General features: G+C 65.7%; 54 protein-coding genes and 1 tRNA gene (2 of these 55 cut by a window edge). 35 read left to right on the top strand and 20 right to left on the bottom strand.

The features are described from left to right. The 5 genes from AC1MCA_RS08705 to dhaM all read left to right on the top strand — a co-directional run. Nucleotides 1-2,154: the 3' portion of an ATP-dependent Clp protease ATP-binding subunit gene (locus AC1MCA_RS08705; protein ID WP_479802729.1), read on the top strand. The gene continues 342 nt to the left of window position 1, outside the view; 2,154 of the gene's 2,496 nt are visible here — the last part of the coding sequence; its start codon lies beyond the left edge, outside the window; it ends in the stop codon at nt 2,152-2,154. 199 nt (nt 2,155-2,353) lie between these two features. Next, nucleotides 2,354-2,863: an amino-acid N-acetyltransferase gene (locus AC1MCA_RS08700; RefSeq protein ID WP_479802727.1), complete on the top strand. Its 510-nt coding sequence runs from the start codon at nt 2,354-2,356 to the stop codon at nt 2,861-2,863. 321 nt (nt 2,864-3,184) lie between these two features. After that, nucleotides 3,185-4,186, top strand: a complete 1,002-nt coding sequence (dhaK, locus tag AC1MCA_RS08695; RefSeq protein ID WP_479802725.1) for a dihydroxyacetone kinase subunit DhaK — start codon at nt 3,185-3,187, stop codon at nt 4,184-4,186. Nucleotides 4,187-4,189: 3 nt separating this feature from the next. Continuing rightward, nucleotides 4,190-4,819, top strand: coding sequence for a dihydroxyacetone kinase subunit DhaL (gene dhaL, locus AC1MCA_RS08690; protein ID WP_479802724.1), 630 nt, complete (start codon nt 4,190-4,192; stop codon nt 4,817-4,819). Further along, entirely contained in the window at nt 4,816-5,523 is a 708-nt protein-coding gene (gene dhaM, locus AC1MCA_RS08685) for a dihydroxyacetone kinase phosphoryl donor subunit DhaM (protein ID WP_479802722.1), read from the top strand. Before dhaL ends, dhaM begins: the two co-directional genes overlap by 4 nt. 4 nt (nt 5,524-5,527) lie before the next feature. On the opposite strand, the gene AC1MCA_RS08680 is transcribed toward dhaM, so the two are convergent. Next, nucleotides 5,528-5,818 carry a DUF3040 domain-containing protein gene (locus tag AC1MCA_RS08680; RefSeq protein ID WP_479802720.1) on the bottom strand — a complete coding sequence of 97 codons (291 nt, stop codon included), beginning with the start codon at nt 5,816-5,818 and terminating at the stop codon, nt 5,528-5,530. 150 nt (nt 5,819-5,968) lie between these two features. Here AC1MCA_RS08680 and AC1MCA_RS08675 point away from each other — a divergent pair, with 150 nt between their 5' ends. Then, entirely contained in the window at nt 5,969-6,307 is a 339-nt protein-coding gene (locus tag AC1MCA_RS08675) for a YnfA family protein (protein ID WP_479802718.1), read from the top strand. An 82-nt stretch (nt 6,308-6,389) separates the two neighbouring features. Here the strand turns inward: AC1MCA_RS08675 and AC1MCA_RS08670 are convergent, their stop codons facing one another. From AC1MCA_RS08670 to AC1MCA_RS08655, 4 genes are all read right to left on the bottom strand, one after another. After that, complete coding sequence (locus tag AC1MCA_RS08670) at nt 6,390-6,884, bottom strand: hypothetical protein (protein ID WP_479802716.1); 495 nt, start codon at nt 6,882-6,884, stop codon at nt 6,390-6,392. A 37-nt stretch (nt 6,885-6,921) separates the two neighbouring features. Beyond that, nucleotides 6,922-7,353, bottom strand: a complete 432-nt coding sequence (locus AC1MCA_RS08665) for a DUF3592 domain-containing protein (RefSeq protein ID WP_479802714.1) — start codon at nt 7,351-7,353, stop codon at nt 6,922-6,924. A gap of 3 nt (nt 7,354-7,356) precedes the next feature. Continuing rightward, nucleotides 7,357-7,788, bottom strand: a complete 432-nt coding sequence (locus AC1MCA_RS08660; protein ID WP_108597301.1) for a DUF3592 domain-containing protein — start codon at nt 7,786-7,788, stop codon at nt 7,357-7,359. A 79-nt stretch (nt 7,789-7,867) separates the two neighbouring features. Continuing rightward, a complete protein-coding gene (locus AC1MCA_RS08655) occupies nt 7,868-8,686 on the bottom strand; it encodes an A/G-specific adenine glycosylase (protein ID WP_479802712.1) in 819 nt (272 codons plus the stop codon). Nucleotides 8,687-8,945: 259 nt separating this feature from the next. Here AC1MCA_RS08655 and AC1MCA_RS08650 point away from each other — a divergent pair, with 259 nt between their 5' ends. Next, complete coding sequence (locus tag AC1MCA_RS08650) at nt 8,946-9,638, top strand: hypothetical protein (RefSeq protein WP_479802710.1); 693 nt, start codon at nt 8,946-8,948, stop codon at nt 9,636-9,638. A gap of 117 nt (nt 9,639-9,755) precedes the next feature. On the opposite strand, the gene AC1MCA_RS08645 is transcribed toward AC1MCA_RS08650, so the two are convergent. Together AC1MCA_RS08645 and AC1MCA_RS08640 are read right to left on the bottom strand one after the other, a co-directional pair. Continuing rightward, nucleotides 9,756-10,448, bottom strand: coding sequence for an ankyrin repeat domain-containing protein (locus AC1MCA_RS08645; protein ID WP_479802708.1), 693 nt, complete (start codon nt 10,446-10,448; stop codon nt 9,756-9,758). Nucleotides 10,449-10,457: 9 nt separating this feature from the next. Next, on the bottom strand, nt 10,458-11,039 hold the full coding sequence (locus AC1MCA_RS08640) for a GlcG/HbpS family heme-binding protein (protein WP_479802707.1): 582 nt from the start codon (nt 11,037-11,039) through the stop codon (nt 10,458-10,460). Nucleotides 11,040-11,260: 221 nt separating this feature from the next. Here AC1MCA_RS08640 and AC1MCA_RS08635 point away from each other — a divergent pair, with 221 nt between their 5' ends. After that, a complete protein-coding gene (locus AC1MCA_RS08635; protein ID WP_479802705.1) occupies nt 11,261-12,454 on the top strand; it encodes a sensor histidine kinase in 1,194 nt (397 codons plus the stop codon). Next, complete coding sequence (locus AC1MCA_RS08630; protein ID WP_479802703.1) at nt 12,451-13,077, top strand: response regulator; 627 nt, start codon at nt 12,451-12,453, stop codon at nt 13,075-13,077. The genes AC1MCA_RS08635 and AC1MCA_RS08630 overlap by 4 nt, the downstream gene beginning before the upstream one ends. Nucleotides 13,078-13,092: 15 nt before the next feature. Here AC1MCA_RS08630 and disA read toward each other — a convergent pair whose 3' ends face one another. Further along, nucleotides 13,093-14,169: a DNA integrity scanning diadenylate cyclase DisA gene (gene disA, locus AC1MCA_RS08625; RefSeq protein WP_479802702.1), complete on the bottom strand. Its 1,077-nt coding sequence runs from the start codon at nt 14,167-14,169 to the stop codon at nt 13,093-13,095. 350 nt (nt 14,170-14,519) lie between these two features. Between disA and AC1MCA_RS08620 the strand changes: the two genes are divergently transcribed. The 6 genes from AC1MCA_RS08620 to AC1MCA_RS08595 all read left to right on the top strand — a co-directional run bounded on the left by AC1MCA_RS08620 (nt 14,520) and on the right by AC1MCA_RS08595 (nt 21,413). Beyond that, nucleotides 14,520-15,764 (top strand): alpha-amylase family glycosyl hydrolase, encoded by a 1,245-nt coding sequence (locus tag AC1MCA_RS08620; protein WP_479803342.1) that lies wholly within the window; start codon nt 14,520-14,522, stop codon nt 15,762-15,764. Between the two features lie 200 nt (nt 15,765-15,964). Next, nucleotides 15,965-17,041 (top strand): IS110 family RNA-guided transposase, encoded by a 1,077-nt coding sequence (locus AC1MCA_RS08615; RefSeq protein WP_479800784.1) that lies wholly within the window; start codon nt 15,965-15,967, stop codon nt 17,039-17,041. Between the two features lie 100 nt (nt 17,042-17,141). Then, nucleotides 17,142-17,468 (top strand): hypothetical protein, encoded by a 327-nt coding sequence (locus AC1MCA_RS08610; protein WP_479802700.1) that lies wholly within the window; start codon nt 17,142-17,144, stop codon nt 17,466-17,468. A gap of 440 nt (nt 17,469-17,908) precedes the next feature. Further along, nucleotides 17,909-19,522, top strand: coding sequence for a peptide chain release factor 3 (locus AC1MCA_RS08605; protein WP_479802698.1), 1,614 nt, complete (start codon nt 17,909-17,911; stop codon nt 19,520-19,522). Nucleotides 19,523-19,528: 6 nt separating this feature from the next. Next, on the top strand, nt 19,529-20,773 hold the full coding sequence (locus tag AC1MCA_RS08600; RefSeq protein WP_479802697.1) for a beta-ketoacyl-[acyl-carrier-protein] synthase family protein: 1,245 nt from the start codon (nt 19,529-19,531) through the stop codon (nt 20,771-20,773). 49 nt (nt 20,774-20,822) lie between these two features. Further along, complete coding sequence (locus tag AC1MCA_RS08595) at nt 20,823-21,413, top strand: flavin reductase family protein (protein WP_479802695.1); 591 nt, start codon at nt 20,823-20,825, stop codon at nt 21,411-21,413. 2 nt (nt 21,414-21,415) lie between these two features. Here the strand turns inward: AC1MCA_RS08595 and radA are convergent, their stop codons facing one another. Then, nucleotides 21,416-22,789 (bottom strand): DNA repair protein RadA, encoded by a 1,374-nt coding sequence (gene radA, locus AC1MCA_RS08590; RefSeq protein ID WP_131684768.1) that lies wholly within the window; start codon nt 22,787-22,789, stop codon nt 21,416-21,418. Nucleotides 22,790-23,100: 311 nt separating this feature from the next. Between radA and AC1MCA_RS08585 the strand changes: the two genes are divergently transcribed. The 6 genes from AC1MCA_RS08585 to AC1MCA_RS08560 are packed head-to-tail and all read left to right on the top strand — an operon-like array spanning nt 23,101 to nt 30,001. Further along, a complete protein-coding gene (locus AC1MCA_RS08585) occupies nt 23,101-24,360 on the top strand; it encodes an ABC transporter substrate-binding protein (protein ID WP_479803341.1) in 1,260 nt (419 codons plus the stop codon). A 59-nt stretch (nt 24,361-24,419) separates the two neighbouring features. Then, the gene (locus AC1MCA_RS08580) at nt 24,420-25,526 is read left to right on the top strand and encodes a carbohydrate ABC transporter permease (RefSeq protein WP_479802693.1); all 1,107 of its coding nucleotides are present in this window, start codon (nt 24,420-24,422) and stop codon (nt 25,524-25,526) included. Continuing rightward, complete coding sequence (locus tag AC1MCA_RS08575; protein WP_479802691.1) at nt 25,523-26,473, top strand: carbohydrate ABC transporter permease; 951 nt, start codon at nt 25,523-25,525, stop codon at nt 26,471-26,473. Before AC1MCA_RS08580 ends, AC1MCA_RS08575 begins: the two co-directional genes overlap by 4 nt. Next, entirely contained in the window at nt 26,473-27,915 is a 1,443-nt protein-coding gene (locus AC1MCA_RS08570; RefSeq protein WP_479802689.1) for a GH1 family beta-glucosidase, read from the top strand. Before AC1MCA_RS08575 ends, AC1MCA_RS08570 begins: the two co-directional genes overlap by 1 nt. Nucleotides 27,916-27,964: 49 nt before the next feature. Next, nucleotides 27,965-28,981: a LacI family DNA-binding transcriptional regulator gene (locus tag AC1MCA_RS08565; RefSeq protein ID WP_479802687.1), complete on the top strand. Its 1,017-nt coding sequence runs from the start codon at nt 27,965-27,967 to the stop codon at nt 28,979-28,981. A 3-nt stretch (nt 28,982-28,984) separates the two neighbouring features. Beyond that, on the top strand, nt 28,985-30,001 hold the full coding sequence (locus AC1MCA_RS08560; protein WP_479802685.1) for a Gfo/Idh/MocA family protein: 1,017 nt from the start codon (nt 28,985-28,987) through the stop codon (nt 29,999-30,001). Here the strand turns inward: AC1MCA_RS08560 and AC1MCA_RS08555 are convergent. Then, nucleotides 29,998-31,125, bottom strand: coding sequence for an FUSC family protein (locus tag AC1MCA_RS08555; RefSeq protein WP_479802683.1), 1,128 nt, complete (start codon nt 31,123-31,125; stop codon nt 29,998-30,000). The two genes, AC1MCA_RS08560 and AC1MCA_RS08555, sit on opposite strands and share 4 nt — an antisense overlap. Before the next feature lie 282 nt (nt 31,126-31,407). Here AC1MCA_RS08555 and pstS point away from each other — a divergent pair, with 282 nt between their 5' ends. The 4 genes from pstS (at nt 31,408) to pstB (ending at nt 35,519) form a co-directional block, all read left to right on the top strand. Further along, nucleotides 31,408-32,526 (top strand): phosphate ABC transporter substrate-binding protein PstS, encoded by a 1,119-nt coding sequence (gene pstS, locus AC1MCA_RS08550; RefSeq protein WP_479802681.1) that lies wholly within the window; start codon nt 31,408-31,410, stop codon nt 32,524-32,526. Nucleotides 32,527-32,630: 104 nt separating this feature from the next. Then, nucleotides 32,631-33,563: a phosphate ABC transporter permease subunit PstC gene (gene pstC / locus AC1MCA_RS08545; RefSeq protein ID WP_479802679.1), complete on the top strand. Its 933-nt coding sequence runs from the start codon at nt 32,631-32,633 to the stop codon at nt 33,561-33,563. Continuing rightward, nucleotides 33,564-34,676 carry a phosphate ABC transporter permease PstA gene (gene pstA / locus AC1MCA_RS08540; RefSeq protein WP_479802677.1) on the top strand — a complete coding sequence of 371 codons (1,113 nt, stop codon included), beginning with the start codon at nt 33,564-33,566 and terminating at the stop codon, nt 34,674-34,676. 63 nt (nt 34,677-34,739) lie between these two features. Continuing rightward, the gene (gene pstB, locus AC1MCA_RS08535) at nt 34,740-35,519 is read left to right on the top strand and encodes a phosphate ABC transporter ATP-binding protein PstB (RefSeq protein WP_479802675.1); all 780 of its coding nucleotides are present in this window, start codon (nt 34,740-34,742) and stop codon (nt 35,517-35,519) included. Nucleotides 35,520-35,742: 223 nt separating this feature from the next. Here pstB and AC1MCA_RS08530 read toward each other — a convergent pair whose 3' ends face one another. The 3 genes from AC1MCA_RS08530 to AC1MCA_RS08520 form a co-directional block, all read right to left on the bottom strand. Next, nucleotides 35,743-36,756 (bottom strand): inorganic phosphate transporter, encoded by a 1,014-nt coding sequence (locus AC1MCA_RS08530; protein ID WP_479802673.1) that lies wholly within the window; start codon nt 36,754-36,756, stop codon nt 35,743-35,745. Nucleotide 36,757: 1 nt separating this feature from the next. Continuing rightward, on the bottom strand, nt 36,758-37,375 hold the full coding sequence (locus AC1MCA_RS08525) for a DUF47 domain-containing protein (protein WP_108597651.1): 618 nt from the start codon (nt 37,373-37,375) through the stop codon (nt 36,758-36,760). 280 nt (nt 37,376-37,655) lie between these two features. Then, complete coding sequence (locus AC1MCA_RS08520; RefSeq protein ID WP_479802671.1) at nt 37,656-38,315, bottom strand: hypothetical protein; 660 nt, start codon at nt 38,313-38,315, stop codon at nt 37,656-37,658. Between the two features lie 202 nt (nt 38,316-38,517). Between AC1MCA_RS08520 and AC1MCA_RS08515 the strand changes: the two genes are divergently transcribed. After that, nucleotides 38,518-38,590 (top strand) — tRNA-Lys (locus tag AC1MCA_RS08515). Nucleotides 38,591-38,868: 278 nt separating this feature from the next. Here the strand turns inward: AC1MCA_RS08515 and AC1MCA_RS08510 are convergent. Together AC1MCA_RS08510 and AC1MCA_RS08505 are read right to left on the bottom strand one after the other, a co-directional pair. Then, complete coding sequence (locus AC1MCA_RS08510) at nt 38,869-39,738, bottom strand: ANTAR domain-containing protein (protein ID WP_479802669.1); 870 nt, start codon at nt 39,736-39,738, stop codon at nt 38,869-38,871. Beyond that, nucleotides 39,735-39,932, bottom strand: a complete 198-nt coding sequence (locus tag AC1MCA_RS08505) for a hypothetical protein (protein ID WP_479802668.1) — start codon at nt 39,930-39,932, stop codon at nt 39,735-39,737. Before AC1MCA_RS08505 ends, AC1MCA_RS08510 begins: the two co-directional genes overlap by 4 nt. A gap of 353 nt (nt 39,933-40,285) precedes the next feature. On the opposite strand from AC1MCA_RS08505, the gene arfA reads away from it, so the two are divergent. The 7 genes from arfA to AC1MCA_RS08470 all read left to right on the top strand — a co-directional run bounded on the left by arfA (nt 40,286) and on the right by AC1MCA_RS08470 (nt 47,668). Next, nucleotides 40,286-41,812 carry an arabinosylfuranosidase ArfA gene (gene arfA, locus AC1MCA_RS08500; protein ID WP_479802666.1) on the top strand — a complete coding sequence of 509 codons (1,527 nt, stop codon included), beginning with the start codon at nt 40,286-40,288 and terminating at the stop codon, nt 41,810-41,812. 59 nt (nt 41,813-41,871) lie between these two features. Then, nucleotides 41,872-42,447, top strand: coding sequence for an HhH-GPD-type base excision DNA repair protein (locus AC1MCA_RS08495; RefSeq protein ID WP_479802665.1), 576 nt, complete (start codon nt 41,872-41,874; stop codon nt 42,445-42,447). 27 nt (nt 42,448-42,474) lie between these two features. Then, the gene (locus AC1MCA_RS08490) at nt 42,475-43,479 is read left to right on the top strand and encodes a LacI family DNA-binding transcriptional regulator (protein ID WP_479802663.1); all 1,005 of its coding nucleotides are present in this window, start codon (nt 42,475-42,477) and stop codon (nt 43,477-43,479) included. A gap of 32 nt (nt 43,480-43,511) precedes the next feature. Continuing rightward, nucleotides 43,512-43,949 (top strand): SRPBCC family protein, encoded by a 438-nt coding sequence (locus tag AC1MCA_RS08485; protein WP_479802661.1) that lies wholly within the window; start codon nt 43,512-43,514, stop codon nt 43,947-43,949. A 545-nt stretch (nt 43,950-44,494) separates the two neighbouring features. After that, nucleotides 44,495-46,039, top strand: coding sequence for an AMP-binding protein (locus tag AC1MCA_RS08480; protein ID WP_479802659.1), 1,545 nt, complete (start codon nt 44,495-44,497; stop codon nt 46,037-46,039). A gap of 115 nt (nt 46,040-46,154) precedes the next feature. Beyond that, nucleotides 46,155-47,231, top strand: a complete 1,077-nt coding sequence (locus AC1MCA_RS08475; RefSeq protein ID WP_479802657.1) for a HoxN/HupN/NixA family nickel/cobalt transporter — start codon at nt 46,155-46,157, stop codon at nt 47,229-47,231. Continuing rightward, nucleotides 47,228-47,668, top strand: a complete 441-nt coding sequence (locus tag AC1MCA_RS08470) for an SRPBCC family protein (RefSeq protein ID WP_479802655.1) — start codon at nt 47,228-47,230, stop codon at nt 47,666-47,668. The genes AC1MCA_RS08475 and AC1MCA_RS08470 overlap by 4 nt, the downstream gene beginning before the upstream one ends. Here AC1MCA_RS08470 and AC1MCA_RS08465 read toward each other — a convergent pair. Continuing rightward, nucleotides 47,606-49,201: a carboxylesterase/lipase family protein gene (locus tag AC1MCA_RS08465; RefSeq protein ID WP_479802653.1), complete on the bottom strand. Its 1,596-nt coding sequence runs from the start codon at nt 49,199-49,201 to the stop codon at nt 47,606-47,608. The genes AC1MCA_RS08470 and AC1MCA_RS08465 overlap by 63 nt on opposite strands. Nucleotides 49,202-49,358: 157 nt before the next feature. Here AC1MCA_RS08465 and AC1MCA_RS08460 point away from each other — a divergent pair, with 157 nt between their 5' ends. Continuing rightward, nucleotides 49,359-49,523: a hypothetical protein gene (locus AC1MCA_RS08460; protein WP_479802652.1), complete on the top strand. Its 165-nt coding sequence runs from the start codon at nt 49,359-49,361 to the stop codon at nt 49,521-49,523. Between the two features lie 84 nt (nt 49,524-49,607). Here the strand turns inward: AC1MCA_RS08460 and AC1MCA_RS08455 are convergent, their stop codons facing one another. Together AC1MCA_RS08455 and AC1MCA_RS08450 are read right to left on the bottom strand one after the other, a co-directional pair. Continuing rightward, nucleotides 49,608-49,892 carry a DUF427 domain-containing protein gene (locus AC1MCA_RS08455; protein ID WP_479802650.1) on the bottom strand — a complete coding sequence of 95 codons (285 nt, stop codon included), beginning with the start codon at nt 49,890-49,892 and terminating at the stop codon, nt 49,608-49,610. A 48-nt stretch (nt 49,893-49,940) separates the two neighbouring features. Continuing rightward, nucleotides 49,941-50,510: a transferase gene (locus AC1MCA_RS08450; protein ID WP_479802649.1), complete on the bottom strand. Its 570-nt coding sequence runs from the start codon at nt 50,508-50,510 to the stop codon at nt 49,941-49,943. A 315-nt stretch (nt 50,511-50,825) separates the two neighbouring features. Here AC1MCA_RS08450 and malQ point away from each other — a divergent pair, with 315 nt between their 5' ends. Further along, entirely contained in the window at nt 50,826-53,072 is a 2,247-nt protein-coding gene (gene malQ, locus AC1MCA_RS08445; RefSeq protein ID WP_479802647.1) for a 4-alpha-glucanotransferase, read from the top strand. Nucleotides 53,073-53,188: 116 nt separating this feature from the next. Here malQ and AC1MCA_RS08440 read toward each other — a convergent pair whose 3' ends face one another. Continuing rightward, entirely contained in the window at nt 53,189-56,056 is a 2,868-nt protein-coding gene (locus tag AC1MCA_RS08440; RefSeq protein WP_479802645.1) for an FAD-binding and (Fe-S)-binding domain-containing protein, read from the bottom strand. Continuing rightward, nucleotides 56,056-56,461 carry the end of an L-lactate permease gene (locus tag AC1MCA_RS08435; RefSeq protein ID WP_479802643.1) on the bottom strand. Its footprint extends 1,385 nt past the window's final position, so only the last 406 of its 1,791 coding nucleotides appear in the window; its start codon lies off the right edge, out of view; it ends in the stop codon at nt 56,056-56,058. Before AC1MCA_RS08435 ends, AC1MCA_RS08440 begins: the two co-directional genes overlap by 1 nt.

The raw sequence follows: 56,461 nt of genomic DNA, 5'->3' as shown, positions 1-56,461 counted from the left end.
GAGGGCGAGGGTGTTGCCGCCCAGGTGCTGGTGAAGCTTGGTGCAGACCTGAACCGGGTCCGCCAGCAGGTCATCCAGCTGCTCTCCGGCTACCAGGGCAAGGAAAGCACCGGCGGCGCAGGCGTTGGCGCGGGCCAGCCGGAAGGCACTCCCGCCGGTTCGGTGGTCCTGGACCAGTTCGGCCGCAACCTGACCCAGGCTGCGCGCGAGAACAAACTGGACCCCGTGATCGGGCGTGAGCAGGAAATGGAACGCGTTATGCAGGTCCTTTCCCGCCGGACCAAGAACAACCCGGTCCTGATCGGTGAGCCGGGCGTCGGCAAAACGGCCGTCGTCGAGGGCCTTGCCCAGGCAATTGTCCGCGGTGACGTCCCGGAAACCATCAAGGACAAGCAGCTGTACACCCTGGACCTCGGTTCACTGGTGGCAGGATCCCGCTACCGCGGTGACTTCGAAGAGCGCCTGAAGAAGGTCCTCAAGGAAATCCGCACCCGTGGCGACATCATCCTGTTTATCGACGAGATCCACACCCTTGTGGGTGCCGGTGCCGCCGAAGGTGCCATCGATGCCGCGTCCATCCTGAAGCCCATGCTGGCCCGCGGTGAACTGCAGACCATCGGTGCCACCACCTTGGACGAGTACCGCAAGCACATCGAGAAGGACGCCGCACTCGAGCGCCGCTTCCAGCCCATCCAGGTCAAGGAGCCTTCCGTCGCGCATGCGATCGAGATCCTCAAGGGCCTGCGTGACCGTTACGAGGCGCACCACCGGGTGACCATCACCGACGGCGCCCTCGCCTCTGCTGCCAGCCTCGCCGAGCGCTACATATCGGACCGTTTCCTGCCGGACAAGGCGATCGACCTCATCGACGAAGCCGGTGCACGGCTGCGCATCCGCCGGATGACCGCCCCGCCGGAGCTCAAGGCCATGGACGAGCGCATCGCCAAGCTGAAGATGGAGAAGGAATCCGCCATCGACGCCCAGGACTTCGAGGGTGCTGCTTCGCTCCGCGACAAGGAGCAGAAGCTCATCACCGAGCGCGCCGAGAAGGAACGCCACTGGAAGTCCGGCGGCATGGATGACATCTCCGAGGTGGATGAGGATCTCATCGCCGAGGTGCTGGCCAACTCCACGGGCATCCCCGTCTTCAAGCTGACCGAGGAAGAATCCTCGCGGCTGCTCAAGATGGAAGATGAGCTGCACAAGCGTGTCGTAGGCCAGGACGAGGCCATCAAGGCCCTGTCCCAGGCGATCCGCCGCACCCGTGCAGGCCTGAAGGACCCCAAGCGTCCCGGCGGCTCGTTCATCTTCGCCGGCCCCACCGGCGTCGGCAAGACCGAGCTCGCAAAGGCCCTGGCGGAGTTCCTGTTCGGTGAAGAGGATGCTCTCATCACCCTGGACATGTCCGAGTACTCCGAGAAGCACACGGTTTCGCGGCTCTTCGGTGCCCCTCCGGGCTACGTGGGCTACGAAGAGGGCGGGCAGCTGACCGAGAAGGTCCGCCGCCGTCCGTTCTCCGTGGTCCTGTTCGACGAAGTGGAAAAGGCCCACGCGGACCTCTTCAATTCCCTCCTGCAGATCCTGGAAGACGGCCGCCTGACCGACTCCCAGGGCCGTGTGGTGGACTTCAAGAACACCGTGATCATCATGACCACCAACCTCGGTACCCGGGACATCTCCAAGAGCGTTGCCACCGGCTTCCAGTCCGGCACGGACACGCAGACCGGCTACAATCGGATGCGCGCCCGCGTCACGGAGGAGCTCAAGCAGCACTTCCGCCCGGAGTTCCTGAACCGTGTGGATGACGTTGTCGTGTTCCCGCAGCTCACCCAGGACGAGATCATCGAGATCGTGGACATGTTTGTGGGCCGCCTCGAGAAGCGCCTCAAGGACAAGGACATGGGCATCGAGCTCACCCCAGCGGCCAAGGTGCTCCTGGCAACCCGCGGCTACGATCCCGCCATGGGTGCCCGGCCGCTGCGCCGCACCATCCAGCGCGAGATCGAGGACCAGCTCTCCGAGAAGATCCTGTTCGGCGAACTCCACGCCGGCGATATCGTCGTAGTGGATGTGGATGGCGAAGGAGACTCCGCCAAGTTCACGTTCGCCGGCAATACCAAGCCGCGCATCCCGGAGATCGCCCCGAGCGTCTAGACCACCAGACAAGCTGAAAGCCCTGTCCACTCCACAAAGGAGCGGACGGGGCTTTCGTGCGTGGTGGAGGTGGAGCGAAGCGAGGGTGCCGGTGGCATTTGTGTAGCTTGCGTCAGAGCGACGAAGGAGCAGCAAGCGGCAAATGGCGCCGGTACCAGAGCACCCCGGCCACTCGTGCGGCCACCGTAGGATGGATCCTGTGACTGACGCCTTCCATATCCGCCCTGCCCGCACCAGTGATGTCGCCGCCATCAAAAGCCTGGTGGCGCCGTTGGCCGAGCAGCGGATCCTGATGGCCAAGGAGACGGTGGCATACTACGAGAGCCTCCAGGAGTTCCGGATCGCGGAATCCGGCGACGGCGAAGTCATCGGCTGCGGGGCCCTGCACGTGATGTGGGAGGACCTGGCTGAAGTCCGCACCCTGGCGGCGTCCGACGCCTGGCGGGGCAGGGGCGTGGGTCATGTCCTGGTCGAAAGCCTGTTGGAGGAGGCGCGTGAACTCGGGGTGGCCCGGGTCTTTTGCCTCACGTTCGAGGTGGACTTTTTCAAGCGCCACGGCTTCGAGGTGATGGCGGACCAGACTGCGGTTGACCCAACGGTCTACTCGGAACTGCTGCGCTCCCATGACGAAGGCGTGGCGGAGTTCCTGGACCTGGCCCGGGTGAAGCCGAACACGCTGGGAAACACCCGGATGATCAAGGTCCTGTAACACCAAAAACCTGCACCACACCGTCCTCCCCCTGGCAGGGGCGGAGCAGCACGGCATGAGGCTGTTGGCTTAAATCTATTTGTTGGATAAACTAGCCGGGCTGCGGTTCGGCCGGCAGGTAAGGGACAGTCATTGGGGGCTGTCCCTTTCCTATGCCGCGAGCCCCTGCTCCCAATGGCCTGAACCCGGAATGTCGGTGTCCGGACACCCATTGCCCGGGTGGAACAAGTGTCCACCAGTCGGGGCGGGCTACCGGACTGAATGCAGCGATAGTAGGGTCAAAGAGCATCCTCCGGAAGTCCCCTCCCCAGGAGTTCGGCCATGAAAAAGCTCATCAATGACCCCCGTGCAGTGGTCGCCGAGTCCGTCGAGGGCTTCGGACTCGCGCACGCGGCACTGGTGACCGTCAGTACGGACCCCCTGTTCATCACGCGGAACAACGTGCCGACGGCGGGAAAGGTGGGGCTTGTGTCGGGCGGAGGCAGCGGCCACGAACCGCTCCATGCCGGTTTTGTCGGTCTTGGAATGCTCGACGCCGCCGTGCCAGGGGCGGTGTTCACCTCACCCACGCCGGACCAGATCCTTCCGGCGGCGGTGGCCGCAAACTCCGGTGCCGGCGTCGTCCTTATCGTGAAGAACTACACCGGGGATGTCCTGAACTTTGAGACCGCTGCGGAACTGGCTGAGGCCGAAGGCGTCGATGTCCGAACGGTAATCGTCAATGACGACGTCGCCGTCGAGGACTCGCCGTACACAGCCGGACGCCGCGGTGTTGCCGGTGCCGTGCTGGTGGAGAAGATCGCCGGCGCAGCCGCGGAACGAGGGGACGGTCTGGATGCTGTGGCTGCGATGGGAAACCGCGTCAACAGCAACGTCCGGACCATGGGTGTGGCGCTGGCTGCGTGCACGGTCCCGCATGCGGGGACACCCAGCTTCGACCTTGCAGAGAACGAGATTGAATTCGGCGTCGGCGTCCACGGCGAGCCCGGCCGGCACCGCATGGCAATGGAGGACGCGGACGGCATCACCGACCGCCTGCTGGACGCGGTGCTGGGCGATCTGGGGATCGCTGCGGGCGATAAGGTGCTGCTGTTCGTCAACGGCATGGGTGGCACCCCGCTGAGTGAGCTGTACATCGTGTACCGCCATGCCGCCCAGGTGCTTGCCGGGCGGGGAGCCGCCGTGGAGCGCTCACTGGTGGGGAACTACGTCACCGCCCTGGACATGCAGGGCTGCTCGATCTCTGTCCTCCGCCTTGATGACGAACTGACCCGGTTGTGGGATGCCCCTGTGAACACTGCCGCTCTGCGTTGGGGGGTGTGAGTAATGCTGGATGTGAACTGGACCATTAAGTGGCTGACGCTCTGCGCGCAGGCAATGGCGGAAAACCGGCTCTATCTGATCGAACTGGACCGTGCCATCGGGGATTCAGACCATGGGGAAAATATGGACCGGGGCTTTCAGGCAGTACTGGAAAAGCTGGCCGAAGTCCGGCCGGAGACGCCGGGCGCGGCCCTGAAGCTGACCGCCATGACCCTGATGTCCAAGGTGGGCGGCGCCGCCGGCCCCCTGTACGGTACGGCGTTCCTGCGGGCCTCCACTGCTGTGGGGGATGCGGCCGAGGTGGATCCGGCGGCCTGGGCAGAGGCGCTCGTGGCGGCACGCGACGGGATCGTGGCACGGGGCAAGGCCGAGTTCGGCGACAAGACCATGGTGGATGCCTGGACCCCCGCTGCCGAGGCAGGACAGGCCGCCGCCGCGCACGGTGCAGGCAATGTGCTTGAAGTCCTGGTCGCCGCGGCCGAGGCCGCAGAAGCCGGCGCCATTGCCACCGACCCGCTGGTGGCACGCAAGGGCCGTGCCAGCTACCTGGGGGAGCGGAGCGCAGGCCACCGCGATCCGGGGGCCGCGTCCAGCGCACTGATCCTCCGCGCCGCCGTCGAGGCCGCAGCGTGACTGTGCGGCTGGTAGTGGTGTCCCACAGCGAAAAAATTGCCGACGGCGCGGCGGAGCTCGCAGCCCAGATGGCGCCCGACGTCGTGATCCTCACCGCCGGGGGCACCGCGGACGGCAGGATCGGAACCAGCCTCGAGAAAGTGATGTCCGCTTTGGACCAGGCGGCAGGGGGCGACGGCGTGGTGGTGGTGACGGATCTTGGGTCGGCTGTGATGACCGCTGAGTCGGCACTTGAGTTCGCCGGGGATCCCGCCGATGTGCTCCTGGCGGACGCGCCCCTGGTGGAAGGTCTCGTTGCCGCCGCGGTGGCTGCTCAAAGCGGCGCCGGCGTTGAAGCGGTCAAACTGGCCGCTGAGTCGGTGTACGCCCACGGGCCCGGGGGTGCCGAGGCATCAACGGCGTTTATTGCCGGCACGGTCACCGAAGGCTCCGTCACCGGAAAGGGGCCGGATTTCACCGGTGACTTTGAACTGGTTAACCAGGCCGGCATGCATGCCCGGCCGGCCGCCAAAATTGCCGGCGGGCTTGCAGCGCTCAACGCCGAAGTCACTGTCAACGGTGTGGACGGTACGGCAATGACGTCCTTGATGACGCTGGCGGCGGGCCAAGGCTCAGTGCTTCACGTCGAGGCCTGGGGGCCTGATGCTGAGCGCGCCATCAACTACGTCGGCGGCCTGGTGCAGGCCGGCTTCGGGGAGCCGTAGTCCTTTACTTCGCCGGCCGGCGGCGAAAGTCCACTTTGTGACCCTCGAACAGCAGGTACGTACCGATTCCCATAAGCAGGAAGCCGGCGACGCCTACGACGATGAGCTGGGTGCTCACGCCCGCGATGAGCAGGACGATGCCGAACATTCCCGCGACGGCACCCACGTAGGTGCTCCGCTTGAACCGCACTCCCACGGAGCCCGATGAGAGTTCCTGGGCGAGCCGCGGATCCTCGGCTGCCAGGCCAGATTCCAGCTCCTCGAGCTGTTTCCGCTCCCGATCTGAAAGTGGCACCGTTACCCCTTCCCGGCGTGCATTGTTGTTCTAAATCCAACATTTGCAGTGTTAGTAATACTGAACGTACAGCGTCCGTGAGGGAAGTCAAGGGGAGTGATTCCGGAGGTGCCGGACCGGTCGAGGGGGCGGCCGGGAGATGATGGAACCATGACCATCGCCAAATCTGTCCTGCTCTTTATTCTTGCTGCTGCGGCCGAAATTGGCGGTGCGTGGCTGGTTTGGCAGGCCGTTCGGGAAGGGAAATCGTGGTGGTGGGCAGGTGCCGGGATCATCGCCCTGGGCGTCTACGGCTTTGTCGCTACCCTTCAGCCTGATGCGCACTTCGGCAGGATCCTTGCGGCCTACGGTGGCGTCTTCGTGGCGGGGTCGCTGGCTTGGGGGATGGTTTTTGACGGATTCCGGCCGGACCGGTGGGATGTCATTGGCTCGATCGTCTGTCTGGTGGGGGTCGCCGTCATTATGTTCGCACCCCGGGAAGCAGGATAGGGAGGCCGGTCAGGGGGTTGGCCCGGGGGCGCAGCCAGAGCGTGGCGGGCCTGAAGCTGGGTGATGGTCTTGGGTGCGAACCCTATCCCGCGTCGCTTTGCCGGAGGCCGACGGCGTCCAGAGTCACCGAAGCAGTGATGAACCGCCCGCAATGCTCCCCGAACGGGTAGGCGCCGCGGGGCCGGAACTCGAGGGTGCGTACCGGGAGGGCCAATCCGTCCGGGGCAGTCCCGGTAGCCGTCAGTGACATCGGTTCCTCGGTGAGGGTGTCGAGCATCAGGTGACCGATCCTGGTCCCGTTCGGCGATGCCGTGGCTGAACAGACGCCCTCCGGTGTGCAGCCCTGGTCTATCGAATCGCTGCCGGGAAACAGCTCGAGGGCTGACTCCTTGCAGACTCCGCCCTGGCACGCCTTCAGGTTCAGTGTTTCCACCTGGGCCGCGTACTCCCGCGCCACCGTCACGGAAACGGCCGTGGCCTGCGCGATCGCGGGGCATGGCGCAGGGACGGGGTAGTGGTAACAGCCGGTGAGTACCGTCGTCGTCATCAATGCCAGAAGCACTGCAGACTTGCGCATACTTCAGCGTAGATCCGGCGGACTCAGCACTGAACTGCTACCAGAGAAGTGACGCAAACATTGTTATGCCCAGGGCGCCGAAGAGGACCATCATGAGACCTGTGGACAGGCGGCCCTTGGCGACCAAAAATCCCGGACGGGTGGATTCGGCGGGGTTGGCCGGGTTGTAGCGCACCGGAATGGCGTTGCCGATGATCTCCTGGTCCGGGCCGTAGATATCGGACTGGCCCAGCCACCGCTTTCCGGCGGCGTCGTGGAATTCGAAGGACGGTGCGAAGCGGTTGCGCCCGTTGCTGCCGTGGCCGTCCCTGCCATGCAGGTTTCCGGTGACGGTGGCCGAGGCTTCCGCCCACCCGCGCGTCTGGGCACGGCGCCGCAAGGACGGTGCCAGCGACATCCCCACCAGGATCAGGCCAAGGGCAAGGAAAAGGCCGGGCAGGACGATAAAGATCAGCTTTATGGAGTCCATGGCTCAGCCCAGCGGAAAAGCGCCGGCGGCCCAGAACAGCAGCAGGGCGAAAAATCCGAACGCCGGAATCGCGCAGCCGATCAATGCCTTGGATTCGGACGATACCTCGAACGACTGGTTCGGATTTACCGGGTTGTAGGCCACATTCAGGAGCGATCCGGGTGCCTGCTGGTTGCGGTAGGAAACCTCGGATTCACCGGCATACAGGGCCCCGTTCGGGTGAGCGAACTGGTAGGTGGGGTAATAAACCCGGCTTCGGGTGCCGTTGCCGCCGCCGTTTGTCCAGCCCCCTACGTTGCCTGTCACGGTGGCCTGCACTTTCGGCCAGCCGGCGATCTGCTGTTCATGCTTCTTCGTCTGCCGCAGGTGCTTGACGAGCAGGTAAGTGGCGGTGGCCACAAACAGCGCCCAGATGATGTACAGCACGATTCTCATTAACGTCCCCCAGATCGAGTCACCAGAAAGTATGCCACCCGGAGTACGCCAGTCCGTAACGAGGCATCCGGAGAAAGCGTCAGGCGGGCAGCCGGTATCCACCCTCGTGCAGCTGGGCCAGGCCGTCGTTGAGCAGGCCGCCCAGTGCGCGTTCGAGCTGCTCCGGCGCGGTATTGAGCCGGTGGAGTGCCGCCAGCGGCACCCCGATGCCCTCCGGGGCGAACCCGAGGTCAGCGGGTTCCTGCTGGAACATCTCCGCAGGCACGGGCGTTTCGGCGAGCCGGAGCACGGCCAGCACGGCACCGCGGACCTGGCGGTCGGTGCCGTGCCAGGCCTGCCCCTTGGGGATGTACGACGGCGGCGGCTCACCTGCAGCAAGCCACGCGCAGGAGTCCCGCACCGGGCAGTCGGCGCACTTCGGCGCCCTCGCCGTGCAGACGAGCGCCCCCAGTTCCATGACCGCAGCGTTCCAGCGGACGGAGGTGCCGACGTCGTCCGGGAGCAGTTCCGCCGCGAGCCTCATTTCTGCGGCGGTCAGGGAGGGGGAGGGGAGCGCGACGCCGGAGACCAGGCGGGCGTGCACGCGCCGGATGTTCGTGTCCACGACGGTTTCCCGGCGCCCGAAAGCGAAGGCCGCGACGGCTGCGGCGGTGTAGCTGCCCACCCCTGGCAGGGCCAGCAGTTCGGTGTAGTTGCCGGGTACCTTGCCGCCGTGGTCGCTGACGATGGCAGCGGCGGCCGCATGGAGCCGCAGTGCCCGGCGGGGGTAGCCGAGCCGGCCCCAGGAACGCACGGCTTCACCGGCCGGCTCACCCGCGAGGCCGGCCGGGGTGGGCCAGCGCTCCAGCCACTCCCGCCAGACCGGCAGGACCCGAACCACCGGGGTCTGCTGCAGCATGATCTCGCTGACCAGGACGCCCCACGGTGAGCACTGCGGTTCCCGCCAGGGAAGGTCGCGCGCGGTCCCGGCAAACCAGCCGGTGATGCTGCCGTGCAGGGAAGTGAGGTGGGCGCGGCTGTCCGCGGGCGCGGCTGGGGTGAGGGTTGAAGCGTCGATTCCAACACTGTAATGGATGCGGCAAACTGTGACCTTAGCGATGGCTGGGCGCGCGGCGTGGTGGGACGGCAGAATCCGGCCGGTTCTCTAGCCTAGAAGAATGGGCAGGCAAGGCAATTCATCACCACGCAAGACAGCATCCGGGTCCCGGACCGGTTCCGGTGGCAGCGGCAAGACCAGCGCCGCCGTCTACCGCCGCCGTAGGCTGTTTGTCGGCGTAGCCCTCCTGGTTGCCGTGGCCCTGGGTTTCGGCGGCTTCGCGCTTGCGGGCGCGTTCAGCGGCAGCAGCGAGCAGGCCTCCTCCACTGACGGCGCCACCGGCAGCGCCGCCGGGCAGGCGCCCGATCCCGGCGCGTCGGCGTCGGCAACTCCGGCGGCCGCCCCGACGCCCACCCCCACGCCCACCTGCAACCAGAACCTCGTGACAGTCTCCGCCTCCACAGACAAGGCCGCCTACGGCCCTGACGAGAACCCGCTGCTCAGCCTGAAGGTGACCAACGGCGGCACCATGCCCTGCGAAGTGAACATCGGCACGTCGCAGATGGAGTACTTGATCACCAGCGGGGCGGACAGGATCTTTTCCTCCCGCGACTGCCAGGCCAAGAGCGAAGACCTGGTGAAGACCATCGCCCCGGGCGCCAGCGAGACGGCGAACCTGCCCTGGCCCCGCAACCGGACCCTGGAAGGCTGCAGCCCCATCGGGGCCAAGCCCGGCGCCGGCGGCGCGTACTACATCTTCACGGCGAAACTTGGCTCCAAAGCCAGCCCCAGGGCGGTCTTTCAGCTCAACTGACCTGAGCTGACGTGCACCCCGGCGACGGAGATCATATGGGCCCTGCAGTTCGACGTCATCGATGCGGAAGACCCACGCGCCGGGAGAGTGCGGAGTTCAGCCGCCTCGTCGTGCAGCTCAGCGAACCGCGGACGCCGCCTCGATGATGTTAACGATCTCCGCGAATCCGAGCCGTTGGGCGTTCTCCAGGGCCGTACGTCCCTGCGGGTCCCGGATATTGGGGTCTGCGCCCGCCGCCAGGAGCTGCCGGACCACATCCTGCTGTCGCGGTCCGCCGTTGTTGAGGAGGATGGCTTCCTGCATGGCGGTCCAGCCGAGGTTGTTGACGTGGTTTACCGGCACCCCGGCTGCAATGAGGATCCGCACCGTCTCGGCGTGGCCGTGTTCGCTGGCGGGAATCAGTGCGGTCCCGCCGTACCGGTTGGTGCTGGCCACGTCCGCGCCGTTGGCGAGCGTCAGCAGCAGGACGTCATTGAATTCTTCTGCACCGGCATACAAAAACGCTGAATCCGCAATGTCGTCCTTGGCGTTCACGTTGCCGCCGGCCCGGATCAGTTCCGATACCTGGCCGACGTCGTTGGCTTTGGCTGCCTGGATAAGCCGCCGGTCCAAGGCGGCCTGCGCTTCCGGGGCCAGGGCCGGTGGACCAGGCGGTGCTGTAACCGACGGAACGGGTGCAGGGGCTGTTTTCCCGGGGGTCTCCGCGGCCGTCGGCGAGCCCGGACCGGGAGGCTTACCGGCTCCCGGGCTGCAGGCCGCCAGTCCCAGCAGCGCTGCGCAGATCAAGAGAAAGTTCCGGCGCCCAGCCATGGTGACAGCCTACTTCGCAGTGCCCGCTGCCGCCGCGGCGATGGCTTCCGCCCCGGCTGCGGCGCAGGTTTCGTCGAGCGTGCCGTCCGGCGCTCCTCCGACGCCGATGCCTGCCACGGAGACCCCATCGACCTTGAGCGGGATGCCACCGGCAAGGAAGAGGGTGCCCGGGAGGTCTGCGATGCTGGGGCCGTTCCCGTTAATCCGTTTTGCCAGCTCGCTGGTGGGTGTTCCGAAGGCGGCTGCGGTGTACGCCTTCTGCTTTGCCGCTTCGATCGTGTGCTCTGCGGCGTTGTCACCCCGGAGCAGGGCCTGGACAGTACCGAAACGGTCCACCAGCGCCACCGTCACGAAGGGCAGCTTCTCAGCCTGGCATGTGGCCAACGCCGCCTGCACCGCTGCAGCGGATGCTCCCACACTGATGCGGTTCTGAGCCACGACATTTTCCGGGACGGGCTGGATGTCCGCGGCGGGCACGGCGGTGGGGGACAGGACCGGGGCTGGCCCGGCGTTCGCGGCCGCGGTCATCCCTCCGGTCAGGAGCAATGCTCCGGCAGCTGCCATGGCGGTGATCTTGCGTGACTTCTTCACGGGTTCTCCTCGGAAAATGTAGTGTTTTTTGGGCCTGCTCCGGGCTGGTGGCCCGGGCGCTGAGTCCATCTTTTCCGCTCCCGGCCCGGACGGCGTCCGGCATTCGTCTGCCCCTTCCTCGCCCATAGGGCCGGCACTATCAGCCAAAAGGATGAGAGAGGCGCCACGGTGCGGGCTCTAGCATGGTGGGTAGCACTCCACCCACCGGAACCGGAATCACCATGCCTTCCTTAACAGCCGCCCCACTTGGCCCCGCGCGGAGCCAGGCCGGCGCCCAGCGCGGGGCGCCGGTCCGGATTGACGTGGTGGTCCATGGTGGTTTCGCCGTCCTGTTGGTGGCGTCAGGGGTCCGCTACGTGATGCGGCACAGCCCGGCGGACAACGTGGGGGTGCTTGCCCTGGCCGCGGCTGTGTGTTCGTTATACGCCGTGATCGCAGCCTTATCGCAGCGACGGCGTCCGCAACCCCTGTGGATGTTTGTCCTGGTGGCGCTCTGGGCTGCGCTGGTGATCGTGGCCCCGAGCTTTGCCTGGTGTTCCTTCGCCCTGTTTTTTCTATGCCGCACGGCCTTCACCGGCCGGGTTGCCTACCTCGCCGGCGGTGCGACGGCGGCAGCTACCGCCGTTGGACTGTTCCGGCTCAGCGGCGGCAGCGATGTGGCGATGCTCCTGGGTCCCCTGGCCGTGGGCGTCATCCTGACGCTGATCTACGACCGCATTGAAGATGACGCTGCCGAACAACGCCGCCTGCATGCCGCGGTTTCCCTGGCCCAGGAACATCTGGCGGCCACCGAGCGCAAGGCGGGCAGCATTCAGGAGCGGGAGAGGGTTTCCCGGGAAATCCACGACACCGTGACGCAGGGCCTGGCCAGCAGCATTCTTCTCCTCGAGGCCGCCAACCGTTCCTGGCCCGGTCCCGCCGCGCGTGAGGATGTCCGGTCTGCCACCGCCATGTTGCGCCAGAACCTTGCGGACACCCGCAGCCTGGTCCACGAACTGGCTTCCCCCGGGCTGGAAACGGCGCCCCTCCCGGATGCCCTCCTCAAAGCGGCGTCGCAGTACCTGCCCGGTGTCCGCCTGCTTGTCACCGGTGAGCCCCGTCCCGTCCCTGCTCCTGCCCGGCACGCCCTGCTGCGGGTGGTTCAGAGCGCGGCCGCCAACGTGGCACTGCATGCGTCCGCGGCCAACTCCACCGTAACGCTGGGTTTCCTGCCGGGCGCTGTCACGCTTGACGTGTACGACGACGGCGCGGGCTTCGTTCCGTCGGCACTTGGACCGCCGTCGGACGCAGGGGGCTATGGATTGCGGGCCATGCGGCAGCGCGTTGAGCAACTCGGCGGCAAGTTCTCAGTTGAGAGCAGCCCCGGCGAAGGGACCGTTGTCGCTGCGGAACTGCCTACCGGGGAGAAACCGTGAACGTCATAACAGTGCTGCTCGTGGATGACCATTTCGTGGTCCGAAGCGGCCTGAAGGCGCTGTTGGCAACGAAGCCGGACATCGAGGTGGTCGCCGAGGCAGCCTCGGGCGAGGAGGCGCTGGTCCTGGTGGAACAGCACAGCCCCGCCGTGGTGATGATGGACCTTGCCATGGGGGCCGGTATCGACGGTATTGAAGCGATCAGGCAGTTGCGCCGGCGGAACGCCCAGCAGGCGATCATCGTCTTCACAACCTACGATTCAGATGCCGACATCGTCCGCGCCGTGGACGCAGGGGCGATGGGTTACCTGCTCAAGGACGCCTCACCCGAGGAGATCTTCGCAGCTGTCCGCGGCGCAGTCCAGGGCAAGAGCGTGATGAGCGCACCAGTGGCTTCCCGGCTCTTCCAACAGCTGCGGGATCCGGACGCAGTCCTTACCCCGCGCGAAGCCGAATTGCTGAGCCTGCTGACTGAAGGACTGAGCAACCGCGAACTGGGTCAGCGGCTGTTCATCTCCGAGGCAACCGTGAAGACGCACCTGGCGCACATCTACGCCAAGCTCGGGGTGGAAACCCGATCAGCGGCAATCGCCACCGCCATCCGCCGCGAAGGCATGCGCTAGGAGAAGCCCCGGATCCTAGAGGAACCGGTCCAGCAGGCTCGCCTCGGCCATCCGGCTCAGGCCCTCCCGGACGGTGCGGGCACGCTGGTCACCGATCCCGTCAACGGTCATCAGATCGTCAATGGTGGCGGCCATCAGGAACTGCAGCCCGCCGAAGTGGTCCACCAGGCGGTCGGCCACAGCCTTGGGGACTGCCTTGAGGCCGGAGAGCAGCCGGTAACCGCGGGGCTGCACCACGGCGTCGAGGTTAGCCTCACCGCCGGCAAAACCGACGATGCCGGAGATCTTGCCCAGATCGATCAGCTCGGTGGGGCCGAGGTTTACCAGGGCGCTGACCGCTTTTTCGATGTCCTCTGCGGAGGCGTCCGGTCCCGCGTAGTCGCGGATAATGACATCGCTGCCGGGGCCGCGGCCCACCGTGAGCTCGTCCAGCTGGAGGGACAGCAGCCGGCCGTCCTCGCCAAGTTCGAGCACATACTGCGAAATTTCCTCGGAGATGCGGCGGACCATCTCCTGGCGTTGCAGGGTGACGGCCACGTCCCGGACGGTCACCATGGCCTCGATCTCCAGGGCGGACAGCGAGCTGGTCACCTGGTCCAGCCGCGAACGGTACCGTTCGAGGGTGGCAAGGGCCTGGTTTGCCCGGGCCAGGACCTTTTCCGAACCCTCCAGGACGTGCCGGAGGCCATTCACGTACAGCGCGATGATCTGCATGGACTGGCTTACGGAGATCACGGGCACGCCGGTCTGGATGGCCACCCGCTCGGCGGTGCGGTGCCGGGTGCCGGATTCCTGGGTTTCGATGCTGGAGTCGGGGACCAGCTGGACAGCGGCGCGGAGGATGTTGCCGGCGTCCTTGTCGCAGATGATCGCACCGTCCATTTTGGCCAGCTCGCGAAGGCGTGTGGGCGAGAAGTCGATGCCGATATCGAACCCGCCCGAACAGATGGATTCGATGGTCCGGTCGATGCCCAGCACTATCAGTGCACCGGTACGCCCCCGGAGGATGCGTTCCAGTCCATCCCGTAACGGAGTGCCTGGAGCCACTCTTCCCAGAGTCGCCTTGAGCGATTCTTCGGGGCTCCGAGCCATAGGTGTTCCCTTCAAAGGTGCAGGCTGCCGCCTGCAGGTACGCCGGATTCAGCCTCCGCCGGCAGGATCAAAAGTACACAGTTTCCCGCAAGCTCAATACTAGGGGTAAGAATCAGCAATATCCGCACGGTTAAGCCCTAAAGTGGCCCATACGGGGTGCCCCTAAAGTGCGCCTTTCAGGTTCGGCGGAGGCTGGCCGGACAGAGCACTTTGGCGGGACGGCAACGGAAACCGGACAGGGAGCGTGGACGCGGATGGATGAGCATAACCCGGGCGCATCAGCGGGCACCACGGTGGGTCCCGCAGAGGACAGCGGCGCAGCCGCAGGCTATCCGGCACCCCCTGAATAGCTGGCGGACGTCGTCATCTACGAGATCTATCCGCAGTCGTTCGCGGATTCCGACGGCGATGGCATCGGTGACCTCCCGGGCGTCCTGGAGCACCTGGACTATCTGGAGTGGCTCGGGGTGGACGTGATCTGGTTCAATCCGTGCTTCGCCTCGCCCTTCCGGGATGCCGGCTACGACGTTTCCGATTACCTCACCATCGCACCCCGCTATGGAACAAACGCGGACATGACCGCCCTGGTCAGGGACGCCGGGAAACGTGGAATCCGGGTACTGCTGGACCTCGTTGCTGGCCACACCTCTGTTGACCACCCATGGTTCCGTGCCTCCATGAATGACGGATCCGACCACCGCTACGTCTGGTCCGGCCGTCCCGGTGATGCTTTTGTCCCCTCGCCGGGACGCCGTCCGGGCTGGTATCTCAAGAATTTTTTCCCCGAGCAGCCGGCATTGAATTTCGGCTACGCACGGCTGGCTGAGGACGAGCCAAGGCGGCAGTTGCCGGATGCCGCCGGACCCCTTAAAAACAGGGCGGCACTTCGCGAGATCATCGGCTACTGGCTGGGCTGCGGGGTGGCAGGGTTCCGTGTGGATATGGCCTTCTCGCTGGTCAAGGATGACCCTGGCCTGGTTGAAACAACGGCTCTGTGGCGGGAACTGGCGGTCTGGATGAAGGGCGCCTACCCGGAGTCGGTCCTCCTTCCGGAAAGTGACGAGTGGAGAACGGTCGACGCCGGCGCCCGGGGAGGATTCGACGCGGACTTCTCGCTCGTGATCCACGAGGAGCACAGCGCGCTTTTCAACAACGGCGGCGCAGGGCTGCTGCCGTGGCAGGAAGAAACGGAGCCATGCTATTTCGATCCCGACGCCGACCCCGCCGAGGGCGCCCGGGCTTTCGGGGAGTTCCTGGGCCTGTGGAACCACCATCGGGAAACCAACGGGCCGGACCGCCTTGTGGTGCTGCCTTCGGCGGATCACGATTTCTCGCGGCTGGTCTGCGGGAACAGGACAAGTGAGCAGCTTCCCGCCGCCTTCACGTTCCTGCTGACGTGGGGTTCCATCCCGTCCATCTATTGCGGTGACGAGATCGGCATGCGTTACCTGGAAGACGCCCCCGAGAAAGAAGGCAGCATCTGGACGCCTAAGTACAACGGGGCAGGGTGCAGGAACCCCATGCAATGGGACTGTCAGACTGTTTTTGTCGAATCATCAGCCGTAGATTCGGAAGTCCTGGTCGTCACGGCTTGACCCTTGTTGGGATAGACCCTCGGGTGTCTTTGCGTTGATCTGTCAGCCCGGCGACCGGGCAGCAACAAACACTGTCGCCGGGCAGGGCGTGACCTGATAGGAGCCTGGAGCCAGCATTCGACAGCGTCCCCATGACAGTCCTGTCCACCCGCCGGCGACAGCGTGATATCCACGTTATCCGGCAGGAGGCAACACGCACCATGGCACCACACATCCTCGTACCCGCCCGCTCAGGACACATAGTCATTGGCGTCGACACGCACAAACACGTGCACGTCGCCGCCGTCATGGATCCGATCGGCGGCATCCTCGACACCCTGACAGTGACCACCGATTCGGCCGGCTTCGGCCAGCTGCTCGGCTGGGCTGTTTCGTTCGGCAAGATCATCGCGTTCGGCGTCGAAGGAACCGGCTCCTACGGGGCCGGCCTGACTTCGTTCATCCGCAGGCAAGGACACAAGGTGGTCGAAGTGAACCGCCCCGACCGGCGCATGCGCAGGCTCGCCGGGAAATCCGACACCCTCGACGCGGAGAACGCCGCCCGCGCAGTGCTCGCCGGATTCGCGACCGCTGTCCCGAAAACCGCTGACGGGACCGTGGAAATGATCCGTGAACTCAAGATCGCCCACGACACCGCCGTGAAGGACCGCTCCGCGGCCATGGTCACACTCAAAGCTATGCTCATCCATGCCCCGGAACCGATGCGAAAGGACACGGCAGAGAAAACACAGATCATGCTCGCCCGCTATCTGGGCGCCCTGCGTCCCCGGGCCCTGGACACCCCCGAGGACTCCATCCGTCACGCCCTGCGCTCGATCGCCCGGCGTTGGCAGAACCTGGATGCCGAGGCCAAGGAACTGGCCGGCATGATCGAGACCCTAGTCACCCGAACCGCGCCCCAACTGCTGGACGCCTACGGAATCGGGCCCGACACCGCTGCCGAGATCCTGATCGTCGCAGGAGACAACCCCGAGCGCATCCACTCCGAGGCAGCCTTCGCCAAACTCGCCGGCATCAGCCCCATCCCCACCGGCTCCGGCATGACCTCTGGCCGCCACCGTCTTAACCGCGGCGGACACCGGCAACTCAACGCCGCCATTTACCGCACAGCGATCGTGAGGATGAAATTCCACGAACCCACCATTGCCTACGTCGCCCGCAGAACCGCCGAAGGGAAATCCAAGCGCGACATCATCCGCTGCCTCAAGCGCTACATCATCCGCGAGGTCTACCACCTGCTCAAGCCCACCCTGGCGACCGGCGTAATCGCGGGTTGACAACAATAGGAGCATCAACGCCCTGGCCAACGCGGGCTTCTCCACCGCGCCGCCCGAAGAGCTGTATCTGCCCCAGGACCCCGATCGCGACCGGCCCACGGTGGCGGCCCAAAGCGAGGACCCGGGTTCGCTCCTGCACTTCGTCCGCCGCCTTGTTCAGCTGCGCAAATCAACTCCGGCCCTGGGAACCAGGACTCCCACGAGGCTGCTCGCCACCGGCTATCCCCTCGTGTACGTCAGGAACGGCACGCACCTGGTCGTCGTCAACCCGTTGCGGCGCGCCGCACAAGTAAACATCGCGCTTCCCGGTGGGTCGGCGGCCCGGCATCTTATGGGCGAAGGCGTCCGGATCGACGCCGGAACGGTCCACGCCGCGGGCTTCGGCTGCGGTGTTTTCGAACTCCGCGGCCAGCCCGCGCCCAAATAGTGTGGCCGCCCGGCGGTGTTCCCACCCCACGGCGTACCGGCTGCAGGCCTGCCGGGCAACCGGTTCAGGGTTTCGGCCGCTGCCTGGACAAGCGCTCCAGGTCAACTCTGACGTTGAGCAGCGACGCGGCCCGGAGCGCTTTCTCCTCCTGCGCGGGCTGTGTCAGACGCCTGGGCGGCGCCTTGGTGACTGCTGCCGGGATAGGCGGCGGAGTGGCAAAGGGGTCATAGAAAATGAGGCCGATCATGCGGCCACCGTAGCGGGACCTCGTTTCACCGGCTTGAACCACCTGTTTCGCCGGTGTTAAGCGCCCATCGGGTGCCCCTTCGGCGTGCAGCCGTTGCTGCGATAAACTTGGAACTTGGCTGTCAGAGAGCCACGCTTCCCCGTCAAGGCCTGCCGAGCGCCTGGGGTAACCCCATCGCAGCGAAAGTAGCACCGTGTCCCAAGATGTCCAAAGCCCCGCCCGAGTCCACGAGATTCACAAACAGGCGGCCCGGCGTCGGACCTTCGCTGTTATCTCCCACCCTGACGCCGGCAAGTCCACGCTGACAGAGGCCCTGGCGCTGCACGCAAAGGTGATCGGCACGGCCGGTGCCTCCAGCGGCAAGGCCAACCGCAAGGAAACGGTCTCCGACTGGATGCAGATGGAGAAGGACCGCGGCATTTCCATCAGCTCCGCGGCACTCCAGTTCTCTTACCGGGACACCGTCATCAACCTGCTGGACACCCCCGGCCACGCCGACTTCTCCGAGGACACCTACCGCGTCCTGGCCGCCGTGGACTGTGCGGTGATGCTCGTGGACGCCGCCAAGGGCCTCGAAACCCAGACCATGAAACTGTTCGAGGTCTGCAAGCAGCGCAACCTGCCCATCATCACCGTGATCAACAAGTGGGACCGTCCCGGCCTGGACGCGCTGGCATTGATGGACGAGCTCACCGAACGCACCGGCCTGCAGCCCATGCCGCTGACCTGGGCCGTGGGCATTTCCGGTGACTTCCGCGGTGTCTGGGACCTGCGCAACGACCGTTTTGCCCGGTTCCAGCGCAACAACGCAGGTGCCAACATCGCCCTGACCGAATACTTTACGCCGGAGGAAGCTGCCGAGAGCCAGGGCAGCAACTGGTCAGACGCCGTTGACGAAGCCGGCCTGGTGATCGAATCCAACTCCGAGTTCGACGTCGAGGCCTTCCACGCCGGCACCGCAACGCCCATCCTCTTCAGCTCCGCCGCATTGAACTTCGGCGTGAAGGAACTCCTGGACGCACTGGTGGACTTCGCGCCGCCCGCAGCACCGCGGCCTGATATTGAGGGCAGCCCCCGTCCGGTGGAATCGCCCTTCTCAGGTTTCGTCTTCAAGGTCCAGGCCGGCATGAACAAGGCCCACCGCGACCACGTTGCCTTTATCCGCGTCTGCTCCGGCGTCTTCGAACGCGGCATGGTGGTCACCCAGACGCGGACCGGAAAATCGTTCGCCACCAAGTACGCACAGCAGGTCTTCGGCCGCGAACGCGAGGTCATTGACGAGGCCTACCCCGGCGACGTCGTGGGCCTGGTCAACGCGTCCTCGCTGCGCGTTGGCGACAGCCTCTTCATCGAGGACACTGTGGAGTTCCCGGCCATCCCGCTGTTCGCCCCGGAGCACTTCCAGGTGGCACGCTCCAAGGACCCCAGCCGCTTCAAGCAGTTCCGCCGCGGCATCGAGCAGCTCGAACACGAGGGCGTCATCCAGGTGCTCCGCTCCGATGTCCGGGGTGACCAGGCGCCGGTGCTCGCCGCCGTCGGCCCCATGCAGTTCGAAGTGGTGGAGGACCGCATGGCGCACGACTTCAGCGCTCCCATGCGGCTCGAACGCCTGCCGTACTCAATCGCCAGGATCTCGACGGCGGAGGCCATGCCTGCGCTGGCCAACGTCCCGGGCGCCGAGGTGCTTTTGCGCTCCGACGGCGAATACCTCGCCCTGTTCAACGACGTCTGGGCCCTGCGCCGGATCGAGAAGAACCACCCTGATCTGACCCTGGTGCCGATCGGCACGCACAACCCCGCGAAGTAGGGCACTATGACTGCAGTTCACCCCGGTCCGGTTCAACCACGCGCACTGATCACCGGCGTCGGAACCGTCAACCCGCTCGGCTCCACTGCCGCGGAAACCTGGTCCGGGCTGGTGGCGGGGGAGTCCGGCATCGCCGCACTGGCGGAGGCCTGGGCCGAGCGGCTCCCCGTGCGCATCGCCGGACAGGTCACCACGGACCTCGCCGAACATCTCACCACCCGCGAACTGAAGCGGATGGACCGGTGCGGTCAGCTGGCGCTCGTTGCCGCCCGCGAAGCCTGGCAGCAGGCGGGCGCCCCCGACGTCGATCCCGAACGGTTTGCCGTGGTGATCGGCTCTGCCTACGGCGGACTGGGCTCCACCCTGGAACAGGACCGGACCCTTGCGGAATCAGGCCCCCGCAAGGTCTCCCCGCACACTCTCACGCGTCTGATGGTCAACGGCCCCGCGGCCTGGGTGTCCATCGACCTCGGTGCCCGCGGCGGAGCCCGGACCCCCGTCAGCGCCTGCGCGTCCGGCGCCGAAGCAATTGTGCAGGGCGCCGAAATGATCAGGTCAGGGGCTGCCGACGTCGTGATCGCCGGCGGCGTTGACGCTTCAGTCAATGACCTGGTGATTACCGGGTTCTCACAGATCCGTGCCCTCTCCACCCGCAACGGGGAACCGCAGCGCGCATCGCGCCCGTTTGACGGCGCACGCGACGGTTTTGTCCTCGCTGAGGGCGCAGGCATCGTGGTGCTGGAGAGCGAAGAGCACGCCCGCGCGCGCGGTGCCGCCGTGCTTGGCGCAGTGGCCGGCGGCTCGGTGACCTCCGATGCCAACGACATTGTGGCGGCCGATCCCGCCATGCAGCGCCGGGTGATGCAAAAGGCCCTGGCCTCGGCCGGACTGGAAGCCTCGGACATCGGTTTCGTGCACGCGCACGCCACCTCCACCCCTGTGGGTGACCGGCTCGAGGCGCAGGCCATCAGCGCGATATTGGGTCCCGACGTGCCGGTGACCTCCACCAAGGGCCACACGGGCCACCTCCTGGGCGGCGCCGGCGCACTTGCCGCCGTCGTCGTGGTCCAGGCGCTGCAGACCGGGCAGCTCCCCGGAACCCTGAATGTCGAGTCGCTCGATCCGGAACTGAACCTGAATGTCGTCACTGAAACGGTGCGCGCCCTAGCGCCCGGCTCCGCGCCTGCAGGACTGGTAAACGCGTTCGGCTTCGGCGGCCACAGCGTCGCACTGGTGATTACCAAGGCGTAATTGGGGCCCGGAGTACGCTGGGACCGGACTCAACAACAAGGAGGCTGCGGTGACCAGGGAAGCACTCGGGGCCCCGTTCGACACCCACGAACTCCGGCACGCATTCGGCACGTTTGCCACCGGTGTCACGGTGGTGACGTGCAATGCCGATGACGGGGTGCCGCACGGTGCCACAGTGAATGCCTTCACCGCGGTATCCCTGGATCCGCCGCTTGCCCAGGTGACGTTGACGCGTACCTCGCGGGCAGCCCGCTATCTGGAGGGCGCCCCTTTTGCCATCAACATCCTGTCCCTTGACCAGTTGGACGTGGCCCGCCACTTCGCCGGCAGGGTCATGGAAGACGAACCGGAGTGGACCCTGGACGGCGATGTGCCCATCCTGACAAGGAATGCGGCCACCCTTGAATGCCGGCCATGGAACATTTACGACGGCGGCGACCACATCATCGTGGTGGGGGAAGTGATCGCCCTCGAGGTCACCGGGCGGGAACCGCTGCTCTACTTTGGCGGCACGTTCCACGAGATCGGACGGCTCGTGGACGGCGCGGCAGGGGACCGGACGGCTGAGGTGCCCGAAACGCCCGACGACGGCTGGTTTGCCGGCGCCAGATCCTTCAAGCCGCTGAGCCACGAACCTTAGGTTTACCCGATCAGCAGGCTCAAAGCCTCCGTCAGGTGTTCCACTTCCCGGACCGAGAAGCCGGCTGGAACGGGGCCCGGGCCGTTATGGCTGGCAGGAACCACCGCGTGGGTGAAGCCCAGCCGGTGCGCCTCCTGGATCCGCTGGTTGATGCCGGGCACCGGGCGCACTTCGCCGGCCAGGCCTACTTCCCCGAAGGCGATCAGCCGGATGGGAAGCGGTTTGCGGGCCTTGGCGGAGGCGACGGCAAGGGCAACTGCGAGGTCCGTGGCGGGTTCGCTGAGCTTCACCCCGCCCACCGTGGCCACGTAGGAATCATCCTTGTGCAGCAGGCAGCCGGCCCGCTGCTGCAGTACCGCCAGGAGCATGGATACCCGTGAGCTGTCCAGCCCGCTGGTGGCACGGCGGGGCTGTGAGTTGGCGCTTTCAGCAAGCAGTGACTGCACCTCCGCCAGCAGCGGCCGACGTCCTTCCATGGTCACTGTGATGCAGGTGCCGGAGACGGGCTCCTTGGTGCGGCTGACAAAAAGCCCGCTGGGGTCCGTGAGTCCTTCGATGCCGTTCTCGTTCAGATCGAAACAGCCGACGTCGTCCGTGGGGCCGTAACGGTTCTTGACGGCGCGCAGCATCCGGAGACGGGAATGGCGCTCGCCCTCGAACTGGCAGACCACGTCCACCAGGTGTTCGAGCAGCCGCGGTCCCGCGATGGAACCGTCCTTGGTCACGTGCCCCACCAGAAGCGTGGTCATGTTGCGCCGTTTGGCCGCAGCAATGATGGACGCGGCCACCTCCCTGACCTGGGAGACACCGCCCGCGCTGCCGTCCACGTCCGCGCTGCTGAGAGTCTGGACCGAGTCGACAATGAGCAGCCGCGGTTCGATCTTTTCCACCTGGCCCAGTGCCTGGCCGAGGTCCGTTTCCGCCGACAGGTAGAGGGAATCGGCGACGGCGTCGATCCGTTCGGCGCGAAGCTTCACCTGCGCCGCGGACTCCTCACCGGTGACATACAGGACGTCCTGCGCGGTGCGGGCGAATTTCGCGGCGACGTCCAGCAGCAGCGTTGACTTGCCCACGCCGGGTTCCCCGGCCAGCAGGATGACGGCGCCCGGAACCAGTCCGCCGCCCAGCACACGGTCCAGTTCGTCGACCCCGGTGGGCAGGAAAGCCGCCGTGGTGGCGTCCACTTCGGCAATCCGGCGGGCCGGTTCGAGAACCGTGGTGGCCGCCGTCGTCCGCGCCACCGCGGTGCCGGTTTCCTCAACGGTGCCCCAGGCCTGGCACTCGCCGCAGCGCCCCACCCACTTCACGGCCGTCCAGCCGCATTCGGCGCATTTATACGCGGGCGCCTTGGACGCGCGGGTTGTCTTTGTAGCCATGGGTTCAACCCTACTGGCGGGCACGGACATTGCCCGCGAGCGGCAGCGTATGCCGGCCGGCCTGAACCAACGCGGGGTCACTCCCGGCCCAATAAACAGAGGTTTTTGGGCCGGAAGTGACCCCGCGTTGAAAGAACTCGGAACGACCGTGAGAGAGCGCTCTCTTGACAGTGATGCGCGCCACGCTTAGTGTTGGGGGACTTGCAAGAGAGCGCTCTCTCAGACCGAGCTATTTCCCCCACAAAGGAGTGACCGTGAAACTCTCACGACGAAATACCGCTGCCGCCATAGCGGGAGCAGCAGCCCTGGCCATGCTGGCCACCGGCTGCGGAAGCAGTTCAGACAAGGCAGCCAGCGCGGACAACCCCGTTGAACTGACGGTTACCACCTTCGGAACCTTCGGCTATAACGATCTCTACGGCGAGTACGAGCAGGCAAACCCCGGAGTCAAGATCAAAGCCACGAACATCGACCGCGGCTCGAATGCCCGCACCGACGCCTTCACCAAGCTGGCAGCAGGCTCAGGCCTCAGCGACGTAGTGGCCATCGAGGAAGGCTGGCTGGGCTCCATCATGGAGGTCTCCGACCAGTTCGTTGACCTGAACGAATACGGTGCGGCGGACATCAAAGCCAACTGGGTCGACTGGAAATACCAGCAGGGCACCGACCCCGCCGGCCGCGTGATCGGCTACGGCACAGACATCGGTCCGCAGGGTCTTTGCTACAACGGAAAACTCTTCGAGGCAGCGGGCCTTCCCAGCGACCGCGAATCCGTGGCCAAGCTTTTCGGTGGGCAGGACGCCACCTGGGAGAAGTACTTCGAACTTGGCAACCAGTACAAGGCGGCCACCGGAAAGGCCTGGTATGACCAGTCCGGATTCGTGTGGAACTCCATGGTGAACCAAATGGAGGAGGGGTACTACACCAAGGACGGCGAGCTGAACGTCGACGGCAACGCCGAAATGAAGGACAAATTCGGGATGCTGGCCGCCGGAACCGCCGCCGGACTCTCAGCCAACCAGACCCAGTGGGACTGGGGAAACGGCAAGGCATTCGTTGACGGCTCCTTTGCCACGTTCGTCTGCCCCGGCTGGATGCTTGGCACCATCAAAGGCCAGCTCGAATCCGCCGGTGGCGGTGCAGGCAGCGGGTGGGACTTCGCCGATGTCTTCCCCGGTGGTGCGTCCAACTGGGGCGGAGCGTTCCTCTCCGTACCCAAGACCTCGGAGCACCCGGCAGAGGCTGCGAAGCTTGCCGCCTGGCTGACCGCCCCCGAGCAGCAGGTCAAGCAGTCCGCGGCAGCCAACAACTTCCCCAGCACTCTCAAGGCCCAGGAAAAGCTGGTCCAGGACGCCACGCCCAACGTGCTCTTCAACAACGCTCCCACCGGCGCCATCCTGGCCAACCGTGCCAAGGGTGTAGTTGCCCAGTTCAAGGGACCGGATGATTCGGTCATCCAGGAAAACGTATTCGGCCCTGCGCTGAAGACCCTCGACGCCGGAACCGCCGATGCGGACAAAGCCTGGTCTGAAGCCGTGCGCCTCCTCAACGACCTGGTCGTCAACAACTAGCAAGACCCGCTGTGGGGCCTCCCGCGAAGGGAGGCCCCCCGATGGACTGCGAGAGCCCCATGACAACTACGCTGAACCGGTCCGCAAAGCCTGCGGTCAAAACCCAACCCACCTTCAAGCAACGCCTGAGCATCTTCGACGTCAAGGCATCCCCCTACTTCTACGTCGCGCCGTTCTTCATCCTCTTTGCCCTCGTGGGCCTGTTCCCTCTGGTCTACACATTCTTTGTGAGCCTCTTTGACTGGCACCTGCTCAAGGGCCAGGGACAGTTTGTGGGACTGGAGAACTTCGCCGAGGTCCTGCAGGACCGCTTCTTCTGGAACTCCCTCTTCAACACCATGAGCATTTTCCTGCTCTCGGCCGTCCCGCAGCTCGCCGTCGCACTGTTCCTGGCGGCGGTGCTGGACCAGAACCTTCGGGCCAAGACCTTCTGGCGCATGAGCATCCTGCTGCCATACATCGTGACCCCGGTGGCGGTGGCCATGATCTTCACCAACATGTTCGGTGAGCAGTACGGCCTGATCAACAACATCCTGGGCAACTTCGGCCTCGATCCGGTGATGTGGAAGAACGAAACCCTGCCGAGCCACATCGCCATCGCCACCATGGTGAACTGGCGCTGGACAGGCTACAACGCACTGATCCTGCTGGCGGCCATGCAGGCAGTGCCGCGCGACCTGTACGAATCGGCGGCCCTCGACGGCGCCGGTGCCGTCCGGCGGTTCTTCAGCATCACGCTGCCCAGCATCAGGCCCACCATGGTCTTTGTGGTCATCACGGCCACCATCGGAGGCCTCCAGATCTTCACCGAACCCAGGCTGTTCGATCCCGCCACGGCCGGCGGATCGCAGCGACAGTTCCAGACCACCGTCCTGTACCTCTGGGAGATGGCCTTCCAGCGCCAGAACTTCGGCAAAGCCTCAACCATCGCGTGGCTGCTCTTCCTGATCATTGTGCTGTTCGGCCTCATCAACTACCTGATCTCGCGCCGGATCGCGACCGCGGATGCGGCAAAACTGTCCCGGCGTGCCCGGAAATTGGCTGCCGGCGCGAACGCGTCCGGCCGTAACGCGTCCGGCCGTAACGCGTCCGGCCATAACCCGTCCGGCCGTAGCGCTGACGGCAAGAGCGGTTCAAGCACGCAGGCTGAAAGGACTGACCGATGAGCATTATCGATCGCGCGGAGTCTGTCTCCGCCGAGGCTTCACCTGCCAATACTTCCGCGGCAAGGACGTCGCCGGCAGAGGAGGCCCGGAAGGGGAGTGCCGGCGCCCTCCGGAAGCGGTTCTTCGGCACCGGGGTGCGCCCTGGTTTCCTCAGCTACGGGCTTCTCCTGGCTTTCCTGATCTCCTCCGCCTACCCGCTGTGGTGGTCCGTGGTGATCGGCAGCAGGTCCAACGAGGCCCTGGGCGAGACGTGGCCGCCGCTGCTGCCCGGTGGAAACTTCTGGACCAACGTGGGCGAGGTTTTCGACACCGTCCCGTTCTGGCTCGCGCTCGGAAACAGCGTCCTGATCTCCGGAATCATCACCATCTCCGTGGTGGGCTTCTCCACCCTCGCCGGCTACGCCTTTGCCAAGCTGAGGTTCCGCGGCCGCAACGGCCTCATGCTGATGGTGGTTGCCACCATGGCCATCCCCACCCAGCTGGGTATCATCCCGCTGTTTATGGTCATGCGGACCCTTGGCTGGACAGGCGAGGTCGGCGCCGTCGTGGTTCCAACACTGGTGACCGCCTTCGGCGTCTTCTTCATGCGGCAATACCTGGTGGACGTCATTCCCGACGAACTCATTGAATCCGCCCGCATGGACGGCGCCACCATGATCTCCACGTTCTGGCACGTTGCCATCCCCGCCGCCCGCCCCGCAATGGCCATCCTGGGGCTGTTCACGTTCATGACGGCATGGACGGACTTCCTCTGGCCGCTGCTGGTGCTCGACGCCGGCAACCCCACCTTGCAGACGGCGCTCAGCCAGCTGCAGTCCGCCCGTTACGTGGACTACTCGGTGGTCCTGGCCGGCGCGGTGCTGGCCACCCTGCCGTTGCTGGTGCTGTTCGCGCTGGCCGGTAAACAACTCATTTCAGGAATCATGCAAGGAGCAGTGAAGGGCTAATGCCACATTCGACATACTCGCGGCAATGGCCGGAAGGCTTCCTTTGGGGATCTGCGACGGCGGCGGCCCAGATTGAGGGGGCCGGTCACCAAGGCGGCAAGGAGGACTCCGTGTGGGACCACTTTGCCAGGATTCCGGGTGCCATCGCCAAGGGCGAGAACCTGGAGCAGGCGGTGGACCACTACCACCGGATGCCCCAGGACGTTGCGCTGATGAAGGAACTGGGGCTGGACTCCTACCGCTTCTCCACCAGCTGGGCACGTGTCCGGCCGGGGGACCGTGCGGCCAACCCGGAGGGCCTGGACTTCTATTCACGCCTCGTGGATGAACTCCTGGAGGCAGGGATCATGCCCTGGCTGACCCTCTACCACTGGGACCTGCCGCAGGCAGTGGAGGAGAAGGGCGGCTGGGCGGACAGGGACACCGCCTACCGGTTCGTAGAGTACGCACATGACGTCTACACGGTGCTGGGGGACAGAGTCCGGCACTGGACCACCTTCAACGAACCGTTCTGCTCCTCGTTGCTGGGCTACGGCTCGGGCGTCCACGCGCCGGGCCGCCAGGAGCCCCGGGCGGCCATCGCTGCGGTCCACCACCAGCACCTGGCCCACGGCCTGGCTGTGAACGCCCTGCGCGAACGTGGCGCCCAGCACCTGGGAATCACCCTCAACCTGAGCAACTCCATCCCGCGCGACCCCCAGGACCCTATCGACCTGGATGCCGCCCGGCGCTTCGACTCCCTGCAGAACCGGATCTTCCTCGATCCCATCCTGCGCGGCAGCTACCCGGAGGACACGCTGCGCGACCTCGCGCCGTTCGGCCTGGCGGAACTTATCCTCCCCGGCGACCTGGAGGCAATCAGTGCGCCCCTGGATTTCCTGGGCGTGAACCATTACCACGATGACCTCATCAGCGGCCACGCGGATGACGCCGGGAGCGACGGACACTCCGGGGGAGCGGAACGTGTTGCGGCCTCGCCGTGGATCGGGTCCGAGGACATTGCCTTTCCCAGCCGCGGGCTGCCGCGGACAGCCATGAACTGGGAAGTAAACCCCGATGGGCTACGGAAACTGCTGGTCCGACTCGGCGCGGAGTACCCCACCCTCCCGCCGCTCTACATCACCGAAAACGGCGCCGCCTACGAGGACACGGTCAGCCCCGACGGCGCCGTGCATGACGGGGAACGCACCGGCTTCATCCTCGACCATATCGCCGCGGTGGGAGAAGCGATCGAGCAGGGCGCGGACGTGCGCGGGTACTTCGTGTGGTCCCTGCTGGACAATTTCGAGTGGTCCTGGGGATATGGGAAGCGTTTCGGGATTGTGCGCGTGGACTACACCACGTTCGAGCGCACCATCAAGGACAGCGGCCACGCCTATTCAGGACTGATAGCGGAGGCAAAACGCGCTGCATCCCGGCTTCCGGACTCTCTGCCTGCCTAAACTGAAGTACCGGGCGCAAGCCCGCTCAACCTCACGGAGCGAAGAAAAAGTGAAGCAAGACACCAGCGGCAGCCGGCCGGCGCCCACCCTTGAGATGGTGGCCGCCCTGGCCGGCGTGTCGCGGGCCACCGTCTCACGGGTGGTTAACGATGTGCCCAGCGTGGACGAGGACATCGCCGCGAAGGTCCGCCAGGCCATCCTGGCGGTGAACTACACACCAAACCGCGCAGCCCGCTCCCTGGCCAGCCGCAGGCCCAACTCCGTGACCCTGATCGTTCCGGAATCCACGTCAAAAGTCTTCGCCGATCCGTTTTTCGCCTCGGTTGTCCAGGGCGTGGCGCTCTACCTGGCGGACACCGATTACACGCTGAACATGGTGATTGCCTCAGAGGCCAAGCCCGAGAAAACCAGGGCGTTCCTGCTCGGCGGCAACGTTGCAGGCGCACTGGTGGTCTCGCACCACGCGGGCGACCGCTCGTGGTCCCATGTCAGTGACCACATCCCCATGGTTTTCGCCGGCAGGCCCCTGGCCGAGGGCGGCAGCTACTACGTGGACGTGGACAACGAGGCAGCAGCGGAAGGCGCAACCCGGGTCCTGGTGCAACGCGGACGCACCCACATTGCCACGATCGCCGGGCCCCAGGACATGCCACCAGGCGTGGACAGGCTCGCGGGCTGGAGGAATGCCCTCGACGCGGCCGGACTGGACGATTCACTGGTGGAATATGGCGATTTCACCCTCTCCTCAGGGGCCAAGGCGATGCGGCGGCTGCTGGAACGCGGCAAGCCGCTGGATGGGCTTTTTGTCGCCAACGACCAGATGGCTGCAGGGGCGTACACGGTCCTCCAGGAATGCGGACTGAAGATTCCCGGCGATGTAGCGGTGGTGGGATTCGACGACGACTCCTTTGCAACCTCCGTGAATCCGCAGCTGACAACCGTTCACCACCCCATCATCGAGATGGGCAAAAGGATGGCCGAGGTCCTCGTGGAACTGATCGAGGGCAAGCCCGCCGACCGCGTTACTCGTATCCCCACCTCGCTCGTCATCCGTGATTCCGCCTGACCCGTGAGGAAACCTGACGAACATCCCCTCGGGTGGGGAGTGGTGGCCACCGGCCGGATCGCCCACCGGGTGACCCGTGACCTGGCCCTCCTGGAAGGCGCCGTCCTGCAGGCAGTGAGCTCACGCAGTGCCGCCGCCGCGAAGGACTTCGCCGGGCGATACGGCATCGCTGCCAGCTACCACGACCAGCCTGCAGAGAATGGGTACGCGCAGCTCTTCGCCGATCCCCTCGTGGACGTGGTCTACATCGCCACGCCGCACGCCCAGCACTTCGAGGTTGCCAAGGCGGCCCTCGAAGCCGGGAAACATGTGCTGTGCGAGAAACCCCTTACCGTTAATGCCCGGGAAGCCCGCGAACTCACGTCACTGGCGGGTGCGCGGAAGCTGTTCCTGATGGAGGCGGTGTGGACCCGGTTCCTGCCCGCAACCCGGCGCGCCCTGGACCTGATCCGGAGCGGAGGAATCGGCGAAGTCCGCTGGCTGCAGGCCGATCTCGGATTCGCCGCGGCCTACGATCCGCAGGACCGCCTCTGGGATCCGGCGGCCGGGGGCGGAGCCCTCCTGGACCTCACGGTCTACCCGCTGACCTGGGCCGTCAGCACCCTTGGATTTCCGGCCGGAATCACGGCCGGGGGCCGGCTGAACCAGGACGGCGTGGACGTCCAGAACACCGTGACCCTGCACTACCCGGACGGCGCCGCGGCCCAGTTGGTTTCATCCTTGCAGTCCAACAGCCCCGGTACGGTCACCGTCAGCGGCACGAAGGGCTGGCTCCGCACCGGTTCACCGCTGTACAACCCGCGGAGCCTCCAATACAGCGGTGCGGACGGCGTGGTGCGGACAGAGACGTTCCCCGAGGAGACCGAGGGGTTCATCCACGAACTGAGGGAAGCAGCACGGTGCATCCGGGCCGGGCTGCAGGAAAGCCCGCTGATGCCGTGGGATGAAAGTGTGCGGATCATGCAGCTCCTGGACGACGTCCGGGAACAGCTGGGCCTGCGTTACGCGAACGATTCCTAGAGCCCGGGCAGGACGTCCCGCGCCTCCTGCGCATCCATGCCGGCAGCCTCCAGGAGGTCCACCATCAGCGGCCGGAACAGCATCACCACGGTCTCACCCTCCAGCCGCTCCACCTCCAGCAGTTTGGGGTGGAGCCGCAGGGCAATTTCGCTGAAGTCCTGCCGGGCGGCGCGCAGGTGGGCGCGGCGGACGCCGTCGTGCGTTTCGGCCAGACCGAGCGACAGTTCATCAATCGCGGCAGCGGTTTCCCGGAGGACATCGGCGATGTTTTCCGTGGCTTCATCCGAGAGCGCCGCATGGTTGATGGCGCTGGTGAGCCGGCGGGCAAAAACCCGGCTGTTGCGGAGGGCAAGGTCGATGAAGTCGAGCGACTGCTTGAGCCGGTCCAGCTCGTCCCGGTGCCTGCGGTAAGCCGGCGAGAGCGTTGCCACCTCTCCGGAAGCGCGCAGGGAATGGCGCATGGCGTCCACCAGCGGCTGGCAGTTCCGGCCCCGGACCAGCGCGTGCCAGGCCTTGGTGGAGTCACTTTCAACCAGGGCGGATCCGCATTCGCGCAGCACTTCTGCGAGCTCGTGCAGCAGTTTCCGGACGTCGCTGCGCGGCTCACGGCGTGGATCCTTGGGCACAAGGATGGTCACCAGCAGCGCGAACAGCCCGCCGATGATTGCATCGATGCTGCGCGTGAACGGCCCGCCGGCCGGCGCCGGCAGCAGCACCACCAGAAGCGACTGCAGCCCCAACTGCGTGGTGAAGATGTTGCCACTGTCCAGGAAGCGTGCGAGCAGGATGGAGACAAGAAGTACGACGGCGGCAACCCAGATATCGCCGCCCAGCCAGTGCAGGAGCAGATCACCCACCGCAATGCCGATGGTGCAGCCCAGCCCCACCTCCACCACCCTGCGCAGACGTGGCTCCCGGGAAAAGCCCAGTGCAATCAGCGAGGACGTCGCCGCGAACAAAGGCCCTGAATGCCCCAGTACGTACTCGGCGAACGCGTACGCCCCCACCGCGCAGCCGGTCATCTGAACGGCAGGGAACAGCGAATTGCGGCTGCGGATCAGGCCGGTCCGGATGCGGCCGCGCAGGAAGCGCCTGCTTGCTGAAAGTCCCGCTGCGATGGCCATGGGTTCCAGTCTATTTGCCGCAACCGTCGAATTTCGCGGCCCTTGGCGACACGCCTTATCCCACTACGTCCGGTCCCACTACGTCCGGAAGTGTGACGTGCGCAATGGCAACGCTGCACATGTCGGCCAATATCAAGCCCCCGTTCACCTTCCGTTCACTTTCGGCAGCCAATCCCGTTACCTGTGGCCCCTAAATTCGTTGAAGGTACACAACGTACGCATCGCGCCGCAGGGCATCTCCGGCCCTGCCCGCAACTGAATAACCCTGGAAGGGGTACATCTGTGAAGGCTCTCCGCTTCGGCCGCCACGCGGCTATCGCTGTTATTGCAGCCGGCGCTCTCGCGCTCACCGCCTGTGGCTCAGACAACGCCACCAACACTCCTGCAAACACTGCGTCTGCTTCAGGGCCCAAGGTCACCGGTACTCTGACCGGCATTGGCGCATCCTCCACCGGCGCAGCCATGGACGCGTGGAAGGCCGGCTTCGCCGCCGCCAACTCCGGCGCCACCGTGCAGTACTCCCCGGACGGCTCCGGCGCAGGCCGCAAGGCCATCATCGACGGCTCGGCCCAGTTCGCCGGTTCCGATGCATACCTCAAGGACGAAGAGCTGGCCAGCTCCAAGACCCAGTGCGGCCCCGAAGGCGCCATCAACATCCCGGTTTATATCTCTCCGATCGCCGTGGCCTTCAACCTGCCCGGCATCACCGAGCTGAAGCTCGACGCCACCACCGTAGCCAAAATCTTCCGCGGCGAAATCGCCACCTGGAATGACCCGGCCATCGCGGCCCTGAACCCGGGCGTCACCCTCCCGGACACCAAGGTCACCCCGGTCAACCGCTCTGATGACTCCGGCACCACCACCAACTTCACCGAGTATCTGGCCTCCGCCGCTGCAGAGGTCTGGACCGACAAGGCGTCCGGCATCTGGCCCGCAACCCTGCAGGGCGAGAACGCCAAGGGAACCTCCGGTGTAGTCAAGACCGTCACCGACACCCCGGGCGCCGTGACCTACGCCGATGATTCGGCAGTCGGCGGCAAGCTGGGCACTGCCTCGATCAAGGTTGGCGAAGAGTTCGTCAAGATTTCTGCCGACGCTGCAGCCACGGCTGTTGAAGCCGGTAAGCCCGTCGAAGGCCGCTCCGCCACCGACGTCGCCATCAAGCTGGACCGTAAGACCACCGCAAAGGGTGCCTACCCGGTGGTCCTGGTTTCCTACCACATTGTCTGCTCCACCTACGACAAGCAGGAAACCGTTGATCTGGTCAAGGCCTTCGAAAGCTATGTAGTCTCGGATGCAGGACAGCAGGCAGCTGCTGACTCCGCAAAGTCCGCACCGCTGTCCCCGGCACTGGCCGAGAAGGCTGTCAAGGCCATCGAATCCATCAAGGTTAAGGCCTAGTACCTGTCCCTGAACCACGTTCCCCGCCACGCCGCCAAGGTGGGGCGGGGAACTTGGCTTTTGCAAGCTAGCTGTCTCGCACCACCACAACTGAAGGGTCTTCAATGACCGCCACCTCCCTGAGTTCTTCCCAGGGCGCAGGCCGCGCCGGGGATAAGATCTTTTCCGGTGCCGCCCTGGCCGCCGGATGCCTCATCCTCGCCGTACTGTTCGGCGTGGCACTGTTCCTCGTAGTCCAGGCCATTCCGGCACTGACGGCCCCGGCCGCTGAGATCCAGGGCGGCAAAGGCTTCTTCGCCTACATCTGGCCGATCGTCGTTGGCACGCTCATCGCCGCAGTCATTGCGCTGGTGATCGCCACCCCCATCGCCATCGGAGTAGCGCTGTTCATCTCGCACTTCGCCCCGCGCGGCCTCGCCTCAGCCCTCGGCTACGTAGTGGACCTCCTGGCCGCCATCCCGTCCGTTATCTACGGCGCCTGGGGTGCTGCGTTCCTGGCCAAGGAGATTTCTCCCGCCTACAACTGGCTCGCCGAAAACATGGGCTGGCTGCCCATCTTCCAGGGTCCGGCCTCTGCCACCGGCAAGACCATTCTCACCGCGGGCATTGTGCTCTCGGTGATGGTCCTGCCCATCATCACGTCCCTGAGCCGCGAAATCTTCCTGCAGACCCCCAAGCTCCACGAAGAAGCCGCGCTGGCCCTGGGCGCCACGCGCTGGGAAATGATCAAAATGTCGGTCCTCCCGTTCGCGCGCCCCGGCATCATCAGCGCCGTGATGCTCGGGCTGGGCCGCGCGCTCGGCGAGACCATGGCCGTGGCGCTGGTGCTCTCCTCGGGGGCCCTGACCGCCAGCCTGATCACGTCCGGCAATCAGACCATCGCCGCTGAAATCGCGCTGAACTTCCCGGAAGCCAGCGGCCTCAAGGTCAGTACCCTGATTGCCGCCGGTCTGGTCCTGTTCGTCATCACGCTTGCCGTGAACATGATCGCCCGCTGGATCATCAGCCGGCACAAAGAATTCTCGGGAGCAAACTAAATGTCCTCCACTCTCACGCCGGTGCGCAGCAAGCGCTCAGCCCTGACCAAGGGTCAGTTGCCCCCGTTCGCGCCGTACATCGTTCTGGCCCTGGCGCTCATCATCGGAGCCGCAATCCTGGCACTGATCGGTTTCAACGCCTTCGGCTGGGGAATAGTCTCGGCCATCCTCTTCGCTGCCGGCCTGGTGGGCTGGAGCGCGGTCGTCGAAGGATCACGCAAAGCCAAGGACAAACTGGCCACCTGCCTGGTGGTGGGCTCGTTCCTGATCGCGCTGCTGCCGTTGATTTCCGTGATCTGGACAGTGCTGGTCAACGGCATCCCGGGGCTCATCGCCCCTGGCTTCCTGACCAACTCGATGAACGGCGTCACGGGCGTTTATGACACCCGGGCAGTTGAAGACGGCGCACCCGTCCTCGGCGGTATCTACCATGCGTTGCTGGGCACCATCCAGATCACCCTGGTAGCCACGGTGATCTCTGTACCGGTGGGCCTGCTGACCGCTATCTACCTGGTGGAGTACGGCAACGACGGCCGGCTGGCCCGGGCCATCACGTTCTTCGTGGACGTGATGACCGGCATCCCGTCGATCGTCGCCGGCCTGTTCGCCGCAGCCTTCTTCTTCGCCGTTGTTGGACCGGGGACCAAAACCGGCGCCGTCGCCGCAGTCGCCCTCGCGGTCCTGATGATCCCGGTGGTGGTGCGTTCCAGCGAGGAAATGCTCAAGATCGTCCCCAACGAACTGCGTGAGGCCGCGTACGCGCTCGGCGTGCGTAAGTGGCGCACCATCCTCAAGGTGGTCATTCCGACGGCGATCTCCGGCATCGCGTCCGGCGTCACCCTTGCGATCGCCCGCGTGATCGGCGAGACGGCGCCCATCCTGGTCACCGCCGGGTTCGCCACCAGCATCAACAGCAACGTGTTCGGTGGCTGGATGGCCTCCCTGCCCACGTTCATCTACACCCAGATCCTGAACCCCACGTCGCCGGCGAATCCGGATCCGTCCTCGCAGCGTGCGTGGGGCGCCGCCCTGGTCCTGATCATCCTGGTGATGGTCCTGAACCTCGGTGCCCGGCTGATCGCCAAGGCGTTCGCCCCCAAGACCGGCCGCTGACACTTCCCTCCGGAAGCCGGCACTGCCAAGCTATTTCATATCCAAAGCAAGTGAAGGAACACCATGTCTAAGCGCATCGACGTCAAAGACCTGAACGTGTACTACGGCGATTTCCTGGCCGTGGAGGACGTCAGCATCAATATCGAGGCCAAGTCCGTGACGGCGTTCATCGGCCCTTCAGGCTGCGGAAAGTCCACTTTCCTGCGCACCCTGAACCGTATGCACGAGGTCCTCCCCGGTGCCCGGGTGGAAGGCGAAGTCCTGCTGGACGGCGACAACCTCTACGGTCCCGGCGTTGACCCGGTAACTGTCCGCGCCCAGATCGGCATGGTATTCCAGCGGCCCAACCCGTTCCCCACCATGTCCATCCGCGACAACGTGCTTGCCGGTGTGAAGCTGAACAACAAAAAGATCTCCAAAGGCGAGGCTGACGTCCTGGTGGAGCGTTCCCTGAAAGGCGCCAACCTGTGGAACGAGGTCAAGGACCGGCTGGAAAAGCCCGGCTCCGGCCTGTCAGGCGGCCAGCAGCAACGGCTCTGCATCGCACGGGCCATTGCTGTTGAACCCCAGGTGATCCTGATGGACGAGCCGTGTTCGGCGCTGGACCCGATCTCCACCCTGGCCATCGAAGACCTCATCAATGAGCTCAAGGACCAGTACACCGTGGTGATCGTGACCCACAACATGCAGCAGGCAGCCCGCGTCTCGGACAAGACAGCCTTCTTCAACATCGCCGGCACCGGCAAGCCGGGCAAGCTGATCGAATACGGCAACACCCAGAACATCTTCAGCAACCCCACAGTGAAGGCCACGGAAGACTACGTCTCCGGCCGCTTCGGATAAGCCCCGCCGGCTCCCAGCCTTCGCAAGCTCAGGCAGGGGCCCTCGCCTGCGTGGGCCCACCCGCCGGCTCCCACCCTTCGCAAGCTCAGGCAGGGGCCCTCGCCGGCGTGGGCCCACCCACCGCATCATCACTGCATCGACTGTTCGGGTACCGCCTTGTGAAAGTACACACGGGCGCTGACGGAGCAGTCGATGCGGCGTTTAAGCGTCCGGAAGCGGCCGGCTACGCGCCCAGGGGTGACAAGGCGAGGGCGAACACGAAGGCGCCGGCCGCGGCTGCCAGAGGTGTGAGGATCCACAGCCCGAAAATCTGCATGACGAGCTTCCGGTTGGTGACGGCGAAGTGCTGGTTCTCGCCGGCCCCCAAAACGGACGAGGTCACCGTGTGGGTGGTGGAGAGTGGCAGTTGCAGGGCAATGGCACCGAGGAACAGCATCAATGCGCTGTAGATCTGGGCAACGGAACCACGCAGGGGGTCGACACGGGTGATTTTGTAGCCGATGGTGTGCGAGATCCGCCACCCGCCACATAGCGTTCCCACCGTCAACATCACCGCGGAGAACAGGGCTACCCACACGGGGATAGTATCGCCGTCGGAATAGCCGCCCGCGAACAGCGCAAGCAGCAGCACGGCGCCCACACGCTGGCCGTCCTGCATGCCGTGGCCGAAAGCCACCGCTCCGGCAGCGATGGCCTGGCTGCGGCGGAACCGCTGGTTCACCACGTTGGGCTGCGTGTAGCGGGCCGCCCACGTGGCGGGAAAAACCAGCAGGTACGCGCCCACGTAGGCGATGACGGGCGATAGCAACAGCGGAAGGCCAACCTGGAGCATCAGGGACCGGTCCACGCCGCCCACGCCCGCACCGCCCACCGCCAGGCTGGCAAGTCCGGCCCCGGCCAGTCCGCCCACCAGGGCGTGGGTGGACGAGGCAGGGATGCCGCGCCACCACATGAGCACGCCCCAGGCCGAGGCGCTGGCCAGGCCCGCCAGCAGGATGCTGAGGCCGCTGTCGCCCTCGGGCAGGTGGATCCACGTGTGGCTGACGGCCACGGCCGCAGTGGCACTGAGCAGGGCGCCCAGGAAGTTGAACAGGGCGGCCAGGAGGACGGCCACACTGGGCGTGAGGGCGCGGGTGCGGACCGCAAGCGCCACCGACGTGGAGACGTCGCGGAAGCCGTTGAGGAACGCAAACGTAGCGGTCAACAGGACCACTACGCCGAAAATCACGGCTGTCACGTCATGATTCCTTGACGATAATGCTGCCTACCTGCGTGGCGACGCGGCGCATGCCTTTGGTGACCTCAACCAGCTGGTTGGCGACATCGCGGTTCCGGGAATACTGTGCCCATTTCATTTCCCGGATCATGTCCGCCACCCAGATCCTGTGCGTCCGCTCCGCCCGTTTGGCAAGCCTGAGGATCTCAATCCAGTAGTCCTCAAGGTCATCAAGGTTGTTGAGCCGGCGCATGGCATCCACTGTCAGTTCGGCCTGCCGGCTGATGATCTCAAGCTGGTCCGCCGCGCGTTTGGGCAGCCGCTCCAGCTTGTACAGGTACACGAGCTCGGCAGCGGAGTCAAGGCTTTCGAGCGCTTCGTTGAGGTACCGGGAGAGCGTGTACATGTCCTCTCGGGGAAGGGGATTGACGAAGCTCGTGCGCATGTGGGTCAGCAAAGCGAAGTGCAGTTCGTCGGATTTGGCCTCGTGGTTGTGCATGTCGTCCACGAGCTTCGCGTGCTCGGTTGCGGGGACGCCAAGGATTTCCGCCATGGTGGCGCTGGCGTGCACGATTTGCTGGGCCATGCTCGAGAGCAGCGTCAGCCCGGCGGGCTCTTGGGGGAAAAGGCTCAGCTTCACGTGGTGTACCGGTCTCCGGGCGATGTACTGGTTCGGGGGCCGCCCACTTGTGAATCCACGCAGGCCAGCAGCTGTTGTTGATTCTACCGGGCTGTACCTGGGAGTCCGTCTCTGAGCCTGGAAACACGCAGAAAAATGGTGCCGAACCGGATACGCCTCTCGGCGGTAGGCCGCTCTAGGCGGCTAATTGTTGAAGCCCGGGGGTTTCGCGGCTCGACACCAGTTTCAGTGTTCTACGTTGGTTGGCTCAAGTCAACATTGACAGATGGGCCGCAGTGGGTCAGTCGAGCTCTCCGAGCCGCCAGGCATTTGCCGCGTGTTCCAGATCCTCCGCTGTCTTCACCAGCTGGTGGGAGTTCCGCGTGAGCTTGCTCGCGTGGGCTTCGTTGCCGTGCTCGGCGCCGTCGGCGAGGGTCGCCTGGCCGAGGGCCACTACCCGGCAGAACGCGGCGGACCGCTCCAGCGCGACGTCAAACTCGCCGTCGAACGCTCCGGACAGGATGGCGTCGGCCATGGCCCGCATTTCTTCGGCACCCGGAGGCTCGGCGGCGCCGGCAACCACGTTGGAGACCTGGGCTGTGTCTTTTCCTGCGCGGAAGTACACAGAAATCCGTTCCGGGTCCTGGACGGTCGCGGCCCGGATGGCGTAAAGCCGCCACAGCGCACCAGGGAGGGACCGGGCGGGGCTCTCGGCCCACATCTCGGCGATGGCTTCCAGGCCCTGTTCGTCGGCGAGTTTCACCAGCCGTTCTGTGATGACGGGGTCATCGCTGTCGCGGCCGTGGCGGACCAGTGCCTGGGCAGCAAGGTGCGCAGCCTCCGAGACGCGGGCGGGATCCGCGCCGCCGGCGAAGGGCTCAAAGTCAATGGGCGCGAACGGTTTCGGCTTGTGATGCCTGTTGGCGCCGCCGTAGTGAAAGGCTCCTGTTTGTTCGCTCATGCCCCCACGCTACTCCTGTGCCCTGCGGGAAATCGAGAGTTGCTGCGGCCGGGACGCAGCAGGGACCCGCATCGCTGTTCGTCAGGGTCCCTGAACGTACGACGCTGGCCCGGACCAGCGTGCCAAAGCGGCCGCGTGCGTGCGGTAGAGTGTTTAACGTTCAGAAATGGACTGGGCTGATGGGTCGTTTGACCGTCAGCTGGGGCCTTTAGCTCAGTTGGTAGAGCATCGGACTTTTAATCCGTGGGTCGTGGGTTCGAGCCCCACAGGGCCCACCCGCGGAGAAGACCAGAAGCGATTTTGCTTCTGGTCTTCTTCTTTTAAGTGCCTCGATGCTCAACCCTCGGCATGTGATTTGGATTATAAGCATGCTGTCTATTATCTTTATCTCAGCAGCTTTTCATGTTCCCAAAATGTGGAGCTGAGAAGAAGGGCCCCGCGTAACTTGACTCGTGCCGCGGGGTCCTTCGCTGAAAAGACCAGGGGCAGGCGCCCCTGGTCTTTTTTTGCTTAGGCGTCGAGGCGGGGCCGGGGCGCCCGGGAGCCAGGGGGCCTAGTGCTCGAAATGGGTGCTGGGTGTTCCGCCGGGAAGGTTTTCCAGGATGCCCTCCGCGACCCGGCGCAGCTTGATGTTCCGGTGGCTCGAGGCCTTGGCGATGATGGCGACCGCGTCGTTGTAGGAGCACCTGTTCTGGGCCATGATCACCCCGCACGCGATGTCGATGGACGTGCGGCTTTCCAACGCCGACTTGAGGTCCGAAGCCCTGGTCCTTGCTGATTCCAGTTCCAGGACCAGCCTCAGGCCATGGGCTGCGGCGTCAGCGAAGGTGCGGGCCTCGGTGATCACCGGAAGCGGAAACGCCTGGACTTCCGTGGAGAAGTAGGCGAGAGCTGCCTCGGCGCCTTCATCAAGGCGAAGCCGCAAGGCCAGGACACTGTTGAACCCGGCATCCTGCAAGTGGGAGCGGTACCGTGTCCAGCGGAAGTCGGTGGCTGCGTGGTTCATGGCTACCGTGCCGCTGCCCGCAAGCGCTTCAGTCAGAGGGCCTTCGCGCACCTCCTGCTCCAGCCGCGCCAACCTTGCGGTTTTGATACCGGTGCCGGCCGTGGCAGTGCCACGCTTGATCCGGTTCAGGAACAGACCGCAATCCACGCGGGTTCCTGTGCTCCTGCCCAGTGTGACGGCGGCCATCTGGACCAGGATTTCCAAGGATTCCGCCAGAGTTTCTGCACCTGTGACCAGGTCCGGGATATAGCCGTCAGGGATGGAGCTTTCGGCTCTGGCCTTACTGGTGTTGTCCTGGGCGGGCGCGGGGCCCGGACGTTGGGCGGGGAAGGGAGTGGCACGCTGTGCTGTGTGGGCCGGTCCGGGACGGCGGCCGGCCGACGTATGCGCAGCCGACGGCTGGGAGGAGATCTTCATTTCGGATCCGCTGCTGACCTGCCGGAAGACCCTGCGGGAACGTTCATTGTGGCGGTCAGAGGGCCGGCGACGGCTGGGGGAGAGGCCTTGGTCTCGAAGACCTCCTCGTCGCCGGCCCCGCTCACTTCCCGGACCAATAGGTCCGGGAAAGCATGCTGGTCCGGGAAAGCGCGGCTGGTAAGTGCTGTATTCATTCCTTCTCACAACCCCCTAGTGAGAGATCCAACCCAGTGAGATGTGCGAGTCTTTGCTCTGAGTAGAACGTAGTTCCGCAGCCGTGCCGGGTGAACGCGTAATCGGTACTCGTTTATCAGATTAGGTAGTACTTGGTTTTGGGAGTCGGGTACTCGCGCTTCACGTTGGAAGCGCCGCTGCATCCCCGTCAAACCGCCGTCGAACCGCCGTCGAACCGCCGTCGAACCGCCGCCAAACCGCCATCAAACCGTCCCTGGAACCCCCGGTGCAACCGGAAGCCTTGACTCGAGCAGTCGCATGTCTATGATGGTTTTCTATAACGTTGTAAATTTCGATTTGAACGAGGACCAGGATGACCGCCCAGGACAATGCCACAGCCAAGATCACCATCGACCCGGCCTTCACCGTCGGCCCGGTCCGGCGCAGGACCTTCGGGGCATTCGTCGAACACCTGGGCCGCTGTGTCTACACCGGGATCTTCGAGCCCGGGCACCCCAAGGCTGATGAGGACGGGTTCCGCACGGACGTCCTGGAGCTGACCCGCGAGCTGGGTGTCTCCACGGTCCGGTACCCGGGCGGAAACTTCGTCTCCGGATACCGCTGGGAAGACGGCGTAGGCCCGGTGGACCAGCGCCCGGCGCGGCTGGACCTCGCGTGGCATTCCACCGACCCCAATCTCGTGGGCGTTGACGAGTTCACCAAGTGGTCGGTCAAAGCGGGCGTCGAAACCATGATGGCCGTCAACCTGGGGACGCGGGGCACCCAGGAAGCACTGGACCTGCTGGAGTACTGCAACATCGACGGCGGGACGGCCTTCTCGGACCAGCGAAAGGCCAACGGCGCTGCGGACGGATACGGCATCAGAATGTGGTGCCTGGGCAACGAGATGGACGGGCCGTGGCAGATCGGCCACAAGAATGCCCTCGAATACGGCCGGCTCGCCGCTGACACCGCCCGGGGAATGCGCATGATCGATCCGGACCTGGAGCTGGTGGCCTGCGGCAGCTCGGCGCCCACCATGGACACCTTCGGCGAATGGGAACGGGCTGTCCTGATGGAGACCTACGATCTGGTGGACCTGATTTCCGCGCACCAGTATTTTGAGGACTTCGGCGACCTTCAGGAACACCTCTCGGCAGGGCACCGGATGGAATCCTTCATCAGGGACATCGTGGCCCACATCGACCACGTGAAGTCGGTCAAAAAGTCCAGCAGACAGGTCAACATCTCCTTTGACGAATGGAATGTCTGGCACATGAGCCGTGGCGAGTCGAAGGCGCCCGCCGGCACGGACTGGCCGGTGGCTCCCGTCCTGCTGGAGGACCGTTACACGGTGGCGGACGCCGTCGTCGTCGGGGATCTGCTGATCACGCTGCTGCGCAACACGGACCGCGTGCACTCCGCCAGCCTGGCGCAGCTGGTCAACGTGATTGCCCCCATTATGACCGAGCCGGGCGGCCGCGCCTGGAAGCAGACCACCTTCCACCCCTTCGCCCTGACTTCCCGCCACGCGGCCGGTACGGTGCTGCAACTCGCCGTGGAGTCCCCGCTGCTCAGCGGCGGCAAGACGCCGGACTTCCCGGCACTGTCCGCCGTCGCAACCCTCGACGCCGCGGCAGGCGAGGCAGTGGTGTTCGCCGTCAACCGCTCCGCAACGGATGCACTGGCACTCGATGCCTCGATCATGGGATTGGGCAACGCCCGGATCATCGAGGCGGTCACCTTCGCCAACAAGGACCCGTACTGGCAGGCGACCGCCGACGATTCGACGTCGGTCCTTCCCGCCGCGAACGTCAGTGTGAAGGCCGACGGCGGCCGCCTCACCGGCGAACTCCCGGCGGTGTCCTGGTCGATGATCCGGCTGGCGCTGGAGGCTTAGCGGGCAGAGGGCCGTCATGCCTGTGACGCGGGGAGCCGGATGATGGAAAGATAAGGGCCATGGAACTGCATATCACCGGGGATCCGGCTGCCGACACACTGCTGAGCAACGATGCGTTTGCGCTGCTGACAGGCATGTTGCTGGACCAGCAGGTGACCATGGAATCGGCGTTTGCCGGACCCGAGAAAATCCGGGCCCGCCTCGGTTCGATCGAGCCGGCCGCCGTAGCCGCCCACGATCCCCAGGCCTTCGTCGAGGTGTTCAAGGAACGGCCCGCCGTGCACCGGTTCCCGGGCTCCATGGCCGGCCGGGTCCAGGTGCTTGCCGAGACGGTCCAGCGGGACTGGGAGGGCGACGCCACACTCATCTGGACCAAGGGTGGGCCCGACGGCAAAGAGGTGCTGCGCCGCCTGCAGGCCCTGCCCGGGTTCGGGGAGCAGAAGGCAAAGATTTTCCTCGCCCTCCTGGGCAAGCAGTGCGGCCTCCAGGCTCCGGGCTGGCGTGAAGCCGCCGGCCACTACGGCGAGGCTGACGCGTTCCTGTCCGTGGCCGATATTGTGGATCCGGAGTCGCTCGTCAAGGTGCGTGCCAGCAAGCAGGCTGCAAAGGCGGCCGCAAAGGCGGCCAAGGGCTGACGGCAGGCCCGGAAGGAAGTAGCCGCAATGGCAGTGACCATGAACGACGTCGCGCGGGCAGCGGGCGTTTCATTGAAGACCGTTTCCAACGTCCTCAACGACTATGAGTTCATCCGCCCTGCCACGAAGCAGAAGGTCCACGACGCCATCGCTGAGCTGGGCTACGAAGCCAACCTGACCGCCCGCAGCCTGCGTTCCGGAAAGACCAGGATGCTGGGGCTGGTCCTGTCGGATCTGTCGGCTCCCTACTACGCCGAGCTCGCCTCAAGGCTGATGACCGTGGCATCGTCGCGGGGTTACCGGGTCCTCGTGGAGCAGTCCGGGGCCGAGGCGGGCAACGAACTTGGTGCGCTTCAGGGCCCGCTCCGGCAACTGACCGACGGGCTGCTCTTTACGCCTCTGGCCTTGGACGCCGACGCCGTTGCCTCCCACCGCGGCAGCAAGCCTGTGGTGATGCTCGGGGAGCACATTGTGGACTCCCGGTTCGATCTGGTCACCATGAAAAACGAGCAGGCAGCGCATGCAGTGACGGCCCACCTCCTGGCGGGAGGGCGCCGTCGTATTGCGGTGGTGGGCGCCCAGGCCGGCGAATCGGCCGGCACGGCAGGCCTCCGTCTGAACGGCTACCGCAAAGCGCTGGACGGAGCCGGCATACCGTTCGAGCCGTCCCTGGTGGCACCGTGTGAATGGCGGCGGGACGGCGGCGCTGCCGCCGTCTCAAGCCTGCTGGACGGCGGCACCGCGTTCGACGCCGTGTTCGGCCTGAACGACGCCCTCGCCCTGGGCGCCATGCACGAACTGCTCATCCGCGGGGTGGACGTGCCCGGGGACGTGGCTGTAGCAGGCTTCGACGACATCGACGAGGCAAAGTTCGCATCGCCGTCGCTCACTACGGTCTCGCCTGGCATGGACGAGATCGCCGAGCGTTCCGTGGCCCTTTTGATCGACAGGATCGAGGGGCGGGAGCCGGCGGGGGACGGCGTCCACGTCGAAGCGGGATTTGTCCTGAGGGTCAGGGAATCAGCCCCGTGAAAACCAGCGGTTGCAGGTGAAAGCAGAAACCCGTGGTTGATGTCCAGGCCGAGACCGTGATCAACCGTCCACGGCCGGACGTGGCGGGGTACGCCGCTGACCCCGGCAACGCGCCGGACTGGTACAGCAATATCGCATCCGTCCGGTGGGAAACGGAGCCGCCGCAGAGGGTTGGCTCCCGTGTGGCCTTTGTGGCGCACTTCCTTGGCCGGACGCTCGAATACACCTATCAGTTCACGGAGTTCGTCCCGGGCGCATCACTGACCATGCGGACTGCCCAGGGGCCTTTTCCCATGGAGACCACCTACACGTGGCACGACGCCGGGGAGGGCCGGACGCGGATGGTGCTGCGCAATACAGGCAGTCCGGCAGGGTTTTCCCGCGTGGCCGGTTTGGTGATGGCGCCCATGATGCGCCGGGCAATGCGGAAGGATCTCGCCAGGCTGAAACAGCTGCTGGAAGCACGCTGAGCCCGCAGTTACCCTCAACAGCAAACTGTGGCCAAGGGCGGCGGATACTTGAGCCAGGGACCAACCACCTGCCGGCAGCCGGTGCAGACCAACCAGGAAATCCGCAGCGGGCTGGGCAGCGCTTAGTCGGTTTCCGGGCAGGTGCAGAAGAAACAGTCATCCCCGCCGCTGCAGGAATCACCGATCGTGCTTGTCCCCGGCATGGCGGCCGCTGACTCCCCGGGTAGTTGTTCTGCGTGATTCTGGCCGGAGGTTTTCGGCATGACCCGGGCTTTCTCTGAAAGGGGTGAAGTTCTGGCGGCTGTTTCAGTTCCAGTATGGAAGGGCAATCAGGTAAGCAAAAGCGATGAAAGATGATCTGTATAAATCAGGAAACCCGATGCTTTGGAGAGGTCCTAGGATGGGGAAGATAACGCGTACCTTCCCGTCAACGGCGCCGGGCCAACCGGACGGCTGGCCTCCCGGCTGTCAACGTCTGTAGGAGTCCTCTATGTCTGCACCAGCCCTCAGTGTCGAGGCCGCCCTCAGGATGTACACGGGGGAGGATGCCTGCGCCGCCTGGCTGTTGTGCGACGGGCATCAGCCTGACGCCCGTAGCGTTTACCCTCATCGAAGCGGATCTCTCCAGTACGGACATCACCTACGGCCAGCTGCGGGAGCGTTCCGAGCGCGGGGCTGCTGCCCTTGCCGGACTTGGAGTGGGGCCCGGCGACGCCGTGGCTACGCTGATGGGTAAATCCGCTGACCTGGTGGTGATGCTCCTGGCGATCTGGCGGCGCGGGGCCGTCCACGTTCCCCTGTTCACGGCCTTCGCCTGGCCCGCCATCGAACTGCGCTTGAATGCCTCCGGCGCCAAGGTGGTCATCACCGATGAGGACCAGCGCGGCAAGATCCAGGAAACGGCAGCTGCAGTGGTGGTTGCCGGGGACCATGCCGCCGGGGATGACTTTTCCCTGCACCAGCTGCTGGCCTCGCATGAACCGGGCATCCCGGCCGAAGCTGTGGGTGGTGATGGCACCCTGGTGCTGATCTTCACCTCCGGGACCACCGGGGCGCCCAAGGGCGTGCCCGTACCGCTCCGGGCTCTGGCGGCATTCCGCCAGTACATCGAATGTGGCCTGGATGTACGCGGGGATGACGTGTTTTGGAACGCCGCTGACCCGGGTTGGGCCTACGGGCTGTACTACGGGATCCTCGGACCGCTCGCGGCGGGCCGCCGCAGCCTGCTGCTGCATGCCGGGTTTTCCCCGGAACTCAGCTTCGCCGTCCTGGAACATTTCCAGGTGACCAACTTCGCTGCCGCACCCACTGTGTACCGCACCATGCGTTCCAAACCGGCCGCGGCAAAGAGCATCCGTCTCCGCCGGGCGTCCTCCGCGGGGGAGCCGCTAACGCCCGAGGTGATTTCCTGGGCCGAGGGCACGTTCGGCGTCCCCGTCCGGGACCACTACGGGCAGACCGAGCACGGGATGATGATCATCAACGCCTGGCATGATGACCTCCGCCAGGAACTCCGTCCCGGCTCGATGGGCCACCCCCTGCCGGGCTGGACCTGCGCTGTGCTCAAGGACTCGGCCAACGAACCTGCCGCACCGGGGGAAATGGGACGCGTAGCGGTGGACACGGCCAACAGCCCGATGATGTGGTTCACCGGTTACCGGGACGCGCCGGAGAAAACCGCGGAGCGTTTCAGCGAGGACGGCCGCTGGTACATCACCGGGGATGCGGGAATGGTGGATGAGGACGGCTTTTACTACTTCTCCGCCCGGGACGACGACGTGATCATCATGGCCGGCTACCGGATCGGACCGTTCGACGTCGAAAGCGTCCTGTCCCAGCACCCCGCCGTGCTCGAATCAGCCGTCATCGGAGCGCCGGACGAACTCCGCGGCGAGGTCCTGGAAGCCTACGTGGTCCTCACCGCGGATGCCTCCGGGGGCGAGGCCCTGGTCACCGAACTGCAGACCCTCGTCAAAACCCAATACGCTGCCCACGCCTTTCCCCGGCGCATCCACTTCGTCGACGAACTCCCCAAGACACCGTCCGGCAAGGTCCAGCGCTTCATCCTGCGCCGGCAAACCCGGTCCTGAAACTCCCGCGAAACGTGGGCGGCCTACTCTGGTGACAGTCCGGCGAAGCTACACAAGGGCCACCTTCTGAGACGGTACTGGTGAGGGTGCGTACGCCTGACCCGAGGAGGTACACATGACTGCACTGAGCCACCTTGGCATGCTCTACCGGGACCGGGAGACCCTCCCGCTGCGGACCCGGCTGCTGTTCACCTTCGGCGCCGTTGCCGCGTTGCATGCGGCCGCCGTCGTGCTTCTGCTCAGCGGTACCGCGCCCGGCAGCCAGCCGCTGGCCCTGGGCCTGGTGCTCACCGCCTACCTCGCCGGTGTCAAGCACAGCTACGACTGGGACCACCTGGCCGCCATCGACAACTCCACCCGCACGTTCGTCGCCCAGAGGCAGGATCCCGTCAGCGTGGGGTTCGCGTTCAGCCTGGGGCACAGTTCCGTGGTGATCCTGGCGGGCGTTCTGGTCATTGCCGGCGCCGGGGTGATGGGGGAGCTGGTGAGGGAAGGGTCAGCAGGCAGCCTGGTGCTTGGCCTGATCGGCAGTGGTGTTTCCGGGCTTTTCCTGCTGGCGATGGGGCTGTTCAACGGCTCTGCCTTTGTCCGCACCGCCCGCGTCCTCCGGAGATCACGCTCCGGCGGTGCCATTGCGCCCGGGGATCTTGAAGCACAGGGGTTCCTCGCCAGGCTCCTTGCCAAGCCGCTGGCACGGGTCCGCCGGCCGCGCCACATCTACGTCATCGGCTTCCTGTTTGGATTGGGCTTCGACACCGCCACCACCATCGGCCTGCTGATGATGACGACGGCGGCCTCGCTGGCCGGCGTCTCGCTCCTCGCCTTGATTGCGCTTCCACTCGCCTTCACGGCGGCGATGACACTCTGCGATTCGCTCAACGGCGTGGCCATGATGCGGCTGTACCGTTCGGCTCTGGACGATCCCCGCCGTACGTTGGGTTTCAACGCCGCGGTCACGGGGATCTCCGCCCTCTCGGCCCTGTTCATTGCCGTGATCACCCTCGGTGGCTTCATCAACGCTGCCTTTGGTTGGGGCGATCCGATCAGCAGCTGGCTGGGATCCGTTGACCTCGGCGAGGCCGGGTTGCTGCTCATCGCCATGCTCCTGGCGGTGTGGGCGGGACAGAGGTTGGCATTCCCTGGGCTTGGAGGGGTGTGCAGGAGGCCCAGGGTTCCTACACTGGATGGATGATCAAAGTCGAGGGCTCCATCGAAACAAAACTGTCTCCGGATAAGGCCTTTGCCTTCCTCTCGGAGTTTGAAAACACCAGCGAGTGGGACCCCAGCACCCCGGTCATGGACAAGCTCACTCCCGGGCCTGTCGCGGTGGGGCACCGGTACCACGCCGAGTCGGAGTTCCGTGGCAAGCGCCAGTCGCTGGAGTACGAAGTGATCGAACTGACCGAACGCCACATCAAGCTCCGCGGCGAGAACAAGTCCATTACGGCCTTCGATTCCATAGATGTGGGCCCCTCCGCCCAGGGATCGCTGGTTACCTACTCCGCCGAATTTGACATCAAAGGCCCGGCAAAGATCCTCCAGCCGCTCCTGAGGCCCGCGTTTATGTCACTGCGGGATCCTGCGCTGAACGGCATCCGGGACACCCTGAACTCCCTCGCGGGCCGCTGAGCCCAGCCAGAACTCGCGGAGGGAAGCCCTCGGATCGGCGTCGACCCCCGGCGTCCCGTCAAGAATCATGGTGTGACGTTCCGGAACTGAGTACCGTGGCCATTCCGGCATGCCTGGCGCTTCCGGAGCCCCGGCCCGGGCGAAGGCTGCCCAGGCCCGGCTCATCATTCCGCTCAGATCCTTCGGTGCTGTGCCGCCGGTCAGGAAGCGCGCTTCGCGGTTGCCGGTCTGCCGGAACACAAACGGGATCTCGAGGGCGTGGCAGGCGCCCAGCTTTCCGCCCAACGCCGGGCTCGGCCAGGTGAACAGGTAGCTGAAGGTGGAGCCGGCCGATCCTTGACGGGCGTCCAGCAGCCGGTTGCTGGGCTGGCGGTACTGCACATCGGCCAGGCAGGCCTCCAGCTGCTCCCGCCCGTCTGGATCCTTGCCCAGACCGTCAGCCAAGGCAGCCGCGAAGCCGGGGAGCGCGCCGGCAGGATCCGGAAAATATCCGCCGAGGACCACCTCCACCCGGTCCTCATAACGCGGCGGGTCACTCGGGTAGTCCGGGCGCATTTCAACCGCGAACGAGCCCTCATTGAGGTTGGTGCCCACCAACAGGTCCACCGAAGAATTATGGCCGTTCCGGACCGCGTCCAGCGGCGGTTCCGGCAGTGCCGGAGTCCCCACCGTGGGCTGGAACGGCAAGGGAACGCCGAAGCTGTGCGGCGCGGCGGCATCTATGAGTGCTTTCTGGGCCGCCAGGAGACGGGCAGCCGGCAAGGTGAACAGTTCGGCCGCACGCGCCTCGTCCAGCCCGCACAGCCGGAGGAAGTCCCGGGTCAATTCGGCGGACCCGGCGGGAGTCCTGAACCGCTCGGCCGTGCCGCTCTGCATGATCGCGCGGCGGAACAGCCCGTCCGACGCCGGCATGCCCAGCAGGGTTCCAATAGCCGCCGCCCCGGCGGACTCGCCGAAGACAGTGACGTTGGCCGGGTCCCCGCCGAACGCGGCGATGTTCCGGGCAACCCAGCGCAATGCCGCCAACTGGTCGAGGAGCCCGGCGTTGGAGGAGTCTTCGTACCCGGGACCCAGCAGCTGAGGCAAGTGCAAAAATCCAAAGGCCCCCAGCCGGTAGTTGATGGCCACCACCACAACGTCCGTCTCCACAGCCAGCGGCCCGCCGTCGTGCATGCTGCCGTTGTTCGAGCCGGTGACGTAGGCGCCGCCGTGAATCCACACCATTACCGGCCGCCCTGCGCCATCCGGGGCCGGGGTCCAGATATTGAGGTTCAGGCAGGCAGCCTCGTCCCACAGGGTGGCAAAACCGGCCGACGGCGGCGTGAAGTCGTCCGGATTCTGCGGCGCCATGGCGCCCGGTGCGGTGCAGTCGCGGACACCTTCCCAGGGACGCACGGGAACCGGCGGCAGGAAACGGCGTTGGCCGGCAGGTGATTCCGCGTACGGGACCCCCGTGAAGCTGTGCACGGGAAGGCCGTCAAGGATCCGGCGGGTGCCGCGGACGCTGCCCAGCGGTGTGGAAACGAGGCTCATAAGAGATCAGCCTAGTCAGTGGTGCAGGCCAAGCGGGGCCCAGGGTGCCGTTCGGACCCGCGCTGGTCCGGATCGGCTCCCATTCGGCTCCCATAGGAGTGTCATCGCCCCGCTCCCGTCCGGTTCGAATATGCTCTCTGGCGTGGAAACTGCGGAAATGGAATCCAGTGGCCTGGCGGCCGACATACCGGTGCTGGAAGGTCAGTCCACCATCGAGGACCTGCTGCCTGGCCTCCCCGGCATCCGGGCAGCCTGGGCACTGCCCATCGCCGCTGATTCTGTCCCCGAGGGGGACGAGGGAAACCAGCCCGCCCTCTTCTGAGGACGCTGACACCCTGCTGACACCCTGCTGACGGCCTGCTGCCCGAAGTCCTGCCGCGGACATCCTGCTGCTGAACCGCGGCGCCTATTCTTCGATGGTCACACCCCGCCAGAAGGCAATGCGGTCCTTGATGGACGACGCCGGTTTCTTCGGGTCGGGGTAGAACCAGGCGGCGTCGTTGTTCATCTGACCGCCGACGTCCAGCGTGTGGTAGCTCGCCTGGCCCTTCCAGGAGCAGACAGTGGTTTTGTTGCTGTCCTTGAGGAAGGTGGCGTTGACGGCGTCACGCGGAAAATAATGGTTGCCCTCAACCACCACCGTGTCCTCGGATTCGGCAATGACTTGTCCGTTCCAGATTGCCCTGACCATGGAGTGATCCCTTTCGTAAAATTCCCCCCTGCCGGTCGGCAGGGGGAGCTATGCGGCCATCCGGCCCTTGGACTTACGTGCCGGGCGCTGCTCTGCGGGCGGCTTCACCGCGGGCGTCCGCGGAGCCGCTTTCCCAGCCTGCGTCCGCACCACCGGCGTCTTCGCAGAAGGCGCCCGCGCGGCCGGCGTCTTCCCGGCCTGCGTCCGCGCAGCCGGGACCCGCACTGCCCGGCGCGATCCCGCCAGGACCTCGCCGCCGTCGGGCACTGTGCTGTCCGCATGAAGATGGATCCCATGCTCCACCAGAACGCCGGAACCGATCCGCGAGTGGCTCCCGATGTGTGCCCGGCTGCCGATAACAGTGCCGCGGCCGATCCTTACGCCATCGCCGATCACTGTCCGGTCACCGATCTTCGCTTCCCGGTCGATCCAGCTACCGTGTCCTACCCGGCAGCCGGAACCGATGGAGGCGCCATGCTCCACGTACGTCATCTGGCCGATGCGGGCACTCTCGGCAACAGTCGCTCCCGGTGCGACGAATCCGCCGCCGTTGGCATGGCGGGCGTACCGGGTGACCTTTCCGGTGTCGTCCTCAACTGATACAAACTTCGCGTTCATTCCATTCCTTGATCGAAGCGCAACGGTTTTGCTCGCATCTGGGTTAACGCCCTGCAACCCAATCGGATTCCCGCAGGGCAGCGTCCGGTTACCCAGACGAACCCGTGACAGTTGTTCGTAGCCGGGACCCGGCTGGATGGCCCGTCATTCAAGGTGAGGTTGGGCAAGCCCTTTTCGTGGGCTTCCGCTGCCCTGCAATAATCGGAACCAGCGGTTTGCCGGGGCTTGTAACCCCGGAGTTGACTACCAGCAAGACGCAGGCAAACAGGCAGCATCGTAAGTTCAGGCCCATCCCACCAGACGAGGCGGACATCCATGAAGGCTCCAGACCAGTTCACCCAACTCGCCGGCACGCCAGGTTCGCCCGGACCGGCCGACGCGGCAGGTCATGAACCGGTGGACCACCATCTGCTGCAGCGGCTCGCCGACGCACACGGGGTAGGCACCTCCTTCCAGGGGTGGGACGGGCTGCCGCACAGCGTCGCGCCGGACACCCTGATCAAGGTCCTGGCCTCGCTCGGCGTCCAGGCCGGGACCGACGCGCACATTGCAGCGGCGCTGGCGGAATCGGAGCTGGCGCCCTGGCGCCGGATGTTGCCGCCCGCCGTCGTGGTCCAACAAGGTGAAACTGCACTGGTCCCCGTCCACGTCCCGGACGGTGCCACAGCACAGCTGAACATCGTGCTGGAAGACGGTGCGGGGGTGGTGGAGGCCGCCCAACAGGACATCTGGGTCCAGCCGCAGGACGTTGACGGCGTCCCCACCGGCCGTGCCACGTTCGCGCTCCCACCCGACCTGCCGCTCGGCTGGCATACCCTGCACGCAGAGTCCGACGGCGTCACGGCCGAGGGTGCGCTGGTGGTGGTTCCGCAGCGGCTCACCGCTGCCGGGCCGCTGCTTGAGCGGCGCGGCTGGGGGCTGGCCACCCAGCTGTATTCGGTGCGGTCCAAGCGTTCGTGGGGCGTGGGAGATTTCGCTGACCTCGCGGACCTGGCCACGTTGAGCGGCGAGCGGGGCGCCGATTACGTCCTGGTCAACCCGTTGCACGCCGCTGAACCGGTTCCGCCGGTCCAGCCCTCGCCCTACTCCCCGTCCACGCGGCGCTTCTTCAATCCGATCTACATCCGGGTGGAAGCCATCCCGGAACTGGCCTACCTCAAACCACGGAGGCGTGCCGCCGTGGACCGGCTGCAGGAACAGGTCCACAGCCTGAACAAGGACGGGGACCGCCTGGACAGGAACGCCGTCTATGCGGCCAAACTTCAGGCGTTGGAGTTGCTGTACCACGCGCGGCGCTCGCCGGCACGGCAGGCGGCCTTCGACGGGTTCTGCAGGATGTCCGGGTCCGGCCTGGACGACTTTGCCCTCTGGTCCGCCATCCGTGAGGACGTGGCGCCCGGAGATCCGTTGTGGACTGACCCGGATTGTGCGCTGGGCTCACCCGAGGCTGAGTCCTTGCGGGCAAAGCTCGCGGACCGGATCGGCTTCCACCGCTGGCTGCAGTGGATCTGCGACGAGCAGCTGGAAAGCGCGCAGCTGGCGGCCCGCCGGGCCGGAATGCGACTGGGAGTAGTGCACGATCTGGCCGTCGGCGTGGACCTCAGCAGCGCCGACGCCTGGACCCTCCGCGGCGTCCTCGCGCCCGGCGTCAGTGTGGGCGCACCGCCGGACATGTACAACCAGCTCGGCCAGGACTGGAGCCAGCCGCCGTGGCATCCGGGCCGGCTGGCAGAGGCCGGCTACGCTCCGTTCCGCAACATGCTCTCCACTGTCCTTCGCCACGCCGGCGGCATCCGCGTGGACCACGTCCTGGGCCTCTTCCGGTTGTGGTGGGTCCCGGCCGGAAACTCCCCGCGGGAAGGCGCCTATGTGCGGTACGACCACGAGGCGCTGATCGGGATCCTGGCGCTTGAGGCGCAGCGCGCCGGCGCCGTGGTGATCGGCGAGGACCTCGGTACCTTCGAGCCGTGGGTGCGTGATTACCTTGCCGCCCGCGGCATCCTGGGGACCTCGATTCTTTGGTTCGAGAACGACGGCGACTCGCCACTGCCGCCCGAACAGTACCGGACCCAGGCCCTCGCCAGCGTGAACACCCACGACCTGCCGCCTACGGCGGGCTACCTGGCGGGTGACCATGTGGGCTTGCGCAGCCGGTTGGGCCTGCTGGAGCGGTCGGAGGCTGAAGAGCGGGTTGAGCACGTGGCCACCCTGGAAAAGATGATGGGGCTGCTCCGCGAACGGGGGCTGCTGCCGGAGGGCGTGGACCACAGCGCAGCTCCGGGCGCTGGTCCGTCAGCTGTTCCGTCAGGGACCGAGGAGCGCACCATCGAGGCGCTCCACCGCCTGCTGGCCCAGTCGCCGTCGGTCCTGCTCGGCGTCGCCCTGGTTGACGCCGTGGGGGAGCGGCGCGTGCAGAACCAGCCGGGAACCACCGAGGCGCTGTATCCGAACTGGCAGGTCCCGCTGGGCGATCCGGACGGCCGGGCCGTCCTCATCGATGACCTCCCCACCAACGCCCGGTTCAACTCGCTGCTGGCCGCGGTGGAGGATGCGCTGCGCTGACACACTCATGACGCCCCCGTGCTGGGCGCCGATCCGCTCGCGTGACGGGACTGCGCGGATCAGCGCCGGGTACTGACACTGCGCTGATCAGCGCCGGGGTGCTGATACTGCCCAGATCAGCGGGTGACCTCCTCCAACAGTTCGAGCACATGGCGGTATGGGGAACCCGTTGCCCGCGTCATGCCCAGTTCGCAGGTCCGGTTGCAGGAGGCGTGGGCCGTGGCCCCCATCTCCGCCACCTCCGCGGCCTGCTTCGCCGTGGCCGAGGCCGTCAGTTCCGGGTGCAGCATGCCCCTGTCACCGGCAAAGGCGCAGCAGCCCCAGTTTTCCGGGACCTCGACCCGCTCAGCCACTGCGCCGGCCACGGCACCGAGTGCATCATTGATGCCCATCCGGGTGGAGGAACAGGTGGGATGCAGGGCCAGCGACTCCAGCTTCCCGTGATCAGGAAGCCCGGGAAGGATCCGTTCCGCAACAAAGTCGACGGCGTCAACCATCCGCAGGGCTCGCTGACCTGGTTTGGGTGTGTCCGACTCCACCGCCTGCCGCAGCCCCTCTGTGCACGAGGATGCATCGCAGACGATGGGCAGCTCTCCGTCCCGGGTTGCTTCGCGCAGGGCGGCGAGGGTCTTCTCCCGCATCGTCGCCTGCCCGGCAGCCATGCCTTTGGAGGACCAGGGGGTGCCGCAGCACAAGCCGTCGATGCCTTCAGGGACGAGGAGCGTGAGCCCGGCCCGGGCGCAGAGCTGTTCGAAGCTGTACTGAACCCCGGGTCCTTGGCTTCCCGTTCCTTCGGCGCCCTGTCCCTCAGCGCCCTGTCGCTCAGCGTTACCTGCTCCCGCGGGGCCGAACATGGTGCCCACGCAGGCGGGGAAGTAGACGGCGTCAACCGTTCCCGCCGGCGTCGGACGCTTCCGGACTGAACCGCCGCCCGGCAGCTCGGCCGAGTACAGCGGAACGGTGTCTTTGCCCAGCACAGCCCGCGCGGCCTTGTTGGGCGGAGCGATAACGGCTGCCGGGAGCTTGTTGACCACCGTCAATGCCAGTGAAGCACCCCGGGTTACGCCCTCCCAGTGCTTGGCGGCGGCGTTCCAGACGCCGTTGGCGAGCGGGCCGGCGTCGTCCTTCCGCAGGCGTTTCACCAGCGATCCGGTGTTGATGTCTACGGGGCAGGCGGTCTGGCACATTCCGTCCACGGCACAGGTGTCCACGGATTCGTAGTCGTAGTCCTTTTCCAGTTCCTTGACCAGCGCCAGATCACCGGCCAGCCGGGCGGACTCGATGGCGCGTAACGTGACAATCCGCTGCCGCGGCGTGAGCGTGATGTCCTTGCTGGGGCACACCGGCTCGCAATAGCCGCAGGAGACGCAGCGGTCCACTTCCTCAGCCACCGGAGGGGCGGTCTTGATGTGCCGCAGATGGGCCAGGGGGTCCTCGTCCATCAGGACGCCCGGGTTGAGCATCGCGGCGGGGTCGAAGAGGCGCTTGATGCTGCGCATGACCTCGTAAAGTTCGTCGCCATACTGACGGCGGACATAGGGGGCCATCACGCGCCCTGTCCCATGCTCGGCCTTCAGGGAACCGCCCTCGGCCAGGACCAGGTCCACCATGTCTTCGGTGAAGGCGCTGTAGCGGTCCAGTTCCCCCGCTGTGGCGAAGCCGTCGGTGAGCATGAAATGGACGTTGCCGTCCTTGGCGTGGCCAAAGATCACACTGTTGCTGTAGCTGTACTTGTCGAAGAGCCGGATCAGTTCCCGGCATGTGCGGCCCAGCACCGGGACCGGAACAACGATGTCTTCCAGCAGCGCGGTGGTGCCCTGCGGCCGCGCCCCGGCCACTGAGGCGTAGAGGCCTTTGCGCAGCTGCCAGAGCTGGCCGCGTTCCCGGGCATCACCGGTAAACTGCGCCGGCGACGTGAGCCCAAGCCCGGGAAGGACGCCTTCGCCGTGCCGTTGGAGTTCGGCGAGCTCGCCGGCGCTTGCGGCGGAATACTCCACCAGCAGGGCGGCATGGTCCCGCACCGCAAGGTCCTGCACGACGGCGGGGGTGCCCTTGAGTGTCTGGCCCACCTTCAGCGACAGGGCATCCATCAGCTCGATGGTTGCCGCGCCCGTGCCGACGAGGGTGGGCAGGGCCGCATTGGCGGACTCGAGGTCCGGGAACACGAGCAGACCCGCCGCCGCATGCTGGAGCCGGGGAATGGTGCGGAAGACTGCTTCGGCCACGAAGCCGAGGGTGCCTTCGCTGCCGATGATGAGGTGGGCCATGATGTCCACCGGGTTGTTGAAATCCAGCAGGGAGTTCAGTCCGTAGCCCATGGTGTTCTTCATGGAGAACTGCTGCCTGATCGTGGCGACCGAGGCCGGGTTTTTCCGGACACGTTCGGCCAGCCTGGCCAGGCCTTCGTAGAGGTCCGGTTCGAGCGCGCGGAGCTTCTGGCCGGCGTCCGGCGCGCCGGTATCGATCACGGTGCCGGAGGGCAGCACTACAGTCAACGACTCCAGGGTGCGGTAGGTGTTGTCCACGGTGCCGCAGTTCATGCCGGAAGAGTTGTTGGCCACCACGCCGCCGATCGTGCACGCCGCCTCACTTGCCGGGTCAGGGCCGAACTTCCGCCCGTAGCGGGCAAGTCTTGCATTGAGCGCACGCACCGTGACGCCGGGCTGGACGCGGACCCGCGCGCCGTCGTCGAGCACTTCGATGTCCCTGAAGTTGCGGCGGACGTCCACCAGCACGCCGTCGGTGACCGACTGGCCGCTCAGGCTGGTTCCGCCGGAGCGGAATGTCAGCGGCACGCCCTGGGCGGCACTGGCCCGCAGCAGCCCGCCCACTTCGGCAGCACTGTCCGCGGTCACCACGGCCTGGGGGATCAGGAGGAAGTGCGAGGCGTCATGGGCGTTCGCGTGCAGGTCAATGGCGCGGGTCTTCACCTGCGCGGGATCGTGCACCGCTTCGCGGAGGGCCGCCAGGTCCAGGGAAGCCATCAGGGAACCATCCAGCCGAGGACCGGGGTGGACTGCAGGAAGATCAGCACGGTGATGAGGGCCAGCAGGCCCAGGCTCCAGCCAAGCAGCTTCCGGAACAGGGTTCCCTCGGCCCCGTCGAGGCCTACCGCCGCCGAGGCCACGGCAAGGTTCTGCAGCGACAGCATCTTCCCCATGACACCGGCCGAGGAGTTTGAAGCGGCCATCAGGACCGGCGACAGGCCGGTCTGCTCTGCCGCAGTTGCCTGCATCTGGCCGAACAGTGAGTTCGAGGAGGTATCGGAGCCGGTGAGGGCCACGCCGATCCATCCGATCAGCGGTGAGAGGAGGGCGAAGAAACCGCCGGCGGAAGCCAGTGCGAAGCCCAGAGTGGTGGTCTGGCCGGAAAGGTTCATCACGAAGGAC

Source organism: Arthrobacter sp. BK1, from assembly GCF_056680055.1.
The sequence above is the reverse complement of the archived record's forward strand: the minus strand, read 5'-3'. Positions and strand labels throughout refer to the sequence as shown.

Excerpts from the sequence above, each read along its gene's own strand:
- dhaK (WP_479802725.1), top strand. The coding sequence starts at position 3,185 with ATGAAAAAGCTCATCAATGACCCCCGTGCAGTGGTCGCCGAGTCCGTC.
- dhaL (WP_479802724.1), top strand. The coding sequence starts at position 4,190 with ATGCTGGATGTGAACTGGACCATTAAGTGGCTGACGCTCTGCGCGCAG.
- AC1MCA_RS08675 (WP_479802718.1), top strand. The coding sequence starts at position 5,969 with ATGACCATCGCCAAATCTGTCCTGCTCTTTATTCTTGCTGCTGCGGCC.
- AC1MCA_RS08670 (WP_479802716.1), bottom strand. The coding sequence starts at position 6,884 with ATGCGCAAGTCTGCAGTGCTTCTGGCATTGATGACGACGACGGTACTC.
- AC1MCA_RS08665 (WP_479802714.1), bottom strand. The coding sequence starts at position 7,353 with ATGGACTCCATAAAGCTGATCTTTATCGTCCTGCCCGGCCTTTTCCTT.
- AC1MCA_RS08660 (WP_108597301.1), bottom strand. The coding sequence starts at position 7,788 with ATGAGAATCGTGCTGTACATCATCTGGGCGCTGTTTGTGGCCACCGCC.
- AC1MCA_RS08655 (WP_479802712.1), bottom strand. The coding sequence starts at position 8,686 with ATGCTGCAGCAGACCCCGGTGGTTCGGGTCCTGCCGGTCTGGCGGGAG.
- AC1MCA_RS08650 (WP_479802710.1), top strand. The coding sequence starts at position 8,946 with ATGGGCAGGCAAGGCAATTCATCACCACGCAAGACAGCATCCGGGTCC.
- AC1MCA_RS08645 (WP_479802708.1), bottom strand. The coding sequence starts at position 10,448 with ATGGCTGGGCGCCGGAACTTTCTCTTGATCTGCGCAGCGCTGCTGGGA.
- AC1MCA_RS08635 (WP_479802705.1), top strand. The coding sequence starts at position 11,261 with ATGCCTTCCTTAACAGCCGCCCCACTTGGCCCCGCGCGGAGCCAGGCC.
- disA (WP_479802702.1), bottom strand. The coding sequence starts at position 14,169 with ATGGCTCGGAGCCCCGAAGAATCGCTCAAGGCGACTCTGGGAAGAGTG.
- AC1MCA_RS08615 (WP_479800784.1), top strand. The coding sequence starts at position 15,965 with ATGGCACCACACATCCTCGTACCCGCCCGCTCAGGACACATAGTCATT.
- AC1MCA_RS08600 (WP_479802697.1), top strand. The coding sequence starts at position 19,529 with ATGACTGCAGTTCACCCCGGTCCGGTTCAACCACGCGCACTGATCACC.
- radA (WP_131684768.1), bottom strand. The coding sequence starts at position 22,789 with ATGGCTACAAAGACAACCCGCGCGTCCAAGGCGCCCGCGTATAAATGC.
- AC1MCA_RS08585 (WP_479803341.1), top strand. The coding sequence starts at position 23,101 with ATGCTGGCCACCGGCTGCGGAAGCAGTTCAGACAAGGCAGCCAGCGCG.
- AC1MCA_RS08580 (WP_479802693.1), top strand. The coding sequence starts at position 24,420 with ATGACAACTACGCTGAACCGGTCCGCAAAGCCTGCGGTCAAAACCCAA.
- AC1MCA_RS08575 (WP_479802691.1), top strand. The coding sequence starts at position 25,523 with ATGAGCATTATCGATCGCGCGGAGTCTGTCTCCGCCGAGGCTTCACCT.
- AC1MCA_RS08570 (WP_479802689.1), top strand. The coding sequence starts at position 26,473 with ATGCCACATTCGACATACTCGCGGCAATGGCCGGAAGGCTTCCTTTGG.
- AC1MCA_RS08555 (WP_479802683.1), bottom strand. The coding sequence starts at position 31,125 with ATGGCCATCGCAGCGGGACTTTCAGCAAGCAGGCGCTTCCTGCGCGGC.
- pstC (WP_479802679.1), top strand. The coding sequence starts at position 32,631 with ATGACCGCCACCTCCCTGAGTTCTTCCCAGGGCGCAGGCCGCGCCGGG.
- pstA (WP_479802677.1), top strand. The coding sequence starts at position 33,564 with ATGTCCTCCACTCTCACGCCGGTGCGCAGCAAGCGCTCAGCCCTGACC.
- pstB (WP_479802675.1), top strand. The coding sequence starts at position 34,740 with ATGTCTAAGCGCATCGACGTCAAAGACCTGAACGTGTACTACGGCGAT.
- AC1MCA_RS08520 (WP_479802671.1), bottom strand. The coding sequence starts at position 38,315 with ATGAGCGAACAAACAGGAGCCTTTCACTACGGCGGCGCCAACAGGCAT.
- AC1MCA_RS08510 (WP_479802669.1), bottom strand. The coding sequence starts at position 39,738 with ATGAAGATCTCCTCCCAGCCGTCGGCTGCGCATACGTCGGCCGGCCGC.
- AC1MCA_RS08505 (WP_479802668.1), bottom strand. The coding sequence starts at position 39,932 with ATGAATACAGCACTTACCAGCCGCGCTTTCCCGGACCAGCATGCTTTC.
- arfA (WP_479802666.1), top strand. The coding sequence starts at position 40,286 with ATGACCGCCCAGGACAATGCCACAGCCAAGATCACCATCGACCCGGCC.
- AC1MCA_RS08495 (WP_479802665.1), top strand. The coding sequence starts at position 41,872 with ATGGAACTGCATATCACCGGGGATCCGGCTGCCGACACACTGCTGAGC.
- AC1MCA_RS08490 (WP_479802663.1), top strand. The coding sequence starts at position 42,475 with ATGGCAGTGACCATGAACGACGTCGCGCGGGCAGCGGGCGTTTCATTG.
- AC1MCA_RS08480 (WP_479802659.1), top strand. The coding sequence starts at position 44,495 with ATGCCTGCGCCGCCTGGCTGTTGTGCGACGGGCATCAGCCTGACGCCC.
- AC1MCA_RS08475 (WP_479802657.1), top strand. The coding sequence starts at position 46,155 with ATGACTGCACTGAGCCACCTTGGCATGCTCTACCGGGACCGGGAGACC.
- AC1MCA_RS08470 (WP_479802655.1), top strand. The coding sequence starts at position 47,228 with ATGATCAAAGTCGAGGGCTCCATCGAAACAAAACTGTCTCCGGATAAG.
- AC1MCA_RS08465 (WP_479802653.1), bottom strand. The coding sequence starts at position 49,201 with ATGAGCCTCGTTTCCACACCGCTGGGCAGCGTCCGCGGCACCCGCCGG.
- AC1MCA_RS08460 (WP_479802652.1), top strand. The coding sequence starts at position 49,359 with ATGGAATCCAGTGGCCTGGCGGCCGACATACCGGTGCTGGAAGGTCAG.
- AC1MCA_RS08455 (WP_479802650.1), bottom strand. The coding sequence starts at position 49,892 with ATGGTCAGGGCAATCTGGAACGGACAAGTCATTGCCGAATCCGAGGAC.
- AC1MCA_RS08450 (WP_479802649.1), bottom strand. The coding sequence starts at position 50,510 with ATGAACGCGAAGTTTGTATCAGTTGAGGACGACACCGGAAAGGTCACC.
- malQ (WP_479802647.1), top strand. The coding sequence starts at position 50,826 with ATGAAGGCTCCAGACCAGTTCACCCAACTCGCCGGCACGCCAGGTTCG.
- AC1MCA_RS08440 (WP_479802645.1), bottom strand. The coding sequence starts at position 56,056 with ATGGCTTCCCTGGACCTGGCGGCCCTCCGCGAAGCGGTGCACGATCCC.